This is a genomic window from Pseudomonas sp. Q1 (assembly GCF_009935975.1).
Classification (GTDB): Bacteria; Pseudomonadota; Gammaproteobacteria; order Pseudomonadales; family Pseudomonadaceae; genus Aquipseudomonas; species Aquipseudomonas palleroniana.
Genome location: NZ_QODI01000012.1, coordinates 1 through 57,671 on the forward strand (window position 1 = coordinate 1; position 57,671 = coordinate 57,671).

At 63.3% G+C, this 57,671-nt stretch carries 32 protein-coding genes and 1 pseudogene (1 of these 33 running past the window's edge); 18 read left to right on the top strand and 15 right to left on the bottom strand.

Annotated elements, in window-relative coordinates; translation table 11 throughout:
* Positions 1-138: 138 nt before the first annotated feature.
* Positions 139-1,167: a purine nucleoside permease gene (locus DK870_RS19300; RefSeq protein ID WP_161549411.1), complete on the bottom strand. Its 1,029-nt coding sequence runs from the start codon at positions 1,165-1,167 to the stop codon at positions 139-141.
* Positions 1,168-1,181: 14 nt separating this feature from the next.
* On the bottom strand, positions 1,182-2,144 hold the full coding sequence (locus DK870_RS19305; RefSeq protein WP_161549412.1) for a nucleoside-specific channel-forming protein Tsx: 963 nt from the start codon (positions 2,142-2,144) through the stop codon (positions 1,182-1,184).
* A 205-nt stretch (positions 2,145-2,349) separates the two neighbouring features.
* Between DK870_RS19305 and DK870_RS19310 the strand changes: the two genes are divergently transcribed.
* A complete protein-coding gene (locus DK870_RS19310) occupies positions 2,350-3,150 on the top strand; it encodes an aminoglycoside phosphotransferase family protein (protein WP_161549413.1) in 801 nt (266 codons plus the stop codon).
* A gap of 6 nt (positions 3,151-3,156) precedes the next feature.
* On the opposite strand, the gene DK870_RS19315 is transcribed toward DK870_RS19310, so the two are convergent.
* Positions 3,157-4,077 carry an AraC family transcriptional regulator gene (locus DK870_RS19315; protein ID WP_161549414.1) on the bottom strand — a complete coding sequence of 307 codons (921 nt, stop codon included), beginning with the start codon at positions 4,075-4,077 and terminating at the stop codon, positions 3,157-3,159.
* Positions 4,078-4,299: 222 nt separating this feature from the next.
* Between DK870_RS19315 and DK870_RS19320 the strand changes: the two genes are divergently transcribed.
* Positions 4,300-5,073, top strand: coding sequence for an L-iditol 2-dehydrogenase (locus tag DK870_RS19320; RefSeq protein WP_161549415.1), 774 nt, complete (start codon positions 4,300-4,302; stop codon positions 5,071-5,073).
* A gap of 6 nt (positions 5,074-5,079) precedes the next feature.
* On the opposite strand, the gene DK870_RS19325 is transcribed toward DK870_RS19320, so the two are convergent.
* Entirely contained in the window at positions 5,080-5,772 is a 693-nt protein-coding gene (locus tag DK870_RS19325) for an NUDIX hydrolase (RefSeq protein WP_161549416.1), read from the bottom strand.
* A 146-nt stretch (positions 5,773-5,918) separates the two neighbouring features.
* Here DK870_RS19325 and DK870_RS19330 point away from each other — a divergent pair, with 146 nt between their 5' ends.
* From DK870_RS19330 to nadE, 3 genes are read left to right on the top strand one after another with little or no spacing between them, the layout of a single operon-like run.
* The gene (locus DK870_RS19330; RefSeq protein WP_090371727.1) at positions 5,919-6,566 is read left to right on the top strand and encodes a nicotinamidase; all 648 of its coding nucleotides are present in this window, start codon (positions 5,919-5,921) and stop codon (positions 6,564-6,566) included.
* An 11-nt stretch (positions 6,567-6,577) separates the two neighbouring features.
* Positions 6,578-7,795 (top strand): nicotinate phosphoribosyltransferase, encoded by a 1,218-nt coding sequence (gene pncB / locus DK870_RS19335; RefSeq protein ID WP_161549417.1) that lies wholly within the window; start codon positions 6,578-6,580, stop codon positions 7,793-7,795.
* A gap of 1 nt (position 7,796) precedes the next feature.
* A complete protein-coding gene (gene nadE / locus DK870_RS19340) occupies positions 7,797-8,612 on the top strand; it encodes an ammonia-dependent NAD(+) synthetase (protein WP_161549418.1) in 816 nt (271 codons plus the stop codon).
* Here nadE and DK870_RS19345 read toward each other — a convergent pair whose 3' ends face one another.
* The 7 genes from DK870_RS19345 to DK870_RS19375 are packed head-to-tail and all read right to left on the bottom strand — an operon-like array spanning position 8,613 to position 15,052.
* The gene (locus DK870_RS19345; protein WP_161549419.1) at positions 8,613-9,644 is read right to left on the bottom strand and encodes an ABC transporter substrate-binding protein; all 1,032 of its coding nucleotides are present in this window, start codon (positions 9,642-9,644) and stop codon (positions 8,613-8,615) included. It abuts the gene before it with no gap.
* A gap of 14 nt (positions 9,645-9,658) precedes the next feature.
* Entirely contained in the window at positions 9,659-10,756 is a 1,098-nt protein-coding gene (locus DK870_RS19350) for an FAD-binding oxidoreductase (RefSeq protein WP_161549420.1), read from the bottom strand.
* Entirely contained in the window at positions 10,753-12,096 is a 1,344-nt protein-coding gene (locus DK870_RS19355) for an NAD(P)/FAD-dependent oxidoreductase (RefSeq protein ID WP_161549421.1), read from the bottom strand. The genes DK870_RS19350 and DK870_RS19355 overlap by 4 nt, the downstream gene beginning before the upstream one ends.
* A complete protein-coding gene (locus tag DK870_RS19360) occupies positions 12,093-12,383 on the bottom strand; it encodes a (2Fe-2S)-binding protein (RefSeq protein WP_060755345.1) in 291 nt (96 codons plus the stop codon). Before DK870_RS19360 ends, DK870_RS19355 begins: the two co-directional genes overlap by 4 nt.
* Positions 12,383-13,177: an ABC transporter permease gene (locus DK870_RS19365; RefSeq protein ID WP_161549422.1), complete on the bottom strand. Its 795-nt coding sequence runs from the start codon at positions 13,175-13,177 to the stop codon at positions 12,383-12,385. Before DK870_RS19365 ends, DK870_RS19360 begins: the two co-directional genes overlap by 1 nt.
* A gap of 4 nt (positions 13,178-13,181) precedes the next feature.
* Positions 13,182-14,027 carry an ABC transporter permease gene (locus DK870_RS19370; RefSeq protein ID WP_161549423.1) on the bottom strand — a complete coding sequence of 282 codons (846 nt, stop codon included), beginning with the start codon at positions 14,025-14,027 and terminating at the stop codon, positions 13,182-13,184.
* Complete coding sequence (locus tag DK870_RS19375) at positions 14,024-15,052, bottom strand: ABC transporter ATP-binding protein (protein WP_161549424.1); 1,029 nt, start codon at positions 15,050-15,052, stop codon at positions 14,024-14,026. Before DK870_RS19375 ends, DK870_RS19370 begins: the two co-directional genes overlap by 4 nt.
* 235 nt (positions 15,053-15,287) lie before the next feature.
* On the opposite strand from DK870_RS19375, the gene DK870_RS19380 reads away from it, so the two are divergent.
* The gene (locus DK870_RS19380) at positions 15,288-16,124 is read left to right on the top strand and encodes an IclR family transcriptional regulator (RefSeq protein ID WP_161549425.1); all 837 of its coding nucleotides are present in this window, start codon (positions 15,288-15,290) and stop codon (positions 16,122-16,124) included.
* A 37-nt stretch (positions 16,125-16,161) separates the two neighbouring features.
* On the opposite strand, the gene DK870_RS19385 is transcribed toward DK870_RS19380, so the two are convergent.
* Both DK870_RS19385 and DK870_RS19390 read right to left on the bottom strand, forming a co-directional pair.
* Positions 16,162-16,824 carry a response regulator gene (locus DK870_RS19385; RefSeq protein WP_161549426.1) on the bottom strand — a complete coding sequence of 221 codons (663 nt, stop codon included), beginning with the start codon at positions 16,822-16,824 and terminating at the stop codon, positions 16,162-16,164.
* Positions 16,805-20,182, bottom strand: a complete 3,378-nt coding sequence (locus DK870_RS19390) for an ATP-binding protein (protein ID WP_161549427.1) — start codon at positions 20,180-20,182, stop codon at positions 16,805-16,807. Before DK870_RS19390 ends, DK870_RS19385 begins: the two co-directional genes overlap by 20 nt.
* Positions 20,183-20,494: 312 nt before the next feature.
* Between DK870_RS19390 and urtA the strand changes: the two genes are divergently transcribed.
* The 5 genes from urtA to urtE all read left to right on the top strand — a co-directional run bounded on the left by urtA (position 20,495) and on the right by urtE (position 25,333).
* Complete coding sequence (gene urtA, locus DK870_RS19395; RefSeq protein WP_060755339.1) at positions 20,495-21,703, top strand: urea ABC transporter substrate-binding protein; 1,209 nt, start codon at positions 20,495-20,497, stop codon at positions 21,701-21,703.
* A 95-nt stretch (positions 21,704-21,798) separates the two neighbouring features.
* On the top strand, positions 21,799-22,716 hold the full coding sequence (urtB, locus tag DK870_RS19400) for an urea ABC transporter permease subunit UrtB (protein WP_060755338.1): 918 nt from the start codon (positions 21,799-21,801) through the stop codon (positions 22,714-22,716).
* Positions 22,717-22,726: 10 nt separating this feature from the next.
* A complete protein-coding gene (gene urtC / locus DK870_RS19405) occupies positions 22,727-23,878 on the top strand; it encodes an urea ABC transporter permease subunit UrtC (RefSeq protein ID WP_161549428.1) in 1,152 nt (383 codons plus the stop codon).
* A complete protein-coding gene (gene urtD, locus DK870_RS19410) occupies positions 23,875-24,633 on the top strand; it encodes an urea ABC transporter ATP-binding protein UrtD (protein ID WP_060755336.1) in 759 nt (252 codons plus the stop codon). The genes urtC and urtD overlap by 4 nt, the downstream gene beginning before the upstream one ends.
* Before the next feature lie 10 nt (positions 24,634-24,643).
* Positions 24,644-25,333 (top strand): urea ABC transporter ATP-binding subunit UrtE, encoded by a 690-nt coding sequence (gene urtE, locus DK870_RS19415; RefSeq protein ID WP_060755335.1) that lies wholly within the window; start codon positions 24,644-24,646, stop codon positions 25,331-25,333.
* Positions 25,334-25,385: 52 nt separating this feature from the next.
* Here the strand turns inward: urtE and DK870_RS30030 are convergent, their stop codons facing one another.
* On the bottom strand, positions 25,386-26,444 hold the full coding sequence (locus DK870_RS30030) for a methyl-accepting chemotaxis protein (protein ID WP_372241683.1): 1,059 nt from the start codon (positions 26,442-26,444) through the stop codon (positions 25,386-25,388).
* A gap of 66 nt (positions 26,445-26,510) precedes the next feature.
* Positions 26,511-27,026, bottom strand: a pseudogene (locus tag DK870_RS30035) (MCP four helix bundle domain-containing protein); the annotation flags it as partial.
* A gap of 225 nt (positions 27,027-27,251) precedes the next feature.
* Here DK870_RS30035 and fmdA point away from each other — a divergent pair.
* The 7 genes from fmdA to DK870_RS19455 all read left to right on the top strand — a co-directional run.
* The gene (gene fmdA / locus DK870_RS19425) at positions 27,252-28,481 is read left to right on the top strand and encodes a formamidase (RefSeq protein WP_060755333.1); all 1,230 of its coding nucleotides are present in this window, start codon (positions 27,252-27,254) and stop codon (positions 28,479-28,481) included.
* Between the two features lie 2 nt (positions 28,482-28,483).
* On the top strand, positions 28,484-28,831 hold the full coding sequence (locus DK870_RS19430) for a zinc ribbon domain-containing protein (RefSeq protein ID WP_060755332.1): 348 nt from the start codon (positions 28,484-28,486) through the stop codon (positions 28,829-28,831).
* A 15-nt stretch (positions 28,832-28,846) separates the two neighbouring features.
* Positions 28,847-29,881, top strand: coding sequence for an aliphatic amidase (locus tag DK870_RS19435; protein WP_161549430.1), 1,035 nt, complete (start codon positions 28,847-28,849; stop codon positions 29,879-29,881).
* Between the two features lie 130 nt (positions 29,882-30,011).
* The gene (locus DK870_RS19440) at positions 30,012-31,367 is read left to right on the top strand and encodes an MATE family efflux transporter (RefSeq protein ID WP_161549431.1); all 1,356 of its coding nucleotides are present in this window, start codon (positions 30,012-30,014) and stop codon (positions 31,365-31,367) included.
* Between the two features lie 40 nt (positions 31,368-31,407).
* The gene (locus DK870_RS19445; RefSeq protein WP_161549432.1) at positions 31,408-32,580 is read left to right on the top strand and encodes an MFS transporter; all 1,173 of its coding nucleotides are present in this window, start codon (positions 31,408-31,410) and stop codon (positions 32,578-32,580) included.
* Positions 32,581-32,811: 231 nt separating this feature from the next.
* Positions 32,812-46,848 carry a non-ribosomal peptide synthase/polyketide synthase gene (locus tag DK870_RS19450; protein ID WP_161549433.1) on the top strand — a complete coding sequence of 4,679 codons (14,037 nt, stop codon included), beginning with the start codon at positions 32,812-32,814 and terminating at the stop codon, positions 46,846-46,848.
* A gap of 3 nt (positions 46,849-46,851) precedes the next feature.
* A protein-coding gene (locus DK870_RS19455; protein ID WP_161549434.1) for a non-ribosomal peptide synthase/polyketide synthase crosses the window boundary here: on the top strand, positions 46,852-57,671 show its 5' portion. Its footprint extends 1,018 nt past the window's final position; 10,820 of the gene's 11,838 nt are visible here — the first part of the coding sequence; its start codon is at positions 46,852-46,854; its stop codon lies off the right edge, out of view.

Below are 57,671 nucleotides of genomic sequence, written 5' to 3' on the forward strand. Positions count from 1 at the left end.
AGCCGCCCCAACAAGGACGCCGTGGTGTTTCTGAAAGACCGAGGCGTCCGGGTTTGGGGCGGCTGCGCCGCCCAGCGCGGGGCAAGCCCGCTCACTACAGATCATGTGTTCTACAGCCCACCTTGCATTTGATCTTTATCAGGCGTCTGGAACGCCTTTTTCCCACGCCGACCAGTTCTTCAGAATCGCCTGTACCAGCGGGTTACCCGTGCGGTACAGGTTTTCCAGTGCCGGCACGAACCCCCCTTGGTCTGCGTACTTCAACAGGTTGTCCACCTCGCTGTAGCCGGGATAAGGCCGGTCGAAATCGGAGCCCGCACGCACCACGGCCAGCCGCTGGATATCCACCAGGCCTTCGCGACTGGCGCGCAGCAGGGCCTCATAGGTGGAGTTGTCTTCCTGCTGGGTGGTGCAGTATTCGCCTTTATTGTCCGTGAGCAGGCGGGTCCAGACCTCGGCGCGCTCGCTCAGGCGCGTGCCGGAGAACCAGGTGTTACCGGCCAGGGTGTCGCAACGTGTGACCTGTGGCGGTTGGTTGGCCGGGGCGGACGGGTAGTGTTTACGCCAGGCGCTGGATTCCTTGCTTTCGCTCAACTCGACTTTCTGCGACAAGGCAAACGCCTTGGCCTGCAGCTTGGGGTTGAGCTCAAACACTTCGGTCTTGTAGTCCAGCGGTGGTTTCTCGTTCGGCCCCTTGGTATTGATGCCGATGTAACCCGTCGGCCAATCCTTGGGTGCATCGCGCGAATCCAGCTCCCACTGGGTGCCGAATTCCACCAGGTAATGGGCCCAGGCGGCTGTACCGATGGTGCCGTGCTTGGGGTTGATACCGGCAATCCCGGCGATCAGGAAGTAGCTCTGGCGCAGGTCGAACTTGGGCGACAAGGCCAGGGCGAGGGTGGAGGCGGCGGCGTTGGTCTGGCCCATGCCGGTGACCAGCAGGCAAACAGACTGAGTGTTGCAGCGTATCACTGGGTATTCGGCGGAAAGCCCCGGCACGCGGACTTCCTGCTTGAGTTCCAGACGGTCTATCCAGGTCTGCGCCTCAGGCGCGAACATGGTGATCAGCATCACCTTCGGCTTGATCGGCGCAGGCGCATCCGCCAGTACCACATGCGGCAAAAACGCCAGGCCAATGGCCAGCGAGAGACGGGTAAGCACGTTCATCTAAAGCTCCTTGATCAGAATTGGTAACCCACACCGGCGTAATAGCCCCAGCCTTCGGAGCGGGCGCGGAAGTTGCCCTCGCCGAAGTTCAGCTCGCTGCCATCCTCCCAGTTGCCGCCGTTGTGGAAATAACGACCCACCAGGGTGAAGCGCAGATGAGTAAACGAGTACAGCAGCACGTTGGTGGCCACCAACGCGTTGGCGGTGCGCGCCGGGTTGTCCTTGTGCAGGCTTGAGCCGAAATCGTAGTTGGTAAAGCCGATATAGGTCAGCGACGCACCGTTATCGAACGTACTGATCGGCACGATGTACTTCATTTGCGCACGGTAGCCGTCCCACGAATATTCATTGCTGGCGCCATAGTTCTCCCACTGGTAGCGCCCATAAAAGTTGGCCGACAGGTTGACCCGCGAATGGGTGTCGATGTCGGTGCCCAGGCCGCTGTACAGGGTGTTGGCACGGTTGGACTTATTGCTGCCGTGGTCATAGATCCAGTCAAACGCGACGTACCATTCCTTGAACGGGCCGACGGCCAGGCTGCGACCTGCCAGGTAGTCGATGGAGATCCGCGGCTCGTGCTCCATGAACACGGGCGAGCCATGGTCCCACGCGCCTTTGTCATTACTGTTACCGATGCCGAGAATCTTCGGCACGTCGATATAGCCATACAGCTCGAACGGGCCCTTGCGGCCGAAGTACTCGTATTCCAGGTAGATGTCATCTTGCGGCTTGGGGCCGAAGCTGATGTCTTTGCTGCCGATCAGCGTCAGGTCCTGGTTGAACCAGTCCGACAGGTACACGCCTTTTTTTGCGGGGCTGGCATCAGGGCCCTTGGTTTCTGGACTGAGCGTTTCGCCCTGTGCTGAGTCATCGACCGGTGTTGGCTGCGCCAAAATGGGTGCGCTGAGTACTCCCGTAACGGCGGCCAGTACCAAGGAAACACCAAAGCAAGCATGACGCCTTGAAGTGGAGTGCATTGAAAATCCCTATTCGTACGCGGTTTGAACCCGATTGCTCGGGGTAAGGTGAACTGGGTTGCCCAGTTCATTTCGCAAACGTTTGCACGCGGCGTACCAACTTTGCTCAAAGGGTTGAGCAATATGAAAAAAACCTGAATTAACTGGCCTTTTGATCAAAAATGACTGGGTGTCATTTTTACGGGATAACCCAAGGAGTTCCTTGATGTTCGAACGCTATCTCCAATCCTGGAACCTGAGTGCCGACGGCGAGCCTATCGTGACGCCCGGCAGCCACTTGCTGCCCGTGCGCTGGCAAGGCTGCCCGGCGATGTTGAAAATTGCCCATACCTCGGAAGAAAAGCTCGGTGGGCGGTTGATGAGCTGGTGGGCAGGCGACGGCGCCGCGCAGGTGTACGCCCATGATGACGATGCGTTGTTGATGGAGCGTGCCACCGGCCCGGGTTCCTTGATGCGTATGGCGCTCACGGGGCAGGATGACGAAGCCAGTCGGATTGCCTGCGCGACGGTTGCCAGACTGCACGCGCCGCGTCCATCGCCACCGCAAGGGTTACTGACCCTGGACGTCTGGTTTCAGTCTTTGTGGAATGCGGCTGAGGATGAGGGCGGCAGGTTGCTCGACTGCGCAGCGACGGCGCGTGCGTTGCTGGCGGCGCAACAGGACATCGTGGTGCTGCATGGTGATGTCCATCACGACAATATTCTCGACTTCGGTGCGCGGGGTTGGCTGGCGATCGACCCAAAGCGGGTGATGGGCGAGCGCGGTTACGACTACGCCAATCTGATCTGTAACCCGGATTTGCCTACCTGTAACGACCCGGTACGTTTCATCCGCCAGGTTGACGTGATTGCACAAATGGCCGGCCTCGCACGCCCACGCCTGCTGCAATGGGTAGTGGCGCATGCCGGATTATCGGCAGCCTGGTTTCTTGAGGACGGAGAACGCCAGCGCGCAGAAATCAATCTTGAGGTCGTCTACTTGGCACAAAGCGCGTTGGCCCGGTAACCGACGCTACAGGCCAGTGCGGTTGAACCATCGCATCGCCGTTTCACGGCGATATTCACTCGGCGTCAGATTCATCTCGATCCGAAAGTGCCGGTTGAAGTTGGACAAGTTGGCGTAGCCCACTTCAAAGCAGATAGCCGCCACCGACATCTCGCTTTGCAGTAACAACCGGCAGGCGCGCTGCACGCGGAACTTGCGCATCAGCTCGATAAAACCATGGCCGGTGTTGCGCTTGAAGAACCTCGAGAAGCCCGCTTCGCTCATCTCCAGTTGCCGGGCGATCACCGACAGGCGCACGTCGCCGGTGAGTTCCCGGATCAGGTAGTCGAAGGCCTGGTTGATGCGTTCGGCACTGCGCGCATCCAGCGTGGGGGCGTAGCAGGGGCTGGCCAGTGTCTGAACCTGCTGCTGTGGTGCGTTTTTCAGGGTGTCGAGCAGTTGCAGGAACAGGATCAGCCGTTGCAGGCCCTGGGCATGACCGATGGCCTCGATCAACTGTGCCGCCTGCGTGGCCGTGCTGCCGCTGAATGCCAGGCCGCGCCGCGCCTGTTCGAACAAGGGGCGCAAATCGCCCAGCTCCGGCAGGTTTTTACGCAAGGCGAGGAGGGCGGCGCCGTCAAATTGCAGCACCACGTCGCGCCCCTTCAGGTATTCGCCGGGGGCAAGGTCGCCGATCCAGTCGTGAGGCAGGTCCGGGCCGATCAGCGCAACATGCCCGGCGTTGAAAGCGCCGATGTAATCCCCGGCAACCAGTTTGCCGCTGCCTTGGCGGATCAGGTGTATTTCGAACTCGGGATGGTGGTTCCAGCGCGCCAGGTCGTAAGGGTAGTCATGTTCGAACCAGCGAAAGCAGCGGTCCGGTTCAGGCAGGATCACTTCAAGTTCGGCGGGGCGATGCTCGAACAGTTCGGCGCGGCTGACGGGCATGCTCATGCCTCTTTTCAAGTAAGGGAACGCCTCAAAATACGCGCACCGGCAGCCTCTGCGCTACCCAGGGTTTCGCCCTGAGCCGATACTTTTTTGATTTTGGCGACGAGGTTAAAAAAGTATCAGTCGAGCATTCGCCATGTGTTTGAGCGGGTTTGGTCAAGCTGCTGTAATCGGCCCTCAACTCCAAAAACACGCTATGACCCCCGAGGGACCACGCTCATGAAACGACTGCAAGGTAAAAGTGCGCTGATCACCGGATCGGCACGCGGTATCGGCCGCGCCTTTGCCCAGGCCTATATTGCCGAAGGGGCTAGCGTCGCGATCGCCGACATCAACCTGCAACGTGCCCAGGCCACAGCGCTCGAGTTGGGCCCACAGGCTTACGCGGTGGCGATGGACGTCACCGACCAGGCCTCTATCGATGCGGCGATTGCCGCCGTGGTCGCCCATGCCGGCAAGCTCGACATCCTGATCAACAACGCGGCGCTGTTCGACCTGGAGCCGATTGTCGAGATCACCCGCGACAGCTATGAGCGGCTGTTCTCGATCAACGTCGCCGGCACGCTGTTCACGTTGCAAGCCGCCGCACGGCAGATGATCAACCAGGGCCATGGCGGCAAGATCATCAACATGGCCAGTCAGGCGGGGCGGCGTGGCGAGCCGTTGGTGGCGATCTATTGTGCGACCAAGGCGGCGGTGATCAGCCTCACGCAGTCGGCGGGCTTGAACCTGATCAAGCACGGTATCAACGTCAACGCCATCGCCCCGGGGGTGGTAGACGGTGAGCACTGGGACGGGGTGGATGCGCTGTTCGCCCGACATGAAGGGCTGGCACCCGGCGAGAAGAAGAGGCGGGTAGGCGCCGAAGTGCCGTTCGGGCGCATGGGCACGGCGCAGGACCTGACCGGAATGGCGATCTTCCTGGCCTCGCAGGACGCCGACTATGTGGTTGCGCAAACCTACAACGTCGACGGTGGCAACTGGATGAGCTGACCGCGTTTATTCAGCAAAGCTGCGATCAAAGAAATACACCGCTCCAGGCTTCAGGTTCTGCACGGTCGCCTGGGGCCTGCCGCCTTCGCCGTGCTTCTTGCGCCCGGTTTCACGCAGATATCCCGCCTCGGTCAGCTTCAACAGACGCTGACGAATACTGGTCTTCAACACCGGCCGCGCCAGCACCAGCGAAAAAATCGTGGTCGCTTCCGGCGCACTGAATTCATTCCCTAGGAACAGCAACGGCAAGCTGCTGTACAGCGACTTGGAAAACAGCCGCTCCTGGACTGCCGCGACGATCAGGTTATGGTCGAACGGTAGCTTGATGCTGCCATTTGCCAGCGCATTCAGTGAAAACCAGCCCTGGTGTTCAGCCAGCGTCACCTCTTGCGCAACGATCGCCAGGTAGAAGGTGGACGACGACCAGCAACGCGGGTCGCGAAACGCGTCGCCCACGGTGCCGACCTGCTCGCACCAGGCCAGGTCCACGCCGACTTTGGCGCTCACCCGCAAACGCTCCACCGCATCCTTGAGGCTCAAGTCTTGCACGTCGCCGTTGACCACCACCCCGGGCAGCGCCCAATGCCCGGCGAAGGGTTCAGCGTCGCGCTTATTGAGCAGCAGCTTCAATTCGCCGGAGGCGCGGCAGTAGAACAGCGCGCAGAGGTCGACGGTGTGCAGGTAAGGGCTAAGTGGCATGGGAAATCCTTCGCAACAGCAGTGGCGCACAGTCTAACCAATCGAACAGATATGTCATGTACTGGTTCCAGCATAGATAAACAAATGTTTCTTGCAATGAAAGTACATGACGTGTACTTTTGTTTCCAGGCCACAGGAGAACCACCATGACCCTCGCGAAAACCGCCCTCGCTTCATTTGATGTCGATGCCCAGAAGAGCTTCACGCCACTGTGCCCCAACGAGCTGCCGGTGGCGGGTGGTGACCAGATCGGCGCCGAGCTCAACTACATGGCCAGCCTCGTTGGCCACCGTGTGGGCAGCAAGGACGCTCACACCCCGCACGCACCGTGGGTGGTGACCGAGGCCAGCGCGATGTTGCAACCCACCGGCCTGCCTCACGCCGACCTCACCTGGGTCAGCCACTGCGTGCCGGGTACCGAGGGTTTTACGCTGCTCGATGAACTGCCCGCCCCGTATGACTACGACTACTTCGTCTGGAAGGGCGTCGAACCCGATCTGCACCCTTACGGTGCCTGCTATCACGACCTGCACGACAAGCTTTCCACCGGTGTGATCGAGTATTTGAAGGCTCAGGGCGTCGTGCGGGTGATCGTCGGCGGCCTGGCCCTGGACTACTGCGTCAAGACCACCGCGCTGCAATTGCTCAAGGCCGGCCTGGAGGTCGTCCTGCACCTGCCGGCCTGCCGGGGGATCAGCGAGGAGGGCAGCGTGCAGGCCGTCAATGAATTGCTCAAGGCCGGTGCCGTCATCAGCAGCACCCGCGAAGAACTGGCAGTACACGCCACGCGTTAAGGAGACTCACCATGGAAAGTGCCTACAACCACGAAACGCCGGTGATCCAGGGCTTGCTCGACACCGACTACTACACCTTCACCATGATGCAGGCCGTATTGCATCAGTACCCCAACGTCGATGTGGAATACAACTTCATCGTGCGCTCCAAGGAGAAGCTCGGCCACTTGATCCCGCAACTGCGCGCTGAACTTGAGAACATGGCCGGCTTGCAGGCCCGTGAAGGCGAACTGCGCTTTCTGTTCAACCCGCGTTTTCGCGAATACCTCACGCCGGATTACGAACGCTTTCTCGGCCTGTTCCGTTTCAACCTGCGCTATATCCACGTCAGCGAAGTCGACGGCCAACTGAATATCCGGGTTATCGGCCCGATGCTGCACTGCATCATGTTCGAACAACCGGTCTTGGCGCTGGTCAGCGAACTGCGCAACCGTGACAAATACCCCGACGTCACCTTGGAAGACGTCACCCGCAAGCTCTACCAGAAGTTCGACTGGCTGGAGAAAAACCTCAGCCGCGAGGAGTTGGCCGACTTGCGCGTGTCTGACTTCTCCACCCGTCGGCGCCTGTCGTTCAAGGCCCAGCGCGAAGTGGTGGACATCATGCGCCGCGACTTTCCCGGCCAGTTCGTCGGCACCAGCAACGCGCACCTGGCCTACGAATTCGACCTGCCGTTGATCGGCACCATGGCTCACCAATGGCTGATGGTGCACCAGCAACTGGGGCGCCTGCGCGAGAGCCAGAACGCCGCACTGGAGCACTGGGTGGGTGAGTACCGTGGCCGCCTGGGGATCGCCCTGACCGATACGATCAGCACCGATTTCTTCCTCAAGGATTTCGATCTGTATTTCGCCAAGCTCTATGACGGCCTGCGCCAGGACTCCGGCGACCCCATCGCCTGGGCCGACAAGGTGCTGGCCCGCTACAAACAGTTGGGCATCGACCCGATGACCAAGGACCTGATGTTCTCCGATGGCTTGAACTTCGAGAAATGCCTGCCGATCCTGCGGCACGTGCGCGGCAAGGCCAAGTTCGGTTTTGGCATGGGCACCAGCCTGGCCTGCGATGTGGACGGTGTGCAACCGCTGAGCATCGTGATGAAGCTGGTGCGGGTGCACGGCGAGCCGGTGGTGAAGTTCTCGGATGATCCGATCAAGAACGTCTGCGAAGACGCCTCGTTCTTGCAGTATGCGGCACAGGTATTCAACGTCGGCAGCGTGGAGGTGTGACATGCAAACCCAGCAACGTATCGCTCAGGAACTGAACATCGACCGCTCGCTGGCCCAGGGCGGCGAGCCCCGCGAGATCCAGCGGCGTATCGACTTCATCAAGTCCACGTTGCACCAGTCTGGTTGCACGGCGTTGGTGCTGGGCATCAGCGGCGGCGTCGACTCACTGACCGCCGGGCGCCTCTGCCAACTGGCCGTCGAGCAACTGCGCGCCGAAGCGTATGCCGCAAGCTTTATCGCCATGCGCCTGCCCTACAAGACCCAGGCCGACGAAGGCGACGCCCAGGCGTCCCTGGACTTCATCGCCCCGGACCAGATCGAAACGCTCAACATTGCCGCCACTGTCGATGGCTTGATGGCCAGCCTGCGCGCCGCGGAGGCCAGCGCTAGCCATGTCGATTTCATCAAGGGCAACGTCAAGGCCCGGGCACGCATGGTCGCCCAATACGCGGTGGCCAACCTGCACAACGGTTTGGTGGTGGGCACCGACCATGGCGCGGAAGCGTTGATGGGCTTCTTCACCAAGTTCGGTGACGGCGCCTGTGACCTCGCACCGCTGTCGGGCCTGACCAAGACCCAGGTACGGCTGCTGGCCAGCGCCCTCGGCGCACCGGGCAACCTGGTGCACAAACACCCCACCGCCGACCTGGAAGAGCTGGCCCCGGGCAAGCTCGATGAGCACGCCTATGGCTGTTCTTACGCCGAGATCGATGCCTACCTGATGGGCGAACCGGTGACTGAACGGGTGCGGGCAATCGTCGAGAAGGCGTACCGCCAGACAGCGCACAAGCGTGCGCTGCCGATAGCGCCTGTCTGATCAACGCTCGATCGACCGACTCCAGCGCGCGTTCCACTCTGGCCGCGCCTGGTTGACCTGGTCCCAATCAATCGAAATTGCGCTCTGCAAGTAACCCTGCATGGCCTCCACCCGGCCACGGGTCTTGTCGGTGGTCGGGGTGGTCGGGTTCGACGGAATCTGGTCACCTTCTTCCAGTGCTGGCGCCTGGGCTTCGGCGGTCAGCAAAAACGCCGCGAGTTTCTGCGCCAGTTCCGGCTGGTCATTGCGCGCAATCACGCACTCGGCCACGTTCAGCACCACCGCACCTTCCTTGGGCTGGGCATATTCCATCGGGATGCCGAGCAGTTTCTGAGTGGTGACCTGGGTCGGTGTGAGCGGGAAGATGGCGGCTTCGTCGGTTTGCACCATTTCGGATATTTTTGCGGAGCTGGCGATGTACTCCAGCACATTCGGGCCGATGGTGCTTGGCCAGGCCTTGAAGCCGGGCTCCACGTTGGTCTCGTCGCCGCCCTGGATGCGGTTGAACATCAAGAAGCCATGCAGGCCGAAAGTGGAGGAGGCCAGCGACTGGAACACCACTTTGTCCTTGAAGCGCGGGTCGGCCAGGTCCATCCACGAGGTGGGCGCCGCCCAGCCTTTTTCCTTGAACATCTTGGCGTTGTAGCCAAGGCCGGTCACGCCGAGCGTGACGGCCACGGCTTGATCCTTGATCTTCGCCTTGGCGGGGATCTGCTCCAGGGTCGGATTGGGCGTGAGCTTGTCGCACAGGCCCATGGAGATGGCGCGGTACATGATGCCGTCATCAAGGAACATCACGTGCATCTGCGGGTTGTCTTTGTTGGCCTGGACCTTGGCGAGGATGTCCGACGACGTGCCGGGCACGATCACCACCTTGACGTTATTGGCTTTTTCGAAGGCGGGCAGCACCTTGTCGGCGTACACCCGCTCCATGGTGCCGCCGTTCATGCCCAGGTACAGCGTGGGCGCCGCCTGGGCGGTGCAAGCAAGTGTGGCGAGGGACAAGCAGGACAGTGCAATACGTAGGCTCATGGATGTTTTTCCTCTCAGGCTTGGAAACGACGAATGGAAAACGCTGCAATGGGTTGGCGGCTGGCGCCTGTGCAGACCAGGTCCGCCAGGGCTTCACCGACCGCCGGGCCAAGCTGGAACCCGGCGCCGGCAAAGCCGAAACCGTGGAGCAGGCCGGGTTGGGTGCTGCTGGGACCGATCACCGGTTCATGATCGGGGAGGTAGCCTTCGGTGCCGCTCCAGGTACGGATCGCCTGCGCGCCCTGGAGGAACGGGTACAGCTCAGTGGCGTTGCGCAAGATCTCCAGCACGGCCGCTTGCCCTGGGCGCGCCGTCAGCGGGCCCAGGGCGAAGCCGCGGCCGCCGCCCAGGATGCAATTGCCCCGGGCGACCTGGCGCGCGTAAATCCCACCGCCTTCAACGCCGGTACTCACCGTCATCACCACCGGCAGCGGTTCGGTCACCAGCATCGCCGGGTGCGCCGAAGTGATGGGCACCGGCTCGCCAAACTGTGCGGCGACGGTGCCGGCCCACGCGCCGGCACAGTTCAGCAGCCAGGGTGCGTGTAAGTGCAGGCCGTTGGCACAGCGCACCTGGAAACACGCTCCGTCGTGCTCAATGCCAATCACTTCGGCCTGCTCAAAGATCGTTGCGCCCAGGCGTTGCGCGGCACGGGCGAAGGCCGGCGACACCAGGCGCGGGTTGGCATGGCCGTCCTCGGGGCACAGCGAAGCACCGACCGCGATGTCGCCCACCCAAGGGAACCTGGCGCGCAGCTGCGCGTGATCGAGCAGTTGCAAGCCCAGGCCGAATCCTTGCGTCTGGTCTGCGTAAGCCTGCAACGCGGCAAAATCCGCGTGACTGCGCGCCAACTTCAGATGCCCGGAGCGCACGTACTCGCCATCGATACCGATCAACCCCGGCAGGTCGGCCCAGAGCTGATGGGCACGTTGCGACAACGGCAGTTGATGCAATGGCCGACCCTGACGCCGCACGCCGCCATAGTTGACGCCGCTGGAATGGGAGCCGCAAAAGTCCCGTTCCAGCAGCGCCACGCGCTGGCCGCGCTGCGCGAGCATCAGGGCCGCCGATGCGCCAACAATGCCACCCCCCAGCACAATGACGTCGATCATGGTTGCACCTGCACGCCAAATGGCAGCGGCTTGATCGGTGCCTGGCCGCGCAGCCGCCCGACCTGCTCAATGCCTCGGCCACTGTGCTCGGCAATGATTTCCGCCGCCGCCAAACCGCACATGCGGCCCTGGCAGCGGCCCATGCCGACGCGGCAATGGGCCTTGACCCGGTTGATCTCCCAGTGGCCTTCGTCGACCACCGCGCGCACATCGCCCACGCGGACTTCCTCGCAACGGCACAGGATCAACGCATCGGGCGCCTCGGCTGCCCACTGCTGCGGGAAGGGGAAGGCGGTTTCCAGGCCCTGACGAAAGCGCTGGATGCCCGCCAACTGCTGCTCCAGCCAGGCGGCGCGACGCTGATCAATGGTGATAGCCAAATCATCCAGCAGCGCCAAGGCTGCCCGCTCACCGGCCATGTGGGCAGCCTCCGCGCCCATGATGCCGGCGCCGTCGCCGGCCAGGTACACCGCGTCGGCACTGCTGCGCCCGGCGCTGTCGCGTTGCGGCAACCAGGCACGATTCAGGGCGTTCCAGGAAAATTCGCAGCCGAGCAGGTCCGCCAGCTGGGTTTCGCTGCGCAACGCATGGGCGAAGGCCACCGCATCACAGGCCAGGCTCTGTTCAGCCCAACGGATGGCGCTGACCCGTTGTTCACCGTCAATCTGCTTGAGCGTCACCCCCTGATGTACGGGAACCCCATGGGCCGTGAGCCAGGCGCGGTAGTACAAGCCCTTGGCCAGGGTCAGCGGTTGCCCGAGCAACGCCGGCAATGCCCGGCATTGAGCGCTGAAGGGCGCGCTGTCGAGCACCGCCACCACGTTGGCCCCGGCCTTGGCGTATTGATACGCCACCAGATACAGCAACGGCCCGCTGCCGCAAAACGCCACGCGCTCACCGATGGCACAGCCTTGAAACTTCAAGGCGATTTGCGCAGCGCCAAGGCTGTACACCCCAGGCAGGGTCCAGCCCGGCACCGGCAGGATACGATCGGTGGCGCCGGTGGCAACGATGATGCGTGAGTACGCAAGGCTTTCGGCACGGCCGTGATGGAGCAGGTCCAGGCGACCGCCTTCGGCATTCCACACCAGGGTTTCGGGCCGGTAGTCGAGCAACGGCGCCAATTCATCCATCGTGCGGTGTACCGCCTCAGCCTTGCCCGCTTCAAAACCGTAAAGCTGCTTGGCCGAACGCTGGAAGTTCGCCGGTTGCCGCCGATAAATCTGCCCGCCGCCGCGCAGGCTTTCATCGATCAGGCACGGTTTGATGCCATGTTCGAGCAGGGTACGCGCCGCACTGATCCCCGCCGGGCCTGCGCCCACAATCACCACCGGCTTCATGCTTGGCGCCCCGGGTCGCGGCTGATGGCCTGGCCCTCTTCCAGGAGCGTCGAGCAGGCCCGTACGCGCCGCCCGTCCTCCAGCCGTACCCAGCAATCCTGGCAGGCGCCCATCAGGCAGAACCCGGCGCGGCGCTCGGCGCTGAAATCGCTGCCTCGCAGGTGATCGGCGCAGGTCAGGATGGCCGTGAGCAGGGTGTCGCCCAGCAGCCCCGTGGCCGGTTGCCCGTCCAGGGTAAAGGCCAGGGCAGGGCGCGTGGTTTCGGCCAATCGCTTGAACAGCGCCATCAGTGTTTCCCCACCAGGACGCGGTCCAGGCCGTAGACCCGGTCCAGTACAATCATGGTGGCCGCTGTCAACCCGATCACCAGCGCCGACACCGCCGCCATCATGGGGTCGATGGATTCGGTGGCGTAGACGTACATGCGCACCGGCAGCGTTTGCGTGGCCGGTGAGCTGACGAAGATCGACAGCGTCACTTCATCGAAACTGTTGATGAATGCCAGCAGCCAGCCGCCGGCCACGCCGGGCAGGATCATCGGCAGGGTGATCTGGCGAAACAGCGTAAAGCGCCCGGCACCGAGGGATTCGGCCGCTTGCTCGGCACTGCGGTCAATACCGATGGCGGCCGCCAATACCAGGCGCAGCACATACGGCGTGATGATCACCACGTGCGCCAGCATCAGCCAGGTGAAGCTGCCGTTGACGCCCATCAGCGCAAACAGACGCAGCATCGCCACCCCCAGCACCAGGTGCGGGATGATGATCGGCGACAGGAACAAGGCACTGCAAAAATTGCGTCCGGGGAACTGATAGCGGCTGATGGCCAAGGCGGCGGGCACCGCAATCAGCGTGGCCAGGCTTGCCGCCGTGAAGGCCAGGACCAGGCTGTTATAGAACGCCTGGATAAAGTCCGCGCGCTCGAACACCGCACGAAACCAACGCAGGGAAAACCCCGATGTGGGCAGGCTCAAGGTGTTTTCCGGGGTGAAGGCCACCAGGCACACCACCACCAGCGGCGCCATCATGAACAGCACCACCAGGCCGTGAAAACCCAGGGCCAAAGGACCGTTTCTGGACATGCGCTTAAACCCCCAGGGACTTTTTGTAGCGGCTTTCGACCATGCGGTTCCAGCTCAGCATGATCAGCAGGTTGACCAGCAGCAGCACCACCGCGATGGTCGCGCCCATGGGCCAGTTGAGTTCCGAGAGGTACTGGTCGTACACCACGGTGGCGACCATTTTCAGGCGCCGCCCGCCCAGCAGGCCGGGAATGGCGAATGAGCTGGCGGCCAGGCCGAATACGATCAAGGTGCCGGACAACACGCCGGGCATCACCTGCGGCAAGACGATCTTGCGCATCACCGTGGCCTGGCTTGCGCCCAACGAAAGCGCCGCCTGTTCAGCCGACGGGTCGAGTTTTTGCAGTGAGGTCCACACCGGAATGATCATGAACGGCAGCATCACGTGCACCAGCGCGATGATCACGGCAAATGGCGTGTACAACAGCTTCATCGGGCGCCCGCCGAGGGCCTGGATCACTTGATTGACCAAGCCGTCGGCGCCCAGCAGCAAGCTCCAGCCGAAGGCGCGCACCACCACCGAGATCAACAGCGGGGTGAGGATCAGGATCAGGAAAATCGAGCGCCACGGGGTGCCCATGCGGCTGAGGATGTAGGCCTCGGGCACGCCGATGACCACGCACAGCAAGGTCACCAAGGCGCTGATCCAGAAGGTGCGCCAGAAGATTTCGTAGAAATACGCATCGCGCAGCAAAGACAGGTAATGGGCGAAGGTCCACTCATCGGCCTTCACGCCGACCTGATAGTCGAACACGTTGAACGACAGCACCAAGGTCAAGCCCAGCGGCAGCAGCAACAGCCCGGTAAACAGGGCCAGGGCCGGCAACGACAATAAGTAGCCCCGACTCATGGGCACACCTCATCCGCCGCCAAGACGCGCAACAACTCGTCTTGCCACTGCAGGCCCACCGCCGTGCCGCAGCCCAGTGGCGTGCTGCCGTCGTTGCTGCAGGCCACGGTGATTTCGCCGAGCGGGGTCTGGACGCGGTACAACCATTGGCTGCCGAAAAAGTAACGGTCGCGTACGCTGCCTTGCAGGCGGCCGAGGCCGGCGTCTACCAGTTGGATTTTCTCCGGGCGCAGGCTCAGGGTCAGTTCACCGCTGCCGCCTGCCTGGCGCACTTGCGGGTTGCCGAGTGCGTCGTAGTCGCCGGGCAACAGGTTGGCTTTGCCGACGAAGTCCGAGATAAACCGGGTGCGCGGGTGCTCATAGAGGGTGTACGGCGCGTCGATCTGGGTCACACGCCCGGCCTGCATCACCACCACGCGGTCGCTGATCGACAGCGCTTCGGCCTGGTCGTGGGTGACCATCAAGGTAGTGATGCCCACGGCGCACTGGATGCGGCGAATTTCAAATTGCATTTCTTCGCGCAGGCTGGCGTCGAGGTTGGACAGCGGTTCGTCCAGCAGCAACACCGGTGGTTCGATCACCAGCGCACGCGCCAGGGCCACCCGTTGGCGCTGGCCGCCGGACAGCTCGCGCGGGTAGCGCTCGGCATGTTGCGCCAGGCGTACCAGCTCCAGCACGTTTTTGACCTGGGTGGCGATTTGGCTGGCCGGCACTTTGCGCATCTTCAGGCCGAAAGCGACGTTGTCGCGCACGCTCATGTGCGGGAACAGCGCATAACTCTGGAACACCACGCCCAGGCCGCGACTGGCGGGCTTGGCGTGAGTGATGTCGCGACCGTCGAGCAGGATTTGCCCGCCACTGACGTCCACGAAGCCGGCGATCATTTGCAAGGTGGTGGTCTTGCCGCAACCCGAGGGGCCGAGCAGGGACACGAATTCGCCTTTTTCCACCGCAAGGTCGGTAGCGACCACCGCGTCGACGGCGCCATAGCGTTTGCTCAAGGCGTTGAGTTGGAGAAATGCCATAGTGCGTTCCACCTTTTTGAGTCGCGTCGAGACGCGCTTTTTTGTTTTGGGCAGATGCGAAAGAAGTGTCGCGGGTGCGTTGGCGCTCGATCTCAAGTCGGCTGCCGATTGTTGTTCATTTCGCCCCTGTGAACGCAGATTAGGACGAAGAGCCGGAAGGGTGGAAGATGGAATTTCACTGAATGAAGTATTATTTTCAGTTTTATTCAACAGACAGAATAGTTGAGGCTTTTAGATGGAAAATTATTCCACTGAGCGGAATATCGAGAGCAAGGAAGTCGGCGCGGGCAGTGTGTCTCGGCTGTTTGCGTTATTGCGCACGCTGGGTACGGTGCCGGAAGGCGGCGAACGCGTGACCCAACTGGCGCAGCAGGTGGGCCTTTCCCAGCCCACCACCCACCGCCTGCTGCGCAGCCTGGTGGACGAGGGCATGGTCGAGCAGGATGCGCGCAGCAAGCGCTACCGCCTGAGCCTGGAGTTTTTCGCGCTGGCGGCGAATGCAGGCAAGACCGGCAACCTGCGTGACCTGGTGCGGCCAAGCCTGCTGCGCCTGAGCGCGTCCCTGGGCGACTCACTGTTTTTGCTGGCCCGCAGCGGTTTTGATGCGATTTGCCTTGACCGCAGCGAAGGTCCATACCCGATCCGCACCTTCACCGGCGATATCGGCGGGCGCGTGGCGCTGGGTGTCGGGCAGGGCAGCCTGGCGATCCTGGCGTTCCTGCCGGAGGAAGAGCGCGAAACGGTGATCCGCTACAACTTGCCCCGCCTCAAGGACTTCCATCTGTATGACGAAGTGCTGTTGCGTTCGGAGGTGGAGAACGTGCGCCAGCTTGGCTATGCGGCGCGCAATACCGGGGTGCTGGAGGGCATGGCCGGGCTGGCGGTGCCCATCCTCAATCGCGAGGGGCATGCGGTGGCGGCGTTGAGTGTGGCAACCATCAGCGACCGGCTGGGGCCGAGCCGCTTACCGATGGTGGTGGAGTTGTTGAAGCGCGAAGCGGCGGCGATCGGGCCGCGGATCAATCCGTTTGATCCGACCTTGCGCCGGCCTTCACAGACGTTTGGGGGATAACTCATTTTTGCGGTACCCCCTATCGCCCCGCACAGGTCTAGATCGCGGCCAGGGCTACCGACGTGGCTGCCGTGCGGGTCTCCACGCCGAGCTTCACATAGACATGCTCCAGATGTTTGTTCACCGTCCTCGGACTCAACCCCAGAATATCCCCGATATCCCGGTTGGTCTTCCCACACGCCACCCAGCGCAACACCTCCACCTCGCGCTCGGTCAGCTGGAATCTGGCTGACAGCAGCCTTTGTGCCGGCGCATCTTCAAGCGTCAGTACACTCGGCTGCCGTGCCTCCCTTGCCGACAGCAAAATACGCGACGTGCGCAAATGTGCCGCCACCCGTGCCAGCACCTCATCGGTCTGGATCGGCTTGATCACGTAGTCGCTGCCACCTACCTCAAACCCCTGCACGACATGCTTGCTATCGGTCAGCCCGGTCATGAACACCACCGGAATGTCTGCGCTGGCAGGCTGCGCCTTGAGCCGACGGCAGGTCTCGAAGCCGTCCAGGCCGGGCATCATCGCGTCCAGCAGGATCAGGTCCGGGCGCCGGCGTTGCACGCGGTTCAACGCGCTGAGGCCGTCGAGGGCAACCAGTACCATATAGCCCGCGTCGTCGAGGGCGTCGGAGAGCATGGCCAGGTTATCCGGGGTGTCGTCCACGATCAGCACGACGCCGGGTTCATTACTGGTCAATGCATTCATCTGCGGCCTCCTTGAGGGTTCGGTTGAGTTCATCCAGGCGGAAGCCCTTGAGCAGCCCGCGGACCTTGTTGATAAAAGGTTCGGTGTCCGGGCGCTGTTCAAGGAGGGTGTCGAGTTTGGCATGCAGGCCCCGCACATAGCCGATGGCGCTGAGCTCGGCGAGTTCAGCCAGGTCTGCAGGGCTGGGCAATACGCTGGGCGGTGGCGGTGGTATCCGACTTTGGGTGCGCCGCAGCCATTGCAGGCCCAGGTGCTGTTGCAAGCAGCCGAGCAGCTCCGGCGTGCGCACGGGCTTGGCCAGGTAATCGTTGCAGGCGGCGGCAATGCTGCGTTCGCGGTCATCAGTGAACGCGTTGGCCGAGATCACGATGATCGGCGCGGTGGACAACGCATTGCGGCGGATCAGGCGGCTGGTTTCATAGCCATCCAGGGTCGGCATCGAGAGGTCCATCAGGATCAGGTCGGGCGCCAGCAGCGCCACCTGGCGGATTGCGTCCTGGCCGTTGCTGGCCTGGATCACCTCGAAACCCAGCGGCGTGAGCATGCCGCTGAGCACCTTGCGATGATCCACATGGTCATCCACCACCAGAATGCGCCGTCGCGTGCCTTGATAGCCAATGATGTCGTGCTCGACATGTACCACCGCTTGCGGTGCGCGCACCTGCGACAGGAACAGCCGCACCTGGAAGCAGGTGCCCTTGTCCAGCTCACTGGTGACCCGCAGTTCGCCGCCCATCAAGGACGTGAGCATGCGGGTGATGGTCAGCCCCAGGCCCACGCCATTGCCCTGGCGCATCAGGTCGCCGCGTTCGAACGGTTGGAAAATCCGCTCCAACTGGCCGGGGTCGATGCCGATACCGGTGTCGATGATTTCAAAGTTGGCGGTCTCGCGCCTATAGCTGACCCTCAGGCACACCTCGCCGCTGTCGGTGAAGTTCACCGCATTGCCCAGCAGGTTGATCAGAATCTGGCGCACGCGTTTTTCATCGCCACGCACCACGGCGGGGATCTTGCCCACGCAGTCCAGGCGAAAGCGCAGGCCCTTGTCCCGGGCTTGCGGAGTGAACATCTGTTCCAGGTCGTGGAGCAGCTCGGGGAAGGGGATCTCGGTGGGTTCCAGGCGCAACTTGCCGGCCTCGATCTTGGCCACGTCGAGCAGGCCGTCGATCAGCGAGACCAAGTGCGAGCCGCTGCGCAAAATGGTCGCCAGCGCATCCTGGTGCTGTTCGGGCATGGCGCTGTCACGCTGCAGAATCTGGGTGAAACCGAGGATGCTATTGAGCGGCGTGCGCAGTTCATGGGACAGGCCGGTGACGTAGCGGCTCTTGGCGGCATTCGCCGCTTCGGAGGCCTCCTTGGCTTGTTGCAGCGCCTGGTCGGTGAGGCTGTGGGCGTCGATTTCCTGCATCAGCAGCAGGGTCTGGCGGTCGGACTCCTCCTGGGCCACGCCACGGCTTTCGCGGGTCAGCACCACCCACCAGGCGAGCACCGCGGCCAACACGGATAACGTCAGGAAAGCCTTGAAGAACGCCTGGTACAAGGTTTCCGAATGCGGCAAGCCTTGCGCTGCCTGCACATAGATCAAGGCCAAGGCACCGGCGAGCATCAACACCAGCGCCATCAGCAATCCGAGGTAATGTGCCAACCGGGTATGCAAGCGTGGCATCAGCGTATTGGGCAGCAACCAGCGCAGTACGCTTTCGAACTGGGTGACTAAACGGGCGTGGGGCTTGCAACGATCTCCGCAACGCGCATCCAGCGAACAGCACAGCGAACAGATCGGCGTGCCATAGGCCGGGCAGAACGCCATGTCCGCCGTCTCGAACGGGTTGCTGCACAGCCCGCAGACCGCGTGCGTCGCGCAGGCAACCGGGTGAATCAACTGCACGTCGCTGGTACGGGCGATGTAGTACTTGCCCTGGGTCAGCCAGGCCAACAGCGGCGCCATCACCAGCGCGGTACCCAGTGCCACGAAGGGCGGCGCGGCATGGGCCAGGGCGCCGAACAGGCCAAAGTGCGCGAGGATCGACAGCAATGAGGCAATCAGCATCGAGCCGACGCCTACCGGGTTGATGTCGTAGAGGTGCGCGCGCTTGAACTCGATGTGCCTGGGCGACAGGCCCAAAGGCTTGTTGATCACCAGGTCGGCCACCAGGGTGCCGATCCAGGCAATCGCGATATTGGCATAGAGCCCCAGTACCTGATCGATCACATCGAACACGCCCAACTCCATCAACATCAGCGCAATGGCCACGTTGAACACCAGCCACACCACACGGCCGGGGTGACTGTGGGTGACCCGGGCAAAGAAGTTGGACCAGGCCAGCGAGCCTGCATAGGCATTGGTCAGGTTGATCTTCATCTGCGAAATGAACACGAACAACACCATGGCGCCGAGTGCCCATTCCGGTGAGCTGAACACATAGCGGAACGCGACCAGGTACATCTGGGTCGGTTCGGCGGCGCGCTCCATGGGGATTTCATGTTGCAGCGCGAGAAATGCCAGGAACGCCCCGCCGAACATCTTCAAGGCGCCGGGGACGATCCAGCCGGGGCCGGCACACAGCAGGGCGGCCCACCAACGCTTGCGGTTGGCAGCAGTTTTTTCCGGCAGGAAGCGCAGGTAGTCCACCTGTTCGCCGATTTGCGTCACCAGCGACAGCGCCACGGTGCAGGCGGCGCAGAACGCCAGCAGATTGAAATCGCCGCCGTCGGCGTTGCGCCCGACGAAGCTGGTCCAGTCGCTGAAAGCGTCGGGGTTTTTCCACGCCACAAAGCCGTAGGGCAACACCAGCAACAGCAGCCAGATCGGTTGCGTCCACAATTGCAGGCGGCTGATCAGGGTCACGCCGTAAGCCACCAACGGGATCACCAGCAGTGAGCAGATCACATAGGCCAGGGCCAGCGGGATATGGAAATACAGCTCCAGGGCCAGGGCCATGATCGCTGCTTCCAGGGCAAAGAACAGGAAGGTGAAGCTGGCGTAGATCAGCGAGGTGATAGTCGAGCCGATGTAACCGAAGCCGGCACCGCGAGTGAGCAGGTCCATGTCCACACCGTAGCGCGCGGCGTAGTAGCTGATGGGCAGGCCGCTCAAGAAAATTATCAGGCTGATGGCGAGGATCGCCCAGAAGGTGTTGGTGAAGCCGTAACTCAAGGCCAGCACACCGCCGATGGCTTCCAGCGCCAGGAACGACACCGCGCCGAGGGCCGTGTTGGCAATGCGCAGTTCCGACCATTTGCGAAAGGACTTGGGGGTGTAGCGCAGGGCATAGTCTTCCATGGTCTCGTCGGCGACCCAAGTGTTGTAGTCGCGGCGGATCTTGATGATGCGCTGGGTACCGGGAGGGGGCTGCACGGTGGAAGGCTCCGGGAAGTGGGCGAGATTGATCAGCAAATTCCATGCCCCGACAGCCACCAGGATCCAAATGTGCGAGCGGGCTTGCTTGCGAATGCGGTGTGTCTGTAACAGATGGGGTGACAGCTACCGCGCATTCGCGAGCAAGCCCGCTCTCACTGGGGATCTCCAGTGCCTGGGGGAGCGTGATCCTGCCCTGGATTGGTGCGCCGCGGCATACGTCAAATGACGTACACCGTTACGTCAGGCTGCGTATACCCGAGCCGGCTGACTGCCGCCATGCTGGACACCTCATTGCAGAGGAGTCGCCCCATGGCAATACGATTGATCCGCTCCACACCGCTGTTGGCCTTGTCATTGCTGGCGGCCGCTCTGTTCAGCCAGGGCGTGCTGGCCGATAACGAAGGCCTGGCCGTGACCCCCACCGAAGTCACCGTCGGCCAATTGCATTCGGCCACCGGCACCATGGCTATTTCCGAGACCGGCTCGATCCAGGCCGAGCGCCTGGCCATCGAACAGATCAACGCCTCGGGCGGGATCCTGGGACGGCAGATCAAGGTCATTCAGGAAGACGGCGCCTCCGACTGGCCGACCTTCGCCGAAAAAGCCAAGAAACTGCTGGTCAACGACAAGGTTGCCGCGGTGTTCGGCTGCTGGACGTCGGCCTCGCGCAAAGCCGTGCTGCCGATCTTCGAGAAAGAAAACGGCCTGCTGTACTACCCGACCTTCTATGAGGGCCTGGAACAGTCGAAAAACGTGATCTATACCGGGCAGGAAGCCACCCAGCAGATTCTCGCCAGCCTCGACTGGATCGCCAAGACCAAGGGCGCCAAGACCTTCTACCTGGTCGGCTCCGACTACATCTGGCCGCGCACCTCGATGAAGATCGCGCGCAAGCACATTGAAAACGTACTGCACGGCACCGTGGTCGGCGAAGACTACTACCCCTTGGGCAACACCCAGTTCGGTTCGCTGATCAACAAGGTCAAGCTGAAAAAGCCTGACGTGGTGTTTGCCGCCGTGGTGGGCGGTTCCAACGTGGCGTTCTACAAACAACTCAATGCCGCAGGCGTGAATGCCTCCAAGCAGACCTTGCTGACCCTGTCGGTCACCGAAGACGAACTGCTCGGCATCGGCGGCGAGAACATGGCCGGTTTCTATGCCTCGATGAAGTACTTCCAGAGCCTGGACAATCCTAACAACAAAGCCTTCGTCGAAGCCTTCAAGGCCAAGTACGGCAAGGATGCGGTGATCGGCGACGTAACCCAGGCAGCCTACCTCGGCCCATGGTTGTGGAAAGCGGCGGTGGAGAAGGCCGGCAGTTTCGACGTGGATAAAGTGGTGGCCGCGTCCCCGGGCATCGAACTGAAAACCGCGCCGGAAGGCTATGTGAAGATCCACGAGAATCATCACCTGTGGAGCAAGTCGCGCATCGGCGAAGTGCAGCCGAACGGCCAGTTCAAGGTGATCTACGAGTCGGACCTGATCGAGCCGAACCCATTCCCGAAAGGCTACCAGTAACGGGTTTCACCTGTGGGAGGTGGCTTGCCCTAATGCCACCTCCCACATAAAGCCAAGGCAGCCCGCATTTCATTTCTCTGCAGGAGACCATCATCATGGAATGGCTATCGGAATTTGGAGCCATCGCGGCGATGCAGGGGTTCAACGGTTTGTCCGTGTTCTGCGTGCTATTGCTGATGGCATTGGGGCTGGCGATCATCTTTGGCCAGATGGGCGTCATCAACATGGCCCACGGTGAGTTCCTGACCATCGGCGCCTACACCACCTACGTGTGTTCCAGCCTCACGGCGCACTTTGCCCCGAGCTTCCAACCCTATTACTTCTTCTTCGCCATCGCCCTGTCATTCCTCGTCGCCGGTGCCATTGGCTGGCTGGTGGAATGGGCGATGATCAGCCGGTTGTACAAGCGCCCGTTGGACACTTTACTTGCCACCTGGGGCTTGTCGCTGGTGATGCAACAGACCTTCCGGTCGGTATTCGGTGCCCGTGAAGTCAGCGCTGAACCACCGGCATGGCTGATGGGGTCGGTGAACTTCACCGATGCCATCGAGATCCCGCGCAACGGCCTGTTCATGATGGGCCTGACCCTGCTGCTCACCGCTGCGATCTTCCTGATGCTCTACCGTTCGCGCTGGGGCTTGCAGGTACGCGCCACGGTGCAGAACCGTCTGATGAGCCGTGCGGTGGGTATCAATACGCGCAAGGTCGACCGCATGACTTTCGCCCTGGGCTGCGGCGTGGCCGGTGTGGCCGGCGCGGCATTCACCACGATTGGCTCGACCGGGCCGACAGCGGGCTCGCAGTACATCGTCGACACTTTCCTGGTGGTGGTGTTCGGCGGCGCGCAAAGCCTGTTCGGCACCATCGCCTCGGCTTTCGTGATTGCCCAGACCCAATCGCTGTCGGAGTTTTTTCTCAGTGGCTCGATGGCCAAGGTGCTCACCTTGTCCTCGGTGATTCTGATCCTGATGCTGCGCCCGCAAGGGTTGTTCTCCATCAAAGTGCGCAAGTAGAGGCGACCGGATGAAGGCTTTAGACAAGCTGCTGGGCGGCCAGCAAAACCTGATCGGCATCGTGTTGCTGGCGGTGTTGATCCTGGTGATATTTCCCCTGACCCTTGATGCGTTCCGCCTGAACATGGTCGGCAAATACCTGACCTACGCGTTTGTCGCGGTCGGCCTGGTGCTGTGCTGGGGCTATGGCGGCATCCTTAGCCTGGGGCAGGGCGTGTTCTTCGGGGTTGGCGGCTATTGCATGGCGATGTTCCTCAAGCTTGAGGCCTCGGACCCGGAAAGCACCAGGATTCAATCGACGCCGGGCATCCCGGACTTCATGGACTGGAACCAGATCACCGAACTGCCGTGGTTGTGGCAGCCATTCCACAGTTTCAGCTTCACGCTGGTGGCAGTGATTGCGGTGCCGGTGCTGCTGGCCTTCATCATCGGCATGGCGCTGTTCAAGCGGCGCGTGGGCGATGTGTATTTCTCCATTGTCACCCAGGCGATTGCGCTGATCCTCACCGTGCTGATCGTCGGCCAGCAAGGTCTGACCGGCGGCGTCAATGGCATCACCGACCTCAAGACCCTGCTGGGCTGGGACCTGCGCACCGACAGCGCGAAGATGGCCCTGTACTTCATCAACGCCGGGTTGCTGTTCGGCTGCATCCTGATTGGCCGTTTCATCCTGGCGTCAAAGCTCGGCCGGCTGCTGATGGCTATGCGCGACAAGGAAGAGCGCGTGCGTTTCTCCGGCTATGACGTGGCCAGCTTCAAGATCTTCGTGTTCTGCGTGGCGGCTGCCTTCTCGGCGATCGGCGGGGCGATGTTTGCCTTGCAGGTGGGTTTCATGTCGCCTTCGTTCGTGGGCATCGTGCCATCGATCGAGATGGTGATCTTTGCGGCGGTGGGTGGGCGCATGTCGCTGCTGGGCGCGGTGTACGGCGCGCTGCTGGTGAATTACGGCAAGACGTACTTTTCCGAGTCGTTCCCCGAGTTGTGGTTGTACCTGATGGGCGGGCTGTTTATCGCGGTGGTGATGTATTTCCCCAATGGTCTCGCCGGGCTATGGGACAGCCATGGTCGCCAGGCGCTGGCGAAACTGTTGCGACGCAAACCGGTAGTGCAAGCCCCGATTAAAGCCAAGGCCAACACCAAGATCCTGGAGACCCAACCATGACCGCCGTCGGTTTTGAAATGAACAAACCGGTGCTGGCCATCGAAGGTCTCACCGTTTCGTTCGACGGTTTCAAGGCCGTCGATAACCTCAACCTGTATATCGACCGCAATGAAGTGCGCGTGGTGATCGGCCCCAACGGCGCGGGCAAGACCACCGTACTCGACCTGATCTGCGGCAAGACCCGCGCCACCAGCGGCAGTATCCAGTTCGATGGCCAGGAACTGACCAGGATGCGCGAGTACAACATTGTGCGGGCCGGGGTCGGGCGCAAGTTCCAGAACCCGTCGATCTACGAGAACCTCACGGTGTTCGAAAACCTGGAAATGTCCTACCCGGCGGGGCGCAAGGTGTGGGGCGCGCTGTTCTTCAAGCGCAGTGCCCAAGTCATCCAACGGGTAGAAGCGGTGGCGCAAGAGATCTTTCTTGGCGACTTGCTGCAACAACAGGCTGACCTGCTGTCCCACGGGCAAAAACAGTGGCTGGAAATCGGCATGTTGCTGATGCAGGACCCCGAGTTGCTGATGCTCGACGAACCCGTCGCGGGCATGAGCGTCAACGAGCGCGCGCAAACCGCCGAGCTGCTCAAGCGCATCAGCCAGGGCCGTTCGGTGCTGGTGATCGAGCACGATATGGAGTTCGTCAAAAGCATCGCCCACAAAGTCACGGTGTTGCACCAGGGCAAGGTGCTGGCCGAGGGCAGCATGGAGTCGGTGCAAAGCAACCCGAAAGTCATCGAAGTGTATTTGGGCCACTGAGGAAACAGGTATGTTCAAGATCGACCAGTTGTCCTGCGGCTACGGGCAGAGCCAGATCCTCCATGACCTGCATCTGGACGTCGCAAAGCGTGAAATCGTCGCTGTGATGGGCCGCAACGGCATGGGCAAGACCACCCTGTTCAAGAGCCTGATGGGCATCCTGCCGCAGTGGAAAGGCCAGGTCAGCGTGGACGGCCACGATGTGTCGGCGCTGGAAACCCATGAACGGGTGGCACGTGGCATCGCCTATGTGCCTCAGGGCCGCATGATTTTCCCGAGCATGACGGTGTTGGAGAATATCCAGACCGGCCTGCCGGCGTCGGCACGCGGCAAAGTGCCGGAAGACTTGTACGCACTGTTCCCCGTGCTCTACGACATGCAATCGCGCAAGGGTGGCAACCTCTCCGGCGGCCAGCAACAACAGTTGGCGATCGCCCGTGCGTTGGCGACCAATCCCAAGGTGCTGTTGCTGGATGAACCGACGGAGGGCATCCAGCCGTCGATCATCAAGGACATTGCGCGCACGCTGAAGGAGATTCGCAACCTGCGCGACCTGACTATCGTGGTCTCGGAGCAGGTGCTGTCGTTCACCCTGGACATCGCCGACCGCTTCCTGGTGATCGAGAAGGGGCGGTTTGTGATCGAAGAGACCCGGGACCGGGTCGACGAAGCGACGATCAGCCGCTATCTGTCGGTGTGAAAAGTGCTGCGCGCTTGACCTGCAAGCTCTTGCAGATCAAGCGCGACAAACTTCAGGCCACGTTGAAAAACGCCACCTGGGTGCTCAAGCGGTCCGCTAGCTCCACCAGTTCATGATTGGAGTTTTCTACCTGTTCGGAACGGGCCGCCGACTGCACGGTGGAGCTGTGGATGCGTGTGACGTTCTGCGCGACTTCTTCGGCGGCGGCGCTTTGCTGGACTGCGGCACTGGCGATCTGCGCATTCATCGCGTTGATCGCGCCCACTTCCTGGCTGATCTTGCCCAGTGCCGCTTGTGAGTCGCGGGTCTGCGCCACGGTGACCTGGGCCAGGCTGCGGCTGCGTTGCATGATGCCGGCGGCGTCCTGGGTGCCGCTTTGCAGCTTGCCGATCATGTCGCGGATTTCCTGGGTGGACGCCTGGGTGCGCGTCGCCAGCGAGCGGACTTCGTCGGCCACCACCGCAAAACCACGACCCTGTTCACCGGCCCGCGCCGCCTCAATGGCGGCGTTGAGTGCCAGCAGGTTGGTCTGGGCGGCAATCGCGTTGATCACTTCGATCACGGTTTCGATGTTTTCACTGTCACTGGAAACCTGGTTTACCCGGCTGGTGGCCTGGTCGAGGATCGTCGCCAGCTCCTCGATGGCCACGGTGACCTCGCCCACCAGGCGATGGCCGCTGTCCACTTCGGCATCCGCCAGGCTCGTCGCTTTCGATGCGGTCGAGGCGTAGCCCGAAACCTCGCTGACCGAGGCGGCCATTTGCGTGATCGCGGCCGCTACATGCTGGGCCTCGCTGGTTTGCAGGGTGATCTGCTGTCGGTTGTCACTGGCCACCGTCAACAGGGTGACCGAGGAGTGGCGTAGCGCCTGGGCCGCCGAGCGTACTTCGGTGATGGTGTCGCGCAGACGCGCCAGGGCGTTTTTCAGGATGCCCATCACGCTATCGGGGTAGCGGGTTTCGATGAGCTGGTTCAAATCGCCATTGGCCAGGCGACGGATCGCTTGGGCGACTTCTTCCGGCTCGGCACCGAGGGTCGCCTTGACCTGGAGAATGATCAGCAGCGATACCAGCACACTCAAGACGATTGCCACGGCACTGGCCAGCAGCATCAGCACGGCAAAATTGCCGGCTGCCGATTGCACCGTGTCCAGGCGTTGCTTGATCTGGGCTTCCTCGAAGTCGATCAATGCATTCACGCGCTTGAGCCATTCGGTGTAGTACGGCGATGCCTGGGTCAGCAGCAGCTCCTGGGCGCCGGCAATGTCATTGCCGCGACGCAGGCTGATCACGCGTTCGGTGGAGGCCAGGGCCTGGGTCTCGATGGCCTTGATATCCCCCAGAAGCCGGGATTCTTCGGCGCCGGCCGTGGTCTGGGCGAACAGGCGATCCATCAGCACCGCCGAGTCCTGGTAATCGCGTTTGAGTTGCTCGATCTCGGCCAAGTGGTGGCTGAGCGTCGTCTCATCCTTGACCAGTACCGCGTCGCGAATGGCGATGGCGCGGTTGTGCACGCTGCCACGGAAGTTGATCGCGTAGCGTTGGACCACGGCGGCTTTTTCGCCGACATCCTTGAGCGTGCTGTCGATAAAGCCCACGCGTTGAATACCGACCGCAGTGATCAGCACCAGTAACGACAGGGTGGACGCGAAGCCCAGTCCGATGCGCATCGCCAACGACATAGGTTTTTTCATGGAAAGCTCGATATTCGGGAGGGCAAGGAGTGATGGCTAAAAGCTATCTGTGCCGCGAATCTATCGATCTGCCTGCCACGGGTCCAATCAGTAAATACTTAAACCATCATCGAGCAAATTGATGGAATAAAACCTGGATTCATACGTCATCCGACGTATTTCCCGTTTTTCCTGGCCGCCTGAGACTGGATCCCACGCCTTGTCATCCTTCCCAGGAGTCAGTCCATGACCGAAACACTGATCAAAGTCGACCTCAACCAGCCTGTTACCGAGAACGAGCACATCCACAACCGCTGGCACCCGGATATCCCGATGGCGTGCTGGGTCAAGCCGGGTGATGACTTCATCCTTGAAACCTACGACTGGACCGCCGGCGCGATCAAGAACAACGACGACGCCAGTGATGTGCGCGATGTGGACCTGTCCACCGTGCATTACCTGTCCGGGCCGGTAGGTGTGCACGGCGCCGAGCCGGGGGACCTGCTGGTGGTCGACTTGCTGGATATCGGCGCCAAGGCGGATTCCCAGTGGGGCTTCAATGGGTTTTTTTCGCGACAGAACGGCGGCGGCTTTCTCACCGATCACTTCCCCCATGCGCAAAAAGCGATTTGGGATTTCAAAGGCATGTTCACCAGCTCGCGGCACATTCCCGGCGTGAACTTCGCCGGCCTGATTCACCCCGGCCTGATCGGCTGCCTGCCCGATCCGGTGATGCTCGCCGACTGGAACCGCCGCGAACAGGAACTGATCGACACTGACCCGACCCGTGTCCCGCCACTGGCCAATGCACCGCTGGCCGCCACAGCCCATATGGGCAAGATGAAAGGCCAGGCGCGTGATGATGCCGCCGCGACCGGTGCGCGCACGGTGCCACCGCGTGAACATGGGGGTAACTGCGATATCAAGGATCTGTCCCGGGGCTCGAAGATCTTCTTCCCGGTCTATGTCAAAGGCGCGGGACTGTCGGTGGGCGATTTGCACTTCAGCCAGGGCGACGGCGAAATCACCTTTTGCGGCGCCATCGAAATGGCCGGCTGGGTGCATATGAAAGTCGAGCTGATCAAGGGCGGCATGGCCAAGTACGGGATCAAGAACCCGGTGTTCAAGCCGAGCCCGATCACGCCGAACTACCAGAACTACCTGATCTTCGAAGGCATCTCGGTAGACGAACAGGGTCAGCAGCACTACTTGGATGTCAACGTCGCCTACCGCCAGGCCTGCCTGAACGCGATCAACTACCTGACCAAGTTCGGCTACTCGCCGGCCCAGGGTTATGCGCTGCTCGGCTCCGCGCCGGTGCAAGGGCACATCAGCGGCGTGGTGGACATCCCGAATGCCTGCGCGACCTTGTGGTTGCCGACGGAAATCTTCGAGTTCGACATCAACCCCAGCGCCAACGGCCCGACCCGGTTCCTCGACGGCAGTATCGACCTGCCCATCGCCCTGGACCTGTAGCCATGCCGACCTACGAATACCCCTGCGACAGCTGCGGCACTTTCACGATGTTGCGCCCAATGGCGCAGCGCAACGAACCCAGCCAATGCCCGTACTGTGAAGGACCTGGCGGGCAATTGCTGGTATCGGCCCCGGCGCTGCAAACCCTGTCGGCAAACCAGCGCAAGGCTATCGCCGGCAACGAGCGCAGCGCCCACGCGCCGCAAACCGTCGGCGAATACCAGGAAAGTCGCAAGCACCCGGTCGGTTGCAGTTGCTGCGGTACGAGTAAAAAAGTCGTGCCGAGCAAGGCCAATCCCTTGGGGCTCAAGACCAGGACCGGCCCACGGCCGTGGATGATCAGTCACTAGAATAGGAGCATTGCAATGCGCCATGGCGACATTTCCAGCAGCCCGGACACCGTCGGTGTAGCGGTGGTGAACTACAAGATGCCGCGCCTGCACAACAAGGCCGAAGTCATCGATAACGCCAAGAAGATTGCCGAGATCATTGTCGGCATGAAGCAGGGCCTGCCCGGCATGGACCTGGTGGTGTTCCCCGAGTACAGCACCATGGGCATCATGTACGACCCTGAAGAAATGATGGCTACCGCGGCGAGTATTCCCGGCGAGGAAACCGCAATCTTCTCGGCGGCCTGCCGCCAGGCGAATACCTGGGGCGTATTTTCCCTGACCGGCGAGCGCCACGAAGAGCATCCGCACAAGGCGCCTTACAACACGCTGGTGTTGATCAATAACCTCGGCGAGATCGTGCAGCGTTATCGCAAGTGCATTCCCTGGTGTCCGATTGAAGGCTGGTATCAGGGGGACCGTACCTACGTATGCGACGGGCCCAAGGGCATGAAAATCAGCCTGATCATCTGCGATGACGGTAACTACCCGGAGATCTGGCGCGACTGCGCGATGAAAGGCGCCGAGCTGATCGTGCGGTGCCAGGGTTATATGTACCCGGCCAAGGAGCAGCAGGTGCAAATGTCCAAGAGCATGGCCTGGGCGAATAACTGCTACGTGGCGGTGGCCAATGCGGCCGGGTTCGACGGTGTGTATGCGTACTTTGGCCACTCGGCAATCATTGGCTTCGACGGGCGTACTCTGGGCGAATGTGGCGAGGAGGAAATGGGCATCCAGTATGCGCAGCTGTCGGTGTCGCAGATTCGCGATGCACGGGCCAATGACCAGTCACAGAACCATCTGTTCAAGCTGCTGCACCGTGGCTACACCGGCATGCATGCCTCGGGGGACGGCGACAAGGGCGTGGCGGACTGTCCGTTCGAGTTCTACCGCAACTGGGTGCTGGACGCACGAAAGGCGCAGGAGACTGTCGAGCAGTTCACTCGCAGCGCGGTAGGCGTCGCCGCGTGCCCGGTGGGGCAATTGCCTCACGGCGGCGAAAAGAGATAGCGGAGTAGGCTGAGTTTGAGCCGGCGCTTGCCGCATGCCTGTTGCAAGGCGGCGCCCAAAAGCACAGGAAGATGGGATCCAATTGCGGTATAACCCTCGGACGCTTTAGTGACCCGAGGCCCCGTTTTTCATGCAAAGCCCCTTGCAACGCCCGCTTTGGCAGATCTACCTGCTCTTTCTGGCACCGATGGTGCTGTCCAACTTTCTACAGAGCTTTTCCGGCACCCTCAACGGTATCTACGTTGGGCAGATGCTCGGCACCCAGGCGTTGGCAGCGGTGTCGGGGATGTTCCCCATCGTGTTTTTCTTTATTGCCCTGGTGATCGGTCTGGGGGCGGGCGCCTCGGTGCTGATCGGTCAGGCCTGGGGTGCCCAGGAAACCGCCATGGTCAAGGTGATCACTGGCGCCACCCTGACCTTGGGCGCGCTGGTAGGCTTGGTCGCGGCGGTGCTGGGCAGCCTGTTTGCGCGCCCGGCCCTGCAGGCGTTGGGCACGCCGGTTGATGTCTTGGAGGAGGCCGTCGGGTATGCCCAGATGATGATGTTGATCATGCCGCTGTTGCTGGTCTTCATCCTCTACACCCAGTTGTTGCGCGGCGTCAGTGACACGATCTCGCCGCTGCTGGCGCTGATGGTGTCGACGTTGGCCGGCCTGCTGCTGACACCGGCGCTGATTCGCGGCTGGCTCGGCCTGCCGCCCCAGGGTATCCAGAGCGCGGTGTACGCAGGGCTGGTGGGTAACACCCTGGCGATGCTGTTCCTGATGCTGCGCCTGCGGCATAAAAACCATGTGATGGCGCCGGACCGTGAGTTGTTCGGCGCCTTGCGCCTGGACCGCGTGATTCTCGGTAAAGTCCTGCGTATCGGCCTGCCCACCGGCTTGCAGATGGTGGTGTTGTCGCTGTCGGAGTTGGTCATTCTCGCCCTGGTCAACGGCCACGGTTCCCAGGCCACGGCGGCGTATGGCGCGGTGACGCAGATCGTCAACTATGTGCAATTCCCGGCATTGTCGATCGCCATTACCGCCTCGATCCTGGGCGCCCAGGCGATCGGTGCCGGGCGCCTGGAACGTATCGGGCCGATTCTGCGCACGGGCCTGCTGATCAACACCTGCCTGACCGGTGGCTTGATCGTGCTCGGCTACCTGCTGTCGCATTGGCTGCTGGGGCTGTTCATCACCGACGAGGCTGCGCGAGTCAACGCCGAACACCTGCTGCACATCATGCTGTGGAGCGTGCTGGTCTTCGGTTTCCAGGCGGTGATCGGCGGGATCATGCGTGCCAGCGGCGTGGTGCTGATGCCGGTCGCCATCTCGATCTTCTGTGTGCTGTGCGTTGAGTTGCCGATGGCGTATCTGTTCAATGCGCATTTCGGCTTGGAAGGGGTGTGGATGGCGTTTCCGGTGACCTACCTGGCAATGCTGGCCTTGCAGACTGCGTATTATCGAGTGGTATGGCGGCACAAGCAGATCAAGCGCTTGGTGTGATACAAGCTTGCACAAATCCACAAAACAAGACGTTTGATTGATGGAAAATCCCTACGCCGAGCTGTTCCAGGCGCCTGGCTCGCGCGCTTTCGTGTTGGCCGGCATGTTGGCGCGCATGCCGGTGTCCATGACCGGTATCGGGCTGATCACGATGCTCTCGCAGGTGCACGGCGGTTACGGCCTGGCGGGCTCGGTGGCGGCGGTGTTTGCCTTGGCCACGGCCTTGTGTGCGCCGCAGGTTTCACGTCTGGTTGACCGTTACGGCCAGGGCCGGGTCCTGCCGATTGCCGCGTTGATCGGCGGCGGGGCCTTGTTGCTGTTGTTGCTGTGCACCTATGTGCAAGCTCCTGACTGGACACTGTTCGTATTCGCGGCCTTCGCCGGTTGCATGCCCAATATGTCGGCCATGGTGCGGGCGCGCTGGACCGCGTTATATCGCGGCCAACCCAAGCTGCAAACCGCGTTTGCGCTGGAATCGGTGCTGGATGAAGTGTGCTTCATCATCGGCCCGCCGATATCGGTCGGCTTGTGCGTGGTGGTGTTCCCGCAGGCCGGGCCGTTGGTTGCGGCTTTGCTGCTGGCGGTGGGCGTCACCACCTTTGTGCTGCAACGTGCAACCGAGCCGCCGGTCCACGAACACCACAGCCATCATGGCCGCTGGCTGATCGCTTCGCCCTCGGTGTTGATCCTGATGGTGCTGTTGCTGGCCATGGGGGTGATCGTGGGCGTCGTGGATGTGGTCAGCGTGGCCTTTGCCCAGCAGCAGGGCCAGCCGGCCGCGGCGAGCATCGTGTTGTCGGTGTATGCCATCGGTTCGTGCCTGGCCGGGCTGGCTTTCGGCGCCTTCAAGCGCAAGGCGCCGTTGCCCCGGCAGTTCCTGTTCTGCGGTGTGGCGACCGCGTTGAGCACATTGCCGCTGCTGCTGGTGAGCAATATTCCCGGCCTGGCGCTGACGGTGTTCGTCTCCGGCTTGTTCTTCGCGCCGACCCTGATTGTGTCCATGGCCCTGGTGGAGCAGATCGTCCCACCCAGCCGCCTGACCGAAGGCATGACCTGGCTGATCACCGGCCTGAGCATCGGCGTGGCCATGGGGGCCGCCAGTTCGGGTTGGATGATTGACCACTATGGCGCCACCCGTGGGTTCTGGGTGGCGCTGATGGCGGGGGCGGTGGTGCTGGGATCAGCGTTGGTAGGGTATCGGCGGTTGGGCTGATGCGGCCCCTCTGCTTGTCCTGCAACAGTTCGGTGACCTGGCGCCGCTCACCCTAGGCCAGGCATTTCACTCGCAACATCAGTTGCGTACGGGTTTTGTGTAGGACCGTTCCCGGTCGCTGCGTTCCAGCAGATACCGGTCCCAACCCCCCGCTAATTTTTCCCTTCCCGGTTCGTTTTATAGGGACGACGTGCCTTTGTGCTTCCCGCCTATTGCTCCGGACCCCAAGAAATGAATGCTGAAGACTCCTTGAAACTTGCTCGCCGGTTTATCGGACTGCCCTTGGAAAAACGCCAATTGTTCCTGCAGGCCCTGCAGAAAGAAGGCGTGGATTTTTCCCGGTTTCCGATTCCGGCAGGAGTGGAAGTGGAGGATCGCCAGGCGCTGTCCTACGCCCAGCAGCGCATGTGGTTTCTCTGGCAATTGGACCCGGCAAGCGGTGCCTACAACCTGCCCGGTGCCGTGCGGCTCAAGGGTGCGCTGAATGTGCCGGCGATGGAGCAAGCCTTCGCCAGCCTGGTGGCGCGCCATGAAACCTTGCGCACGGTGTTCCAGCGCCAGGCGGACGATCGCCTGGCGCAAGTCGCCAAAGTGCCGTCGCTGGTCATCGAACAGGTGGATCTCAGCACATTGCCGGCTGACACGCGCGAGCCGGCCGTCAACGACGCGGCAACCCGGCAATCGCTGCTGGCATTCGACCTGGAGAACGGCCCGCTGCTGCGCGTGCAACTGCTCAAGCTTGATGAACAGGAGCATGTCCTGCTGCTGACCCTGCACCATATCGTCTCCGACGGTTGGTCGATGAACGTGCTGATCGACGAATTTATCCGCTGCTACGACGCCCATGAACGCAATGAGCAGCCCCAACTACCGGCGTTGCCGATCCAATACAGCGACTACGCCCTGTGGCAGCGCCGGTGGCTGGAAGCGGGGGAGCAGGCGCGTCAGTTGGAATACTGGCAGGCGCGTCTGGGCGATGAGCATCCGGTGCTGGAGTTGCCGACCGACCGTCCACGCCCGGCGATGCCCAGCTATCAGGGCACCCGCCATAATTTCGCGATTGACCCGGCACTGGCCGCGCAACTGCGCAGTTGCGCGCAAACCCATAACGTCACCCTGTTCATGCTGCTGCTCGGCGCGTTCAACGTGCTGCTGCATCGCTACACCGGGCAGGGCGATATTCGCGTCGGCGTGCCGATCGCCAATCGCAACCGCACCGAAGTCGAAGGGCTGATCGGTTTCTTCGTCAACACCCAGGTCCTGCGCACCGAACTCACCGGGCAAACCCGTGTTTCCGAGTTGCTGCAAGGCATCAAGGAGCACGCCCTGGAGGCCCAGGCCCATCAGGAATTGCCGTTCGAGCGCCTGGTGGAAGCGCTGAAAGTCGAGCGCAGCCTCAGTCATACGCCGCTGTTCCAAGTCATGTACAACCACCAGCCGCTGGTCGCAGATATCGCCGCCGTCAGCACCGCGTCGGGCCTGGAACTGGCGCTGGTGGAGTGGCAAGGGCGTACCACCCAGTTTGACCTGACCCTCGACACCTTTGAAAAGTCCGGCACCCTGCATGCCGCGCTGACCTACGCCAACGACCTGTTCGACGCGCCGTCCATCGAGCGCATGGCGCGCCACTGGATCAGCCTGCTGCAGGCCATGGTTGCCGATGGCGAGCAACGCATCGGCGAGCTGCCGATGCTGGCCGCCGACGAGCAACATGTGCTGGTGAACGCATGGAACCAGACCGCCGAGACCTACCCGACCGAACGCGGCATCCATCAGTTGATCGAGGACCAGGTGCAGCGCACGCCGCACGCACCGGCGTTGCAGTTTGGTACCAGCACTTTGAGCTACGCCGAGCTGGATGCCCGTGCCAACTCGTTGGCTCATGCCCTGCGCGAACAGGGCGTCGGCCCGGACGTGCTGGTCGGCATCTGCGTCGAGCGTTCCATCGAAATGGTGGTGGGGTTGCTGGCGATCCTCAAGGCCGGGGGCGCCTACGTGCCGCTGGACCCTGAATACCCGCAGGACCGCCTGGCCTACATGATCGAAGACAGTGGCATCGCACTGCTGCTCAGCCAGCAACACCTGCTGCCGATGTTGCCCGCCGCCGGTGTCCCGGTGATTGCCCTGGACCAGGCCGCAGGCTGGCTCGACGGCTACAGCCGCGAATCGCTGGCCGTGGATCTCCAGGCGTTGAACCTGGCCTACGTGATCTATACCTCCGGTTCCACCGGCAAACCCAAGGGCGCCGGCAACAGCCATCGTGCGCTGGTCAATCGCTTGTGCTGGATGCAGCACGCCTATGGCCTGGATGAGGGCGACGCGGTCCTGCAGAAAACCCCGTTCAGCTTCGACGTCTCGGTGTGGGAGTTCTTCTGGCCGCTGATGACCGGCGCTCGCCTGGTGGTCGCAGCGCCGGGTGAGCACCGTGAGCCGGCGCGGCTGATCGAAACCATCGGCCGGTACGCCATCACCACCTTGCACTTCGTGCCCTCGATGCTCCAGGCGTTCATCCATGAGCCGGGCGTGCACGCCTGCACGGGCCTCAAGCGCATTGTGTGCAGCGGTGAAGCCTTGCCCCTGGACGCGCAATCGCAAGTGTTCGCCAAGTTGTCGGGGGTGGGGTTGTACAACCTCTATGGTCCGACCGAAGCGGCCATCGATGTGACCCATTGGACCTGCGTCGACGAAGGCGCCGACAGCGTGCCGATCGGCCGTCCGATCGCCAACCTGGCCACTTACGTGCTCGATGCCCAGCTCAACCCGGTGCCCGCCGGCGTCGCGGGTGAGCTGTACCTGGGCGGCACCGGCCTGGCGCGCAGTTACCATCGGCGCCCGGCGCTGACGGCCGAGCGCTTTGTGCCGAGCCCGTTCCTGCGCGGCGAGCGCTTGTATCGAACTGGCGACCGTGTGTGCCAGCGTGCCGACGGCGTGATCGAATACCTCGGCCGCCTCGATCATCAGGTGAAACTGCGCGGTTTGCGCATTGAGCTGGGCGAAATCGAGGCCCGCCTGCTGCAGCACCCCACAGTCCGCGAAGCCGTGGTGCTGGTGCAGGGCGGCAAGCAGTTGGTCGGCTACCTGGTGCTGGAAAGCGCCGAACCCGCCGACCTCAAGGCGTGGCTGCTCGGCAGCCTGCCGGAATACATGGTGCCGACGCACCTGATGGTGCTGGCCAAACTGCCGGTGACCGCCAACGGCAAGCTGGATCGCAAAGCCTTGCCGCTGCCGGATGCCGCGCCGCAACAGGCATTCATCGCCCCGGAAAGCGCACTGCAAAAAGCCCTGGCGGCGATCTGGAGCGACGTGCTGGGCCTGGAGCAGGTCGGCGTGGACGACAACTTCTTCGAACTGGGCGGCGATTCGATCATCTCCATCCAGGTGGTCAGCCGTGCACGCCAGGCAGGCATTCGCCTCAGCCCGCGGGACTTGTTCCAGTATCAGAGCGTGCGCAGCCTGGCCTTGGTGGCAAGCTTTGAGCAGGCCAGCGTGATCGACCAGGGGCCGGTCACGGGCGAGGTGGTCCTGACGCCGGTGCAGCAGAGCTTTTTCGAGCAGGCGATCCCGGCGCGCCACCACTGGAACCAGTCGTTGCTGCTGACCCCGCGTGAACGGCTGGAGCCTGGGCGCCTGGAGGCGGCGCTGGTCCAGTTGATCAACCATCACGACGCGCTGCGCCTGCGTTTTGTGCAGCATGCCGATGGCTGGCAGCAAGCCTACGCCGCGCCGGTCAGCGAGGCTGCGTTGTGGCAGTCCCGAGCCGAAGACGACACTCAACTGGCCGCCTTGTGCGATGAAGCCCAGCGCAGTCTCGACCTGGGCCAGGGGCCGCTGTTGCGCGCCGCCCTGGTCAACCTGGGCGATGGCAGCCAGCGCCTGTTGTTGGTGGTGCATCACCTGGTGGTGGATGGCGTGTCGTGGCGCATCCTGCTGGAAGACCTGCAACAGGCTTACCGCGCAGCACCGCTGCCGGCCAAGACCAGCGCTTTCCAGCAGTGGGCTCGGCAGTCGCAGGCTCATGCCCAACGCCTCAATGCGCAACTGCCGTACTGGCAGGCGCAGGCCGTCGACTTCGAGCTGCCCTGCGACAACCCCCACGGTGGCCTGCAAAATCGCCTGGGCAGCAAGCTTGAAATCCGCCTGGATGCCGAACATACCCGCCAACTGCTGCAAGAGGCGCCTGCGGCGTATCGCACCCAGGTCAATGACCTGCTGCTGACCGCACTGGCCCGCGTGGTCGGGCGTTGGAGCGGCCAGCCCGCTGCGTTGATCCAGTTGGAGGGGCATGGGCGTGAAGACCTGTTCGACGATATCGACCTGACGCGCACCGTGGGTTGGTTCACCAGCCTGTTCCCCGTGCGTTTGCAGGCTGAGGGTGAGCTGGCGAGTGCGATCAAATCGGTCAAGGAACAGCTGCGCGCCGTACCCGACAAGGGCTTGGGCTACGGCCTGCTGCGCTACCTGGGCGCTCCTGAGGTGCGCGAGGCCCTGGCCGGCGCCGCTGCGCCGCGTATCACCTTCAACTATCTGGGGCAGTTCGATCGCCAGTTCGATGACTCGACGCTATGGGTGCCGGCCAGCCAGACCAGTGGCCAGGCGCAGGACCCCGAAGCGCCGCTGGCCAACTGGCTGACGGTGGAAGGGCAGGTGTATGGCGGCGAGCTGGCGTTGCAATGGGGCTTCAGCCGCGACATGTTCCAGGCCTCGACCATCCAGCGCCTGGCGGACGAGTACGCCGCTGAACTCAAGGGCTTGATCAAGCACTGCTGCGCCACGCCGGCAGGGCAGGTCACGCCGTCGGACTTCCCGTTGGCACGCTTGACCCAGGCGCAACTGGACGCGCTGCCGGTCGCCGGGCCGGCCATCGCCGATCTGTATCCGCTGTCGCCCATGCAGCAGGGCATGCTGTTCCACACCTTGTACGCGCCCGAGGGGCAGGCTTACATCAACCAACTGCGCCTGGACATCGAAGGTCTGGATCTGCTCAGGTTCGGCCGCGCCTGGCAGGCAGTGCTGGACCGTCACGACATCCTGCGCAGCAGCTTCCATTGGCAGGGCCTGGACAGCGCTCACCAGGTGATTCAGCGTCAGGTCGACCTGCAATTACAGGTGATTGAAGACGTAAACGCCGACTGTGACGCGCTGGCCGTGGCTGAGCGCGAGCGCGGCTTCGAGCTGAGCAGCTCGCCGCTGTTTCGCCTGCTGCTGGTGCGCGGCGCAGGTACGGCCTGGCAGCTGATTTTCACCAGTCACCACATCCTTATGGATGGCTGGAGCAACGCCCAATTGCTCAGTGAAGTCCTCGCCCATTACGCCGGCCAGGCGCTGCCGGCGCCGTTGGGGCAGTTCCGCGATTACCTGGGTTGGCTGCAGCAGCAAGCGTCGGGCGAAGTGTTCTGGAAAGCCGCCCTGGTGCCGTTGCAAGCGCCGACCTTGTTGGCTGACGCGCTGCGTGCGCCGGTCGATGGCGTGGGCATGGCGGATCATCACGTGGCCCTTGGCAGTGAGTTCACCCAACGTCTCGGGGCCTATGCCCGTCAACACAAAGTTACCCTCAACACGCTGTTGCAAGGGGCCTGGAGCCTCTTGTTGCAACGCTACACCGGCCAGGTGTGCGTGGCCTTCGGCGCCACCGTGGCCGGGCGTTCAGCACCGTTGCCGGGGCTCGAACAGCAACTGGGCCTGTTCATCAACACCTTGCCGATCATCAGCGCGGCTGTACCGGCACAATCGGTTGCCGACTGGCTCGGCGAGCTGCAAGCCCTGAACCTCAGCCTGCGCGAGCACGAACACGTGCCGCTCTACGACATCCAGGGCTGGGCCGGTCAACCAGGTGCTGCGCTGTTCGACAGCTTGTTGGTGTTTGAAAACTTCCCGGTGGCCGAGGCCTTGAAGCAGGGCGCACCGGCCGGCCTGCGCTTCGGCCCGTTGCACAACCATGAACACACCCATTACCCACTGACCCTGGGCATCGAGCTGGGCGCCAGCCTGCGCCTGGAGTTCAGCTACGACTGCGCGCGTTTCAGCGCGCCGCAAGTCGCAGGGTTGAGCGCCAATCTGCAGCACCTGTTGACGCAGATGCTCGCCGACGCCCGCGCGCCGCTTGGCACCCTGCAACTGCTGGACGCCAGCGCGCAGCACGACGTGCTTGCACTCAGCCAGTGCGCCGCCGCTGCCCAGCGGCATACGCGGGTCCATGAGCGCATTGCCGCTCAGGCCCAGGCTATCCCGGATGCCTTGGCGGTGCAGGCCGGTGATGTGCGTTTGAGCTATGCCCAACTCAACGCACGCGCCAACCGCCTCGCCCACCATTTGCTGGAGCAGGGCGCAGGCCCGGGCCGGCGGGTAGGGCTGGCGGCACGGCGCGGCCCGCAATTGATCGTCAGCCTGCTGGCGGTGCTCAAGAGCGGCGCAGCCTATGTCCCCCTGGACCCGAACTACCCGGCCGAGCGCCTGGCCTACATGCTGGCTGACAGTCGCCTTGATCTGCTGCTCTGCGAAACCGGGTTGCTCAACGACCTGCCACTGCCCCCGGGGCTGCCCCGCGTAACGTTCACCGCCAGCGGCGACGAGTCGGCCGGCTACCCCGCCAGCAACCCGCTCAATCGGGCAGCGGCGGCTGATCTGGCCTACGTGATCTATACCTCCGGCTCCACCGGCCAGCCTAAGGGCGTGGCCATCGACCACGCGGCCCTCGGCCAGTTCTGCGACAGCGCTGAACGCTACAGCCGCCTGACCGCCGAGGATCGTGTACTGCAATTTGCCACGTTCAGTTTCGACGGCTTTGTCGAACAGTGCTACCCGCCACTGTGTGCCGGCGCGGCGCTGATCATGCGTGGCGATGAACTGTGGGATGCCGGGCAACTGGCGCGGCAAATCGTGGAGCAAGGCGTGACCCTGGCCGACTTGCCGGCGGCCTACTGGTACTTGCTGGCCAAGGAGTGCGCCGTCGACCGCAAGCCACTGGGTAACCTGCGCCAGGTGCATGTGGGCGGTGAGGCCATGTCGGTGGAAGGCTTGCGTGCCTGGCATGCGGCAGGGTTGGGCGGCGTGCGGCTGGTCAATACCTACGGGCCGACCGAAGCCACCGTGGTGTCCAGCGTGCATGACTGCCAACTGGCCGATGCCAGCGAGGTGTTCGGTGTGCCGATTGGGCAGGCGATTGCAGGCCGCTCGCTGTATGTGCTCGACAGCGCTTTTGAGTTGCTGGCCACTGACGGCGTCGGCGAGCTGTGCATCGGCGCCGACGCCGGGCTGGCCCAGGGTTATTTCGACCGCCCGGCGCTGACCGCCGAGCGTTTCCTGCCGGACCCGTTTTCTGCCGTGCCCGGTGCGCGGCTTTATCGCAGTGGCGACCTGGCCCGTTACAACGCGGCAGGCGCCCTGGAGTACGTAGGGCGCATCGACCATCAAGTGAAGATTCGCGGTTTCCGTATCGAAATCGGCGAAATCGAAGCCAGCCTGCAAGCCTTGCCCCAGGTGCGCGAAGCGGCGGTGATCGCCCAGCCGAGCGCCACCGGCGCGCAATTGGTGGCCTACATCGTTGCCGCCCGCGAGCAGGTACTGGACACCCAGGCACTGGCGAGCACGCTGCGCCAATCCCTGCCGGACTACATGGTGCCGGCCCATTGGCAGGTGCTGGACGCCTTGCCGTTGAACAACAACGGCAAGCTCGACCGTCGCGCATTGCCACTGCCGGACCTGAACCGGATGCAGCACGCCTACGTCGCCCCCCACAGCGCCATGCAAATCCAACTGGCGGCGATCTGGCAGGCCGTGTTGCAGGTTGAGCAGGTCGGGCTCGATGACCATTTCTTCGAGCGCGGCGGCCATTCGTTGCTGGCCACCCAAGTGATTTCGCGGGTGCGCCAGGCCCTTTCGCTGGAAGTGCCGTTGCGCACGCTGTTCGAGCAGCCGACCCTGCAAGCATTCGCGGCCGCCTGCGCGGGGCTGCAAGCCGACACCGCGCCGCCGCTGGTGGCGGTGAAGCGCGATCAACCGCTGCCGTTGTCCTTTGCCCAGGAACGCCAATGGTTCCTCTGGCAATTGGACCCGGCCAGCCCCGCTTATCACGTGCCGAGCGCCTTGCACCTGCGCGGCCCGTTGGACATCGCCGCGTTGGAGCTGGCCTTTCAAACACTGGTGCAGCGTCATGAGCCGCTGCGCACCACTTTTGTGGAGCAGGGCGAGCAGACCTGGCAGGTGATTCAACCGCGCCAGACGACTTCCATCGAGCTCGAATACGTCGCCGCTTCCAGCGTCGAGCAGGCCGTAACGCAAGAGATCCAGCGCCCGTTCGACCTGCGCAACGGCCCGCTGATGCGCGTCAAACTGCTGGTGGTGGCGCCCGAGCACCACGTGCTGGTGATCACCCAGCATCACGTCATCTCCGACGGCTGGTCGATGCAGGTCATGATCGACGAACTGGTGGCGCTCTATCAGGGCCAGGCTCCGCTGCCGGCGTTGCCGCTCCAGTACGCCGACTATGCCGTGTGGCAGCGCGATTGGATGGCGGCCGGGGAAAAACAGCGTCAGCTCGATTACTGGCGTGAGCGCCTGGGCAGTGAACACGCGGTGCTGGAGTTGCCGCTGGACCATCCGCGTCCGGCGCAGCAAAGCCATCGCGGTGCACGCTGCACGATTGAGCTGGACCGCGCCTTGTTGGCCGAACTCAAGGCCCTGGCCCAGCGCCAGGACGTGACCTTGTTCATGTTGCTGCTGGCGTCGTTCCAGACCTTGCTGCATCGCTACAGCGGGCAGTCGCAGATTCGTGTCGGGGTGCCGATCGCCAACCGCAACCGCCTGGAAACCGAGCGGCTGATCGGTTTCTTCGTCAACACCCAGGTGCTGCAAGCCGACCTCAGCGGGCACATGACCTTCGAGCAGTTGCTGGCCCAGGTCAAGCGCCGGGCCCTGGAGGCCCAGGCCCACCAGGACTTGCCCTTCGAACAATTGGTGGAGGCGCTGCAACCGGAGCGCAGCCTCAGCCATAACCCGCTGTTCCAGGTGATGTTCAACCACCAGGACAACCTGCGTCCGGCTCCAGTGCAGTTGCCCGGCCTGGACCTGCAGCCGGTGGACTGGGCGGCGCACACCACCCAGTTCGACCTGAACCTGGAAACCGAAGCATCGGCCGACGGTTTGTGGGCCTCGCTGACCTACGCCACCGACCTGTTTGAGGCGGCGACCGTGGAACGCTTGGCCGAGCACTGGCAAAACCTGCTGCGTGCCGTGGTGCGTGACGGGGCGCTGCCCCTGGATGAGTTGCCGATGCTCAGCACGGCGCAATCGCAGCAACTGATCAGCGACTGGAACCGCAGCGACCACGCTTACCCGCATGAGCGTTGCGTGCATCAGTTGTTCGAAGCCCAAGCGCTGGCCCAGCCGCACGCGGTTGCGCTGCAATTCAATGACCAGGCCCTGAGCTATGGCGAACTCAACCGACGCGCCAATCGCCTGGCCCACCGCTTGATCGCCGCCGGCGTCGGCCCGGATGTGCTGGTCGCCGTGCATGTCGAACGCTCGCTCGACATGATCGTCAGTCTGCTGGCCACGCTCAAGGCCGGTGGCGCCTACGTGCCGCTGGACCCGCAATTCCCAGCGGACCGGCTGGCCTTCATGCTCGAAGACAGCCGCGCCCGGGTGCTGTTGACCCAGCCGCACCTGCTCGGGCAACTGGCGCAACCGCAAGGTCTGCGGGTGTTGCAGGTGGACGCCGCCGACGGCGCTGAACACAACCCACAGGTTGAGGTTACGCCGGAGCACCTGGCTTACGTGATCTACACCTCCGGCTCCACGGGCAAGCCCAAGGGCGTGATGGTGCGACACCAAGCGTTGTGCAGCTTTACCAGCGGCATGGCCGACACCCTGCACATCGATGCGCAGGCACGCGTGCTGTCGCTGACCACGTTCTCGTTCGATATTTTTGCCCTGGAGCTTTACGTACCATTGACGGTCGGCGCCACGTTACTGTTGAGCGACCAGGCAATGGCCCTCGACCCGGAAGCCATTCTCGACCTGGCTCACCAGCAATCGGCCAGTGTGCTGCAAGCCACGCCGTCCACCTGGCGCATGCTGCTCGACAGCCCACGCGCCGAGCTGTTGCGCGGTATTCAATGCCTGTGTGGCGGCGAGGCGCTGCCGACGGACCTGGCCCAGCGCCTGCTCGACCTGCAAGGGCCGGTCTGGAACCTCTATGGTCCGACGGAAACCACCATCTGGTCGGCTGCCCACCGTCTGTCTCAGGCGCAGCCTTTTGTCGGACGGCCGATCGCCAATACCTCGCTGTTCATCCTGAATGCCGGCATGACCCCGTGCCCGTTGGGCGCCCCCGGTGAGTTGCTGATCGGCGGCGTGGGCTTGGCGCGGGGTTATCACGCACGGCCGGCACTCACCGCCGAACGCTTCGTGCCCAACCCCTTCGGCGCCCCTGGCGAGCGCCTGTACCGCACTGGCGACCTGGCGCGTTACCGCGCCGACGGTGTGGTGGAATACATCGGCCGGGTCGACCATCAGGTCAAGGTGCGCGGTTTCCGCATCGAATTGGGCGAGATCGAGGCCTGCCTGCGCGAGCACCACGGTGTGCGTGAAGCCGTGGTGCTGGCCGACAACGAGCGCTTGATCGCTTATCTGGTCAGTGCGGCGCCCGATACGCAGGAGGCGTACAAAGCCGCCCTGCGCGAGCGCCTGCCGGATTACATGGTACCGGCGCACTTGCTGTTTCTCGACAGCCTGCCGTTGACCCCCAACGGTAAGCTTGACCGCAAGGCGCTGCCCAAGCCGGACGCGAGCCTGGCGCGCCAACGCCATGTGGCGCCGGTCAGCCCAAGGGAACAAGAGGTTGCGGCGATCTGGGCCGAGGTGCTGGACGTGCCGCAGGTCGGCCTCGACGATCACTTCTTCGAACTGGGCGGGCATTCGCTGCTGGCCACGCGGGTGGTGTCGCGCGTGCGTCAGGCACTGGCCCTGGAAGTGGCGCTCAAGACCCTGTTCGAACAACCCTTGCTGGGTGACTTCGTACGTGCCCTGGGCGAAGAGGGCGTCGCCGCACCGGCGCTGCTCAAGGCCGACCGCACGCAGCCGTTGCCGCTGTCCTATGCCCAGGAGCGCCAATGGTTCCTCTGGCAACTGGACCCGCACAGTGCGGCTTACCACATTCCCAGCGCTTTGCGTCTGCACGGCCCGCTGGACCTGGACGCACTGCAACGCAGCTTCGACAGCTTGCTGGCCCGCCACGAAAGCCTGCGCACCCATTTGCGCCAGGACGCCGGCGGTACGGTGCAGGTCATTGAAGCGACCGGCGTGATCGATATCGCCCTGGCCGACACCGAATACGCCGACCTCAAGGCGCGGGTTGCGGACGAGATCGCACGGCCGTTCGACCTGCTGCGCGGGCCGCTGCTGCGGGTGACGTTGTTGCGTCTGGCCGAGGATGATCATGTGCTGGTGCTGGTGCAGCATCACATCGTCTCCGATGGTTGGTCGATGCAATTGATGGTCGAGGAACTGGTGCAGTCGTACGCCGCCTTCAGCCAGGGTGAGCAACCGCAGCTGCCGGCGCTGCCGATCCAGTACGCCGACTATGCCGTGTGGCAACGCCAATGGATGGAAGCCGGCGAGAAAGCGCGTCAACTGGCCTACTGGCGCGAGCAACTGGGCGGTGAACAGCCGGTACTGGAATTGCCGTTTGACCACCCGCGCCCGGCGCTGCCCAGCCATCGTGGGGCACGCTTGGGTATCGAGTTGGCGCCCGAGTTATTGGCCGGGTTGCGCCAACTGGCGCACAACACCGGGGTGACGTTGCCGATGGTGCTGCTGTCGTCCTACCAGGCGCTGCTGCACCGCTACAGCGGCCAGGAAGATGTGCGCGTCGGGGTGCCGATCGCCAACCGCAACCGCCTTGAAACCGAGGGGTTGATCGGTTTCTTCGTCAACACCCAGGTGCTCAAGGCCGATCTCCATGGGCAGATGAGCGTGGAGCAATTGCTCGCCCAGGTACGCCAACGCTCCTTGCAGGCCCAGGCCCATCAGGACCTGCCGTTCGAACAACTGGTGCAAGCGCTGCAACCGGAGCGCAGCCTCAGCCTGAGCCCGTTGTTCCAGGTGCTGTTCAACCACCGCGTCACTGCGGCGGACAGCCACTTGCAACGCTTGGTCGACCTGCACGTCGAGGTATTGAGCGGGGAGGACGGCGTCGCGCAGTTCGACCTGGCGCTGGACGTGGAAGAAAGCCAGCAGGCGCTGCGCGCCTCCCTGAGTTACGCCACCGACCTGTTTGCCCCGGCCACCATCGAACGCATGGCCGGGCATTGGCAGAACCTGTTGCAAGGGATGGTCGCCAACCCTGCGCAACCCCTCAGCCAACTGCCGTTGCTGGATGCTGCCGAGCAACAGCAGATTCTCGACCGTTGGAACTGCACCGATTCCGGCTTCTCGGCCGAGCGCCTGGTGCATCAGCTATTCGCCGACCGCGCCCGGGAGAACCCCGACGCCGTCGCAGTGAAGTTCGATACGCACACCCTGAGTTATGGCGAGCTCGAGCGCCAGGCCAACCGCCTGGCCCATGCGCTGATCGCCCGTGGCGTGGGGCCGGAAGTGCGTGTGGCCATTGCCATGCCGCGCAGCGCCGAGATCATGGTGGCGTTCCTGGCGGTGCTCAAGGCCGGTGGCGTGTACGTGCCGCTGGATATCGAGTACCCACGCGATCGCCTGCTGTACATGATGCAGGACAGTCGTGCGCAACTGCTGCTGAGCCATACCGTGGCATTGCAGCAACTGCCGGTTCCCGATGGCCTGGACACCCTGGCGATCGATCGCACCGAGGACTGGGCCGACTACCGCGATACCGCGCCGCAGGTGAGGCTGGACGGCGACAACCTGGCCTACGTGATCTACACCTCCGGTTCCACCGGCCTGCCCAAGGGCGTGGCGGTGTCCCACGGGCCGTTGGTGGCGCACATCATCGCCACCGGCGAGCGCTATGAAACCGGGCCGACCGATTGCGAATTGCACTTCATGTCCTTCGCCTTCGACGGCTCCCACGAAGGCTGGATGCACCCGCTGATCAACGGCGCCAGTGTGCTGATCCGCGACGACAGCCTGTGGCTGCCGGAATACACCTACGAACAGATGCACCGTCACAAGGTGACCATGGCAGTGTTCCCGCCGGTGTACCTGCAACAACTGGCCGAACATGCCGAACGAGACGGCAACCCGCCGGCGGTGCGTGTGTATTGCTTTGGCGGTGATGCGGTGGCGCAGGCGAGCTATGACCTCGCCTGGCGCGCACTGCGCCCGACCTACCTGTTCAATGGCTACGGCCCGACGGAAACCGTGGTCACGCCGCTGTTGTGGAAAGCCCGCCAGGGCGACCCGTGCGGGGCGGTGTATGCGCCGATCGGCACGCTGCTGGGCAACCGCAGCGGCTACGTGCTCGATGCGCAATTGAACCTGCAACCCATCGGCGTGGCGGGTGAGTTGTACCTGGGGGGCGAGGGCGTGGCGCGGGGTTACCTGGAGCGTCCGGCGTTGACCGCCGAGCGTTTTGTGCCGGACCCGTTCGGCAAGCCCGGCAGCCGTGTGTATCGCAGCGGCGACCTGACCCGTGGGCGCCCGGACGGCGTGGTGGATTACCTGGGGCGTGTCGACCATCAGGTGAAAATTCGCGGCTTCCGCATCGAACTGGGTGAAATCGAAGCGCGCCTGCGCGAGCAGGACAGCGTGGGTGAAACCGTGGTGATGGCCCAGGAAGGCCCGACCGGCAAGCAGTTAGTGGCGTACGTCGTGCCGGCCGATGCCGGCCTGAGCAATCAGGCCGAGTTCCGTGACGCCTTGCGCCGCGCCCTGAAAGCCCGCCTGCCGGATTACATGGTGCCTGCGCACTTCATGTTCCTGGCCCAGATGCCGCTGACGCCCAACGGCAAGCTCGACCGCAAGGGCCTGCCCGAGCCGGACGCAAGCCTGCTGCAACAGCAGTACGTGGCGCCTGAGAGCGAACTGGAGCAACAGATCGCCGCGATCTGGGCCGAGGTACTGCGCTTGCCGCAGGTGGGCTTGAACGACAACTTCTTCGAAGTCGGCGGCCACTCCTTGCTGGCGATCCAGATCACCTCGAGGGTCCAGGCCGAACTGGGCCTGGAGGTGCCGCTGGTGGAACTGTTCCAGACCGAATCGCTGCGCAGCTACGTGCAGGCTGCAGCCACCTTCCGCGCCGGCAGTGCGGAGGATTTTGATGATCTACGTGACTTTTTGAGCGAACTAGAGGCGATTTGAACCATGCTTTCCAACTCCAATATCGACCTGGTGTCGCGCTTTCTTCGCTTGCCTCTGGAGCAGCGCCAGCAGTTCTACCAGCGCTTGCAAAGCCGTGGCATGAGTTTCGCTCAACTGCCGATTGCCCCCACGCGGCACGATGCCGAAGTGCTGCCGTTGTCTTACGCCCAGGAGCGCCAGTGGTTTCTCTGGCAACTGGACCCAGAGAGCGCCACCTACCACATCCCCGGTGCCCTGCGTTTGCAGGGGCGCCTGGACTTGGCGGCACTGCAGCGCAGCTTCGACAGCCTGCTGGCCCGTCACGAAAGCCTGCGCACCCGATTGGTCGAGCAGGGCGAACAGGTGCTGCAAACGGTGCTGCCCGAGGCGCAGGTCGAGATCCATCAGGCGTGCATTGAAGAAGCGCAGTTGCTGGCCTTCGTGGAAGCGGAAGTCGCACGGCCGTTCGATCTGCACCAGGCGCCGCTGTTGCGGGTGACCCTGTTGCAGTTGGCTGAAGACGAACACGTGCTGGTGATGGTGCAGCATCATATCGTCTCAGATGGGTGGTCGATGCAGGTGATGGTCGAGGAGCTGGTGCAACTCTACGCGGCCTTCAGCCAGGGCACTGAGCGGCAATTGCCGGCGCTGCCGATCCAGTACGCCGACTACGCCCTGTGGCAACGCGGCTGGATGGAGGCGGGGGAGCGCGCGCGTCAATTGGAGTACTGGCAAACTCTGTTGGGCGGCGAACAACCGGTGCTGGAACTGCCCCTGGACCGCCCGCGCCCGGCCCAGCAAAGCCATCGCGGTGCGAGCCTGCAAGTGCACCTGCCTGCGGCGCTGGTCGCGGGCCTCAAACGCCTGGCGCAGCAAGAGGGCGTGACGCCGTTCATGTTGTTGCTGGCGTCGTTCCAGACCTTGCTCTATCGCTACAGCGGGCAGTCGGATATCCGTATCGGCGTGCCGATTGCCAACCGTAACCGCGTCGAGACCGAGCGGCTGATCGGTTTTTTCGTCAATACCCAAGTGCTCAAGGCCGACCTTGACGGGCAGATGACCTTCGCCGAGCTGCTGCAACAGACCAAACGCCGCGCCCTCGAAGCCCAGGCCCATCAGGACCTGCCATTCGAGCAACTGGTGGTGGCCTTGCAGCCGGAACGCAGCCTGAGCCATAACCCGTTGTTCCAGGTGATGTTCAACCATCAGACCGACGCCCAGGGCGGTCGCGACGGCCAGCAACTGCCGGGCCTGCACGTGGTGGAGCTGGACTGGGACAACCACACCACCCACTTCGACCTGAGCCTGGACACTCATGAGTCCGCCGAAGGGTTCTGGGCGGCGCTGACCTATGCCACCGACTTGTTCGATGCCGCGACGATCACGCGTCTGGCCGAACATTGGCAGAACCTGCTGGCGGCGATCGTCAGCACGCCTCACTGCCGTCTCGCGGAACTGGCCATGCTGAGCACCGCGCAAACCCACGCGCTGCTGCACGACTGGAATGCCCCGGCGACGGCCGCCGAACCCGAGGCGGTGCATCATCGGTTCGAGGTGCAGGCCCAGGCTCAACCCGAGCATCCGGCGCTGGTACTGGATGACCAGGTCATCAGCTATGGCGAATTGAACCGGCAGGCCAACCGTCTCGCGCACTACCTGATCGCCCAGGGCGTCGGCCCGGAAGTGTTGGTGGGCGTTGCCGTCGAGCGCTCCTTTGCGATGGTGGTCAGCCTGCTGGCGGTGCTCAAGGCCGGGGGGGCCTATGTGCCACTTGATCCGCAGTATCCCCGTGAACGCCTGGTGCACATGCTCGAAGACAGCGCCGCGCAACGGGTGCTCACCCAGTCCCACTTGCGCCCGCGTCTGCCGTTGCCGGCGGGGCTGGCGGCATTGGACCTTGACCGTGCCGACAGCGCATTGGCGCAGTACAGCGACGAGAATCCGCAACGGGCTTTTGAACCGCAGAGCCTGGCCTATGTGATCTACACCTCCGGCTCCACCGGCAGACCCAAGGGCGTTGCCATCAACCATGCCGCCTTGAGTGAGTTCGCCGGTATCGCGGCGCACTATTCACGGCTGGTCCCGAGTGACCGGGTGTTGCAGTTCGCGACCCTGAACTTCGATGGTTTCGTCGAGCAGCTGTACCCGGCGCTGACCCTGGGCGCCAGCGTGATCCTGCGCGGGCCGCAGCTGTGGGACGGCGCCGAGTTGTACCGGCAGATCATCGCCCAGGGCATTACCCTGGCCGACTTGCCGACCGCCTACTGGAAGCTGTTCCTGCACGATTGCCTGGCAGCCGGGCCACGCAGTTATGGGGCGTTGCGCCAGATCCATATCGGCGGCGAAGCCATGCCGCTGGATGGGCCGATGTTGTGGCAGCGGGCGGGGCTGGGCCATGTGCGCCTGCTCAACACCTACGGGCCGACCGAAGCCACGGTGGTGTCCAGCGTGCTCGATTGTACCGACCCTGCCAGCGTGGTCGGCGTCACGGCCAGCCCGATTGGCCGTGCACTGCCTGGGCGCGGCTTGTATGTGCTGGACGGAGACCTGAACCTGTTGCCGACCGGGGCCGTCGGCGAGTTGTATATCGCCAGCGCCAGCGGTTTGGCCCGCGCTTATTTGCAGCGCCCGGGCCTGACCGCCGAGCGCTTTGTCGCCGACCCGTTCGGCGCAGCCGGCGAGCGCCTGTATCGCAGTGGCGACCTGGCGCGTTATCGCGCCGACGGTGTGGTCGAGTACGTCGGGCGTGTCGACCACCAAGTGAAAATCCGCGGTTTCCGCATTGAACTGGGGGAGATCGAAGCCTTGCTGCTGGCCCAGGACAGCGTGCGCGAAGCGCTGTTGCTGGCGGCCGACAACCAATTGTTGGCCTACCTGGTGCCGACGCAGCCGTTGTCCGACGCCGAGCGCGTGGCGGCGGGCGAGCTATTGATGCAGACCCTGCGTGAGCATCTGCCGGACTACATGGTGCCCGCGCACCTGATCTTCCTCGACCGCATGCCCCTCAACCCCAACGGCAAGCTGGACCGCCAGGCGCTGCCCAAGCCGGACGGCAGCCCGCTGCAGCAGGCATGGCTGGCGCCGGTCAGCGCGTTGCAGCAGCAAGTCGCGGCAATCTGGGCGGATATCCTAGGTGTCGAGCGGGTCGGTTTGAACCAGCACTTCTTTGAACTGGGCGGGCATTCGCTGCTGGCAATGCAGGTGGTATCGCGTATTCGCCAGGCGCTGGGCCTGGAAGTGCCGCTCAAGGCGCTCTTTGAACACCCGCGCCTGGACGCTTTCGTGGCCGCGATGCAGGTCCAGGACAACAGCGCGCCAACGGCTCCGGCCTTATTGCCGGCCGGGCGCGAACAGCCGCTGCCGCTGTCGTACGCCCAGGAGCGCCAGTGGTTTCTCTGGCAGTTGGAGCCCCACAGCGCGGCCTATCACATCCCCAGCGCACTGCGTTTGCACGGGCAGTTGGACCATGCCGCGCTGCAACGCAGCTTTGACACGCTGCTGGCCCGTCACGAAAGCCTGCGTACCCATATCCGCCAGGAGCCTGCGGGCGCGGTGCAGGTGATCGAGCCGTTTGCGAGGTTGCCCATCACCCAGGTGGATATCGATGAAACCCAGCTCAAGGCGCGGGTCGAGGCAGAGATCGCCCAGCCGTTCGATCTGCAACAAGGCCTATTGTTGCGCGTGACCTTGTTGCGCCTTGCGGCGGACGAACATGTGTTGGTGCTGGTGCAGCATCACATCGTCTCCGATGGCTGGTCGATGCAGTTGATGGTCGAGGAGTTGGTGCAGTTGTATGCCGCTTACAGCCAGGGCCAGGACTTGCAGCTGCCGGCGTTGCCGATCCAGTACGCCGACTATGCCGTGTGGCAGCGCCAGTGGATGGATGCTGGCGAGAAGCAGCGTCAGTTGGCGTACTGGCGCGACGTGCTCGGCGGTGAGCAAAGCGTGCTGGAGTTGCCGTTCGACCACCCGCGCCCGGCGGTGCAAAGCCATCGCGGTGCGCGCCTGGCCATTGAGCTGGCACCGGCTTTGACGGTTGAGCTCAAGGCGTTGGCCCAGCAACAAGGCGTCACGCTGTTCATGCTGTTGCTGGCGTCGTTCCAGACCCTGTTGCACCGCTACAGTGGCCAGGAAGAGATTCGCGTCGGCGTACCGATCGCCAACCGCAACCGCAGCGAGACCGAACGCCTGATCGGTTTCTTCGTCAACACCCAGGTGCTCAAGGCCGATCTGCACGGCCAGATGAGTGTCGAGCAGTTGCTGCAACATACCCGCCAGCGGGCGCTGGAGGCTCAGTCGCATCAGGATTTGCCGTTCGAGCAACTGGTCGAAGCCCTGCAGCCGGAGCGCAGCCTGAGTCACAACCCGCTGTTCCAGGTGATGTTCAACCACCAGACCGATGTCGGCCAGGCGCAGGTGCAGCAGCAACTGCCACGCCTGCGGGTTGAAGGCCTGGAGTGGGAAAGCAAGACCGCCCACTTTGATCTGGACCTCGATATCCAGGAGTCTACCGAAGGTATCTGGGCGACCTTGGGGTACGCCCAGGACCTGTTCGAAGCCGCCACCGTGCAACGCATGGCCCGGCATTGGCAGAACCTGTTGCAAGGCATGGTCGCCAACCCTGCACAACCCCTGAGCCAACTGCCGTTGCTGGATGCTGCCGAGCAACAGCAAATTCTCGATCGTTGGAACTGCACCGATTCCGGCTTCTCGGCCGAGCGCCTGGTGCATCAGCTGTTCGCCGACCGCGCCCGGGAGAACCCCGACGCCGTCGCAGTGAAGTTCGATACGCAAACCCTGAGTTATGGCGAACTCGACCGCCAGGCCAACCGCCTGGCCCAGGCGCTGATCGCCCGTGGTGTTGGCCCGGAAGTGCGCGTGGCCATCGCCATGCCGCGCAGTGCCGAAATCATGGTGGCCTTCCTGGCGGTGCTCAAGGCCGGCGGCGTGTACGTGCCGCTGGATATCGAGTACCCGCGTGATCGCCTGCTGTACATGATGCAGGATAGCCGCTCCCAGCTGTTGCTGACCCATTCGGCGGTGCAGCAACGCTTGCCGATTCCCGAGGGTTTGCAAGCCCTGGCAATCGATGAGGTGTCGGTGTGGGCAGATTACAGCGACAGTGCGCCGCAAGTGACGCTATACGGCGACAACCTGGCCTACGTGATCTACACCTCCGGCTCCACCGGCCTGCCCAAGGGCGTGGCGGTGTCCCACGGGCCGTTGGTGGCGCACATCATCGCCACCGGTGAGCGCTATGAAACCGGGCCGACCGATTGCGAATTGCACTTCATGTCCTTCGCCTTCGACGGCTCCCACGAAGGCTGGATGCACCCGCTGATCAACGGCGCCAGCGTGCTGATCCGCGACGACAGCCTATGGCTGCCGGAATACACCTACGAGCAGATGCACCGTCACAAGGTGACCATGGCGGTGTTCCCGCCGGTGTACCTGCAACAGCTGGCCGAGCATGCCGAGCGTGACGGCAACCCGCCGGCCGTGCGTGTGTATTGCTTCGGCGGTGATGCTGTGGCCCAGGCGAGCTATGACCTGGCCTGGCGCGCACTGCGCCCGACCTACCTGTTCAACGGGTATGGGCCGACGGAAACCGTGGTCACGCCGCTGCTGTGGAAAGCCCGCCAGGGCGACCCATGCGGGGCGGTGTATGCGCCGATCGGCACGCTGCTGGGCAACCGCAGCGGCTACGTGCTCGATGCGCAGTTGAACCTGCAACCCATCGGTGTGGCCGGTGAGTTGTACCTGGGCGGCGAGGGCGTGGCGCGGGGTTACCTGGAGCGTCCGGCGTTGACCGCCGAGCGTTTTGTGCCGGACCCGTTCGGCAAGCCCGGTAGCCGCGTGTATCGCAGTGGCGACCTGACCCGTGGACGCCCGGACGGCGTGGTGGATTACCTGGGGCGTGTCGACCATCAGGTGAAGATCCGTGGTTTCCGCATCGAACTGGGTGAAATCGAAGCGCGCCTGCGCGAGCAGGACAGCGTGGGTGAAACCGTGGTGGTGGCCCAGGAAGGCCCGACCGGCAAGCAACTGGTGGCCTATGTGGTGCCCCTGGACCCAACCCTGCTGGACGACGCCGTGGCCCAGTCCAACGGCCGCGAAGCCCTGCGTCGCGCCTTGAAAACCCGCCTGCCGGACTACATGGTGCCCACGCATCTGCTGTTCCTCGAACGCATGCCGCTGACACCTAACGGCAAACTCGACCGCAAGGGCCTGCCGAAGCCGGATGTGAGCCAGTTGCAGCAGGTGTATGTGGCGCCCCAGAGCAAGCTGGAGCAGCAGATCGCCGCGATCTGGGCCGATGTGCTGCGTTTGCCGCAGGTGGGGCTGCACGACAACTTCTTCGAACTGGGCGGTGACTCGATCATTTCGATCCAGGTGGTCAGCCGCGCGCGCCAGGCCGGTGTGCGGTTCACGCCCAAGGACCTGTTCCAGCACCAGACCGTGCAGAGCCTGGCTGCCGTGGCCCGTGAAGGCGAGGGCGCGGTGCAGTTGGACCAGTCGGCGCAGACCGGCGCGTTGTTGCTGCTGCCGGTGCAGCAGGCGTTTTTTGCCGATGAAATCCCCCAGCGTCACCACTGGAACCAGTCGGTGGTGCTGCAGCCCCACCAGCCATTGCAGGCGTCGCTGCTGGTCGCGGCCTTACAAGCGCTGGTCGTGCACCACGATGCGTTGCGCACGGCATTCGTCGAGGGCGCGGCGGGCTGGAACGCGACGTATCGCGAGCCGCAGCTGCATCAGGCGGACCAGCTGTTGTGGCAGACGTCGCTGAATCAGGTCGAGGAGCTCGACGCCCTGGGCGACGAAGCCCAGCGCAGCCTTGATCTGGCGACCGGCCCCTTGCTGCGTGCGGTGCTGGCGCAATTGCCCGACGGCTCCCAGCGTTTGCTGCTGGTGATCCACCATTTGGTGGTGGACGGCGTGTCCTGGCGCATCCTGCTGGAAGACCTGCAACGCGCCTATCAGCAGCTCGCCCAAGGTGCCCCAGTGGTCTTGCCGGCCAAGACCAGCGCCACCCGCGCCTGGGCCGAACGCCTACAAACCTATGCGCGCAGCGCGGCGCTGGAGCAGGAGCTGGGCTGGTGGCAAACGCAGTTGCAGGGCAGCCCTACCGATTTGCCGGTGGCCGACCCGCACGCCAGCTTGAGCAACCGCCTGGCCCTGAGCGTGAGCACCCAACTGGACGCGAGCGATACCCGTCGTTTGTTGCAAGACGCACCGAGTGCCTACCGTACCCAGATCAACGACCTGCTGCTGACGGCCCTGGCCCGAGTCATCGTGCGCTGGACGGGTGAGGCGTCGATGTTGATCCGCCTGGAGGGCCATGGGCGCGAAGACCTGTTCGACGAGATCGACCTGACCCGTACGGTCGGTTGGTTCACCAGCCTCTATCCGCTGCAACTGGTGCCGGCGGACTCCCTGGCCGCGTCCCTCAAACAGATCAAGGAGCAACTGCGCGCGGTGCCCGACAAGGGCCTGGGGTTCGGCGCGCTGCGCTACCTGGGCAATCCCGAGGCACAACAGGCGCTGGCCGCCTTGCCGCGTCCACGCATTACCTTCAACTACCTGGGGCAGTTCGACGCCAGTTTCGACAGCGGCGAGCAAGAGGGGCTGTTCGCGCCCTCCGGTGACGCCAGCGGTGCCGAGCAAAGCCCCGATGCACCCCTGGGCAACTGGCTGGAGATCAACGGCCAGGTCTACGGCGGCGAGCTGAAGTTGAACTGGAGTTTCAGCCAGGCCATGTTTGACGAAGCCACCGTGCAGCAGCTGGCCGACGATTACGCCGCGCAACTGAAGGCGCTGATTGATCACTGCTGTGAGCCGGCCAGCCAGGGCGTGACGCCGTCGGACTTCTCCTTGGCGCGGTTGTCGCAAGCGCAACTGGATGCCTTGCCGCTGAATGTCGGTGAGGTCGAAGACCTGTATCCGCTGTCGCCCATGCAGCAAGGCATGTTGTTCCAATCGTTGTATGGCGCAGGGTCTGGGGATTACATCAACCAGATGCGTATCGATGTGCAGGGCCTGGACGTCCCGCGTTTTCGCCAGGCGTGGCAGGCGGCGGTCGACCGTCACGAGATCCTGCGCAGTGGTTTCCTCTGGCAGACCGAGCTTGAGCAACCCTTGCAGGTGGTCTACAAACAGGCCCGCCTGCCGTTTACCGAACTCGATTGGCGCGAGCGGGCAGACCGCGCCCAGGCGCTGGATGACAGGGCGCAGGCCGCCAGGACCCAGGGTTTTGTGCTGGAGCAGGCGCCGTTGTTGAGCTTGTCGGTGGTGCGTACCGCAGCGTCGAGTTATCACCTGATCTACACCAACCACCATATGCTGATGGACGGCTGGAGCGGTTCGCAGCTGTTCGGCGAAGTGTTGCAGCAGTACGCCGGTGAAGCGTTGCCGGCGCCGACCGGGCGTTACCGCGACTACATCGCCTGGTTGCAGGCGCAGGACAAGGCGGTCAGCGAAGCGTTCTGGAAAGACCAGCTGGCAAACCTGCGTGAGCCAACCCGCCTGGCCCGTGAGGTGCGCGACGCGCAACCTGGGGCCAACGGCGAGTACCGCCTGAGCCTGGATGCCGCGCAAACCGAACAGCTGAAAACCTTCGCCCAGCGCAACAAAGTGACGCTCAATACCTTGGTGCAAGGCGCTTGGCTATTGCTGCTGCAGCATCACACCGGGCAGGCCACGGTCGCCTTCGGTGCCACCGTGGCCGGGCGCCCGGCGGAACTGCGCGGCATCGAGCAGCAAGTCGGCTTGTTCATCAACACCCTGCCGGTGGTGGCGACGCCGGATGTGCAATGGACGGTCAGCCAGTGGCTGCAACAGGTGCAGGCACAGAACGTGCGCTTGCGTGAGCAGGAGCACACGCCGTTGTTCGACATCCAGCGCTGGGCCGGGTTGGGCGGCGAGGCGTTGTTCGACAGCATCCTGGTGTTCGAAAACTACCCGGTGTCCGAGGCGCTGGAGCAGAGCGCGCCGTCGGGGCTGAGCTTTGGTGCGGTACACAGCCTGGAGCAGACCCACTATCCGTTGACCGTGCTGCTGGAGATTGGCGAGACCTTGGGCCTGGAGTTCAATTACAACCGCCAGTGCTTCAGCGCACCGCACATTCAACGCCTGGCCGAGCACTTCCAGCAATTGCTGCAAGCACTGGCCGGCGATGCCTCGCAGCGCCTTGGTGCATTGCCTTCACTGGCCCGCGACGAGCGCGAGCAGGTGCTGCTGGGGTGGAACGCCACGGCCGAGAGTTATCCGCTGGATCAGGCGGTGCATCAATGGATCGAGGCACAGGTGGTGCGTACGCCGCAGGCGCCGGCCGTGGTGTTTGGCGGGCAGTGCCTGAGCTACGCCGAGTTGAATGCGCGGGCCAACCGCCTGGCCCATCGCTTGATCGCAGAGGGTGTCGGGCCGGACGTGCTGGTCGGGCTGGCGCTGGAGCGTTCGCTGGAAATGGTGGTGGGCCTGTTGGCGGTGCTCAAGGCCGGCGGCGCCTACGTCCCGCTGGACCCGGAATACCCGCGTGACCGGCTGGCCTACATGCTCGAAGACAGCGGCGTTGCCTTGTTGTTGACCCAGGGTCATCTGCTGGCGCAACTGCCGATCCCCCAGGGCGTACAACACCTGGTGCTGGAGCCGGGTGATGCCTGGCTGGCGGACTATGCCGAGCACAACCCAGGCATTGCGGTTGATGGCGAAAACCTTGCCTATGTTATCTACACCTCCGGCTCCACCGGCCAACCCAAGGGCGCCGGCAATCGCCACAACGCCCTGACCAACCGGTTGTGCTGGATGCAGCAAGCCTATGGCCTGGATGCCAGTGACAGTGTGCTGCAGAAAACCCCGTTCAGCTTCGACGTGTCGGTGTGGGAGTTCTTCTGGCCGTTGATGACCGGCGCGCGCCTGGTCGTGGCAGCGCCGGGAGATCATCGTGACCCGGCCCGGCTGGTCAAGTTGATCAACGCCGAGACCATCACCACGCTGCACTTCGTGCCGTCGATGTTGCAGGCATTCCTGCAGGACGCGGCGGTTACCTCGTGCCATAGCCTGCAACGCATTGTGTGCAGTGGTGAAGCCTTGCCTGCGGATGCCCAGCAGCAAGTGTTTGCCAAGCTGCCGGATGCAGCGTTGTACAACCTGTATGGCCCCACCGAAGCGGCTATCGACGTGACCCACTGGACCTGTGTGGAGGAGGGTCGCGATGCCGTCCCGATTGGTCGACCGATCGCCAACCTCGCTTGCTACGTGCTGGACGGCAACCTGGAGCCGGCGCCGGTGGGCGTGTTGGGCGAGTTGTACCTGGGCGGCAGGGGCCTGGCGCGGGGTTATCACCGCCGTCCGGGATTGACCGCCGAGCGCTTTGTGACTGACCCGTTCGGCAGCGGCGAGCGGCTGTATCGCACCGGTGACCTGGCGCGTTATCGCGACGACGGCGTGATCGAATACGCCGGGCGCATCGACCACCAGGTGAAGCTGCGCGGCTTGCGTATCGAGCTGGGTGAGATCGAGGCGCGCCTGCTGGAGCACGTGAGTATTCGTGAAGCGGCGGTACTGGCGGTGGATGCGGCTTACCTGGTGGGTTATGTGGTGCTGCAACAGCCAGAGGACGACTGGAGGGGCGCGGTCATGGCCCATCTGGGCGCGCAGTTGCCGGACTACATGGTGCCGGCGCAGTGGGTGGTCCTGAGCCAGATGCCGTTGAGTCCCAACGGCAAGCTGGATCGCAAGGCCTTGCCCAAGCCCCAGGCCCAGGGCGCCGAGCGCTATCAGGCGCCCCAGACCGAGCTGGAGCAGCAGGTGGCGGCGATCTGGAGCGACGTGCTGGGTGTGGAGCG

Bases quoted from the DNA above. Each gene is read 5' to 3' on its own strand.
- DK870_RS19300 (WP_161549411.1), bottom strand. From the start codon at position 1,167: ATGAACGTGCTTACCCGTCTCTCGCTGGCCATTGGCCTGGCGTTTTTG.
- DK870_RS19305 (WP_161549412.1), bottom strand. From the start codon at position 2,144: ATGCACTCCACTTCAAGGCGTCATGCTTGCTTTGGTGTTTCCTTGGTA.
- DK870_RS19310 (WP_161549413.1), top strand. From the start codon at position 2,350: ATGTTCGAACGCTATCTCCAATCCTGGAACCTGAGTGCCGACGGCGAG.
- DK870_RS19315 (WP_161549414.1), bottom strand. From the start codon at position 4,077: ATGCCCGTCAGCCGCGCCGAACTGTTCGAGCATCGCCCCGCCGAACTT.
- DK870_RS19320 (WP_161549415.1), top strand. From the start codon at position 4,300: ATGAAACGACTGCAAGGTAAAAGTGCGCTGATCACCGGATCGGCACGC.
- DK870_RS19325 (WP_161549416.1), bottom strand. From the start codon at position 5,772: ATGCCACTTAGCCCTTACCTGCACACCGTCGACCTCTGCGCGCTGTTC.
- DK870_RS19330 (WP_090371727.1), top strand. From the start codon at position 5,919: ATGACCCTCGCGAAAACCGCCCTCGCTTCATTTGATGTCGATGCCCAG.
- pncB (WP_161549417.1), top strand. From the start codon at position 6,578: ATGGAAAGTGCCTACAACCACGAAACGCCGGTGATCCAGGGCTTGCTC.
- nadE (WP_161549418.1), top strand. From the start codon at position 7,797: ATGCAAACCCAGCAACGTATCGCTCAGGAACTGAACATCGACCGCTCG.
- DK870_RS19345 (WP_161549419.1), bottom strand. From the start codon at position 9,644: ATGAGCCTACGTATTGCACTGTCCTGCTTGTCCCTCGCCACACTTGCT.
- DK870_RS19350 (WP_161549420.1), bottom strand. From the start codon at position 10,756: ATGATCGACGTCATTGTGCTGGGGGGTGGCATTGTTGGCGCATCGGCG.
- DK870_RS19355 (WP_161549421.1), bottom strand. From the start codon at position 12,096: ATGAAGCCGGTGGTGATTGTGGGCGCAGGCCCGGCGGGGATCAGTGCG.
- DK870_RS19360 (WP_060755345.1), bottom strand. From the start codon at position 12,383: ATGGCGCTGTTCAAGCGATTGGCCGAAACCACGCGCCCTGCCCTGGCC.
- DK870_RS19365 (WP_161549422.1), bottom strand. From the start codon at position 13,177: ATGTCCAGAAACGGTCCTTTGGCCCTGGGTTTTCACGGCCTGGTGGTG.
- DK870_RS19370 (WP_161549423.1), bottom strand. From the start codon at position 14,027: ATGAGTCGGGGCTACTTATTGTCGTTGCCGGCCCTGGCCCTGTTTACC.
- DK870_RS19375 (WP_161549424.1), bottom strand. From the start codon at position 15,052: ATGGCATTTCTCCAACTCAACGCCTTGAGCAAACGCTATGGCGCCGTC.
- DK870_RS19380 (WP_161549425.1), top strand. From the start codon at position 15,288: ATGGAAAATTATTCCACTGAGCGGAATATCGAGAGCAAGGAAGTCGGC.
- DK870_RS19385 (WP_161549426.1), bottom strand. From the start codon at position 16,824: ATGAATGCATTGACCAGTAATGAACCCGGCGTCGTGCTGATCGTGGAC.
- urtA (WP_060755339.1), top strand. From the start codon at position 20,495: ATGGCAATACGATTGATCCGCTCCACACCGCTGTTGGCCTTGTCATTG.
- urtB (WP_060755338.1), top strand. From the start codon at position 21,799: ATGGAATGGCTATCGGAATTTGGAGCCATCGCGGCGATGCAGGGGTTC.
- urtC (WP_161549428.1), top strand. From the start codon at position 22,727: ATGAAGGCTTTAGACAAGCTGCTGGGCGGCCAGCAAAACCTGATCGGC.
- urtD (WP_060755336.1), top strand. From the start codon at position 23,875: ATGACCGCCGTCGGTTTTGAAATGAACAAACCGGTGCTGGCCATCGAA.
- urtE (WP_060755335.1), top strand. From the start codon at position 24,644: ATGTTCAAGATCGACCAGTTGTCCTGCGGCTACGGGCAGAGCCAGATC.
- DK870_RS30030 (WP_372241683.1), bottom strand. From the start codon at position 26,444: ATGCTGCTGGCCAGTGCCGTGGCAATCGTCTTGAGTGTGCTGGTATCG.
- fmdA (WP_060755333.1), top strand. From the start codon at position 27,252: ATGACCGAAACACTGATCAAAGTCGACCTCAACCAGCCTGTTACCGAG.
- DK870_RS19430 (WP_060755332.1), top strand. From the start codon at position 28,484: ATGCCGACCTACGAATACCCCTGCGACAGCTGCGGCACTTTCACGATG.
- DK870_RS19435 (WP_161549430.1), top strand. From the start codon at position 28,847: ATGCGCCATGGCGACATTTCCAGCAGCCCGGACACCGTCGGTGTAGCG.
- DK870_RS19440 (WP_161549431.1), top strand. From the start codon at position 30,012: ATGCAAAGCCCCTTGCAACGCCCGCTTTGGCAGATCTACCTGCTCTTT.
- DK870_RS19445 (WP_161549432.1), top strand. From the start codon at position 31,408: ATGGAAAATCCCTACGCCGAGCTGTTCCAGGCGCCTGGCTCGCGCGCT.
- DK870_RS19450 (WP_161549433.1), top strand. From the start codon at position 32,812: ATGAATGCTGAAGACTCCTTGAAACTTGCTCGCCGGTTTATCGGACTG.